The organism is Flagellimonas pelagia, assembly GCF_003584135.1.
GTDB lineage: Bacteria > Bacteroidota > Bacteroidia > Flavobacteriales > Flavobacteriaceae > Flagellimonas > Flagellimonas pelagia.
Map to the genome: position 1 here is coordinate 230,686 of NZ_QXFI01000026.1, position 57,671 is coordinate 288,356.

General features: G+C 43.5%; 51 protein-coding genes (2 of these 51 only partly in view). 36 read left to right on the plus strand and 15 right to left on the minus strand.

Translation table 11 applies throughout. The features are described 5' to 3' along the window. The 3 genes in view from D2V05_RS11085 to panC are tightly spaced (at most 12 nt apart) and all read right to left on the minus strand, a layout consistent with a single transcriptional unit that may run on beyond the window. Window positions 1–102, minus strand: partial view of a lysylphosphatidylglycerol synthase transmembrane domain-containing protein gene (locus tag D2V05_RS11085; RefSeq protein WP_119647712.1) — the 5' portion only. It extends 864 nt beyond the left edge of the window; only the first 102 of its 966 coding nucleotides appear in the window; its start codon is at window positions 100–102; its stop codon lies off the left edge, out of view. A 2-nt stretch (window positions 103–104) separates the two neighbouring features. Then, window positions 105–455 (minus strand): aspartate 1-decarboxylase, encoded by a 351-nt coding sequence (gene panD / locus D2V05_RS11090; RefSeq protein ID WP_119640500.1) that lies wholly within the window; start codon window positions 453–455, stop codon window positions 105–107. 12 nt (window positions 456–467) lie between these two features. Beyond that, window positions 468–1,316, minus strand: a complete 849-nt coding sequence (panC, locus tag D2V05_RS11095) for a pantoate--beta-alanine ligase (protein ID WP_119647715.1) — start codon at window positions 1,314–1,316, stop codon at window positions 468–470. A gap of 102 nt (window positions 1,317–1,418) precedes the next feature. On the opposite strand from panC, the gene D2V05_RS11100 reads away from it, so the two are divergent. The 6 genes from D2V05_RS11100 (at window position 1,419) to D2V05_RS11125 (ending at window position 11,035) form a co-directional block, all read left to right on the plus strand. Beyond that, on the plus strand, window positions 1,419–2,228 hold the full coding sequence (locus tag D2V05_RS11100) for a glycogen/starch synthase (protein WP_119647718.1): 810 nt from the start codon (window positions 1,419–1,421) through the stop codon (window positions 2,226–2,228). A 5-nt stretch (window positions 2,229–2,233) separates the two neighbouring features. After that, window positions 2,234–4,057 (plus strand): DUF4270 domain-containing protein, encoded by a 1,824-nt coding sequence (locus D2V05_RS11105; RefSeq protein ID WP_119647721.1) that lies wholly within the window; start codon window positions 2,234–2,236, stop codon window positions 4,055–4,057. Window positions 4,058–4,184: 127 nt separating this feature from the next. Further along, the gene (glmS, locus tag D2V05_RS11110) at window positions 4,185–6,032 is read left to right on the plus strand and encodes a glutamine--fructose-6-phosphate transaminase (isomerizing) (RefSeq protein ID WP_119647724.1); all 1,848 of its coding nucleotides are present in this window, start codon (window positions 4,185–4,187) and stop codon (window positions 6,030–6,032) included. 208 nt (window positions 6,033–6,240) lie between these two features. Further along, entirely contained in the window at window positions 6,241–9,000 is a 2,760-nt protein-coding gene (locus tag D2V05_RS11115; protein ID WP_119647726.1) for a TonB-dependent receptor, read from the plus strand. 162 nt (window positions 9,001–9,162) lie between these two features. Then, window positions 9,163–10,671 (plus strand): F0F1 ATP synthase subunit beta, encoded by a 1,509-nt coding sequence (gene atpD / locus D2V05_RS11120; RefSeq protein WP_119640495.1) that lies wholly within the window; start codon window positions 9,163–9,165, stop codon window positions 10,669–10,671. Between the two features lie 85 nt (window positions 10,672–10,756). After that, window positions 10,757–11,035 (plus strand): F0F1 ATP synthase subunit delta/epsilon, encoded by a 279-nt coding sequence (locus D2V05_RS11125; protein WP_119640494.1) that lies wholly within the window; start codon window positions 10,757–10,759, stop codon window positions 11,033–11,035. 50 nt (window positions 11,036–11,085) lie between these two features. On the opposite strand, the gene D2V05_RS11130 is transcribed toward D2V05_RS11125, so the two are convergent. Further along, window positions 11,086–11,616 (minus strand): GNAT family N-acetyltransferase, encoded by a 531-nt coding sequence (locus tag D2V05_RS11130; protein ID WP_119647731.1) that lies wholly within the window; start codon window positions 11,614–11,616, stop codon window positions 11,086–11,088. Continuing rightward, on the minus strand, window positions 11,617–13,413 hold the full coding sequence (locus D2V05_RS11135; protein ID WP_119647733.1) for a M61 family metallopeptidase: 1,797 nt from the start codon (window positions 13,411–13,413) through the stop codon (window positions 11,617–11,619). It abuts the gene before it with no gap. A 63-nt stretch (window positions 13,414–13,476) separates the two neighbouring features. Here D2V05_RS11135 and D2V05_RS11140 point away from each other — a divergent pair, with 63 nt between their 5' ends. The 3 genes from D2V05_RS11140 to bioD are packed head-to-tail and all read left to right on the plus strand — an operon-like array spanning window position 13,477 to window position 15,625. Beyond that, on the plus strand, window positions 13,477–14,631 hold the full coding sequence (locus tag D2V05_RS11140; RefSeq protein WP_119647735.1) for an aminotransferase class I/II-fold pyridoxal phosphate-dependent enzyme: 1,155 nt from the start codon (window positions 13,477–13,479) through the stop codon (window positions 14,629–14,631). Then, window positions 14,628–15,014 (plus strand): putative signal transducing protein, encoded by a 387-nt coding sequence (locus D2V05_RS11145; RefSeq protein WP_119647737.1) that lies wholly within the window; start codon window positions 14,628–14,630, stop codon window positions 15,012–15,014. The genes D2V05_RS11140 and D2V05_RS11145 overlap by 4 nt, the downstream gene beginning before the upstream one ends. Then, window positions 15,011–15,625 carry a dethiobiotin synthase gene (bioD, locus tag D2V05_RS11150; protein WP_119647739.1) on the plus strand — a complete coding sequence of 205 codons (615 nt, stop codon included), beginning with the start codon at window positions 15,011–15,013 and terminating at the stop codon, window positions 15,623–15,625. Before D2V05_RS11145 ends, bioD begins: the two co-directional genes overlap by 4 nt. Here the strand turns inward: bioD and D2V05_RS11155 are convergent. Next, a complete protein-coding gene (locus tag D2V05_RS11155) occupies window positions 15,617–17,092 on the minus strand; it encodes an ArnT family glycosyltransferase (RefSeq protein WP_235855439.1) in 1,476 nt (491 codons plus the stop codon). The two genes, bioD and D2V05_RS11155, sit on opposite strands and share 9 nt — an antisense overlap. 62 nt (window positions 17,093–17,154) lie before the next feature. Between D2V05_RS11155 and bioA the strand changes: the two genes are divergently transcribed. The 6 genes from bioA (at window position 17,155) to D2V05_RS11185 (ending at window position 23,816) form a co-directional block, all read left to right on the plus strand. After that, entirely contained in the window at window positions 17,155–18,441 is a 1,287-nt protein-coding gene (gene bioA, locus D2V05_RS11160) for an adenosylmethionine--8-amino-7-oxononanoate transaminase (protein ID WP_235855440.1), read from the plus strand. A 9-nt stretch (window positions 18,442–18,450) separates the two neighbouring features. Further along, the gene (locus D2V05_RS11165) at window positions 18,451–19,614 is read left to right on the plus strand and encodes a beta-ketoacyl synthase N-terminal-like domain-containing protein (protein ID WP_119647746.1); all 1,164 of its coding nucleotides are present in this window, start codon (window positions 18,451–18,453) and stop codon (window positions 19,612–19,614) included. Between the two features lie 71 nt (window positions 19,615–19,685). Continuing rightward, window positions 19,686–20,261 carry a hypothetical protein gene (locus D2V05_RS11170; protein ID WP_119647748.1) on the plus strand — a complete coding sequence of 192 codons (576 nt, stop codon included), beginning with the start codon at window positions 19,686–19,688 and terminating at the stop codon, window positions 20,259–20,261. 5 nt (window positions 20,262–20,266) lie between these two features. After that, a complete protein-coding gene (locus D2V05_RS11175) occupies window positions 20,267–21,706 on the plus strand; it encodes a flotillin family protein (RefSeq protein WP_119647750.1) in 1,440 nt (479 codons plus the stop codon). Window positions 21,707–21,783: 77 nt separating this feature from the next. Continuing rightward, window positions 21,784–22,881, plus strand: coding sequence for a biotin synthase BioB (gene bioB, locus D2V05_RS11180; RefSeq protein ID WP_119647752.1), 1,098 nt, complete (start codon window positions 21,784–21,786; stop codon window positions 22,879–22,881). A gap of 59 nt (window positions 22,882–22,940) precedes the next feature. Continuing rightward, window positions 22,941–23,816 (plus strand): cupin-like domain-containing protein, encoded by an 876-nt coding sequence (locus D2V05_RS11185; RefSeq protein WP_119647754.1) that lies wholly within the window; start codon window positions 22,941–22,943, stop codon window positions 23,814–23,816. Between the two features lie 2 nt (window positions 23,817–23,818). On the opposite strand, the gene D2V05_RS11190 is transcribed toward D2V05_RS11185, so the two are convergent. The 4 genes from D2V05_RS11190 to D2V05_RS11205 all read right to left on the minus strand — a co-directional run bounded on the left by D2V05_RS11190 (window position 23,819) and on the right by D2V05_RS11205 (window position 28,884). Then, window positions 23,819–24,301: a regulatory protein RecX gene (locus tag D2V05_RS11190; RefSeq protein ID WP_119647756.1), complete on the minus strand. Its 483-nt coding sequence runs from the start codon at window positions 24,299–24,301 to the stop codon at window positions 23,819–23,821. Between the two features lie 2 nt (window positions 24,302–24,303). After that, window positions 24,304–26,703 (minus strand): alpha-L-rhamnosidase-related protein, encoded by a 2,400-nt coding sequence (locus D2V05_RS11195; protein ID WP_235855441.1) that lies wholly within the window; start codon window positions 26,701–26,703, stop codon window positions 24,304–24,306. Between the two features lie 66 nt (window positions 26,704–26,769). Further along, window positions 26,770–28,323 carry an Rne/Rng family ribonuclease gene (locus tag D2V05_RS11200; RefSeq protein ID WP_119640480.1) on the minus strand — a complete coding sequence of 518 codons (1,554 nt, stop codon included), beginning with the start codon at window positions 28,321–28,323 and terminating at the stop codon, window positions 26,770–26,772. 270 nt (window positions 28,324–28,593) lie between these two features. Continuing rightward, window positions 28,594–28,884 (minus strand): HU family DNA-binding protein, encoded by a 291-nt coding sequence (locus D2V05_RS11205; protein WP_119647760.1) that lies wholly within the window; start codon window positions 28,882–28,884, stop codon window positions 28,594–28,596. A gap of 125 nt (window positions 28,885–29,009) precedes the next feature. Here D2V05_RS11205 and mutY point away from each other — a divergent pair, with 125 nt between their 5' ends. The 4 genes from mutY to gldD are packed head-to-tail and all read left to right on the plus strand — an operon-like array spanning window position 29,010 to window position 32,406. Further along, on the plus strand, window positions 29,010–30,047 hold the full coding sequence (mutY, locus tag D2V05_RS11210; protein WP_119647761.1) for an A/G-specific adenine glycosylase: 1,038 nt from the start codon (window positions 29,010–29,012) through the stop codon (window positions 30,045–30,047). 23 nt (window positions 30,048–30,070) lie between these two features. Beyond that, complete coding sequence (locus D2V05_RS11215; protein WP_119647762.1) at window positions 30,071–30,526, plus strand: single-stranded DNA-binding protein; 456 nt, start codon at window positions 30,071–30,073, stop codon at window positions 30,524–30,526. A 25-nt stretch (window positions 30,527–30,551) separates the two neighbouring features. Then, on the plus strand, window positions 30,552–31,862 hold the full coding sequence (locus tag D2V05_RS11220; protein WP_119647763.1) for a gliding motility-associated protein GldE: 1,311 nt from the start codon (window positions 30,552–30,554) through the stop codon (window positions 31,860–31,862). Continuing rightward, window positions 31,852–32,406, plus strand: a complete 555-nt coding sequence (gene gldD, locus D2V05_RS11225) for a gliding motility lipoprotein GldD (protein WP_119647764.1) — start codon at window positions 31,852–31,854, stop codon at window positions 32,404–32,406. The genes D2V05_RS11220 and gldD overlap by 11 nt, the downstream gene beginning before the upstream one ends. Here gldD and D2V05_RS11230 read toward each other — a convergent pair whose 3' ends face one another. Further along, window positions 32,407–32,841 carry a hypothetical protein gene (locus tag D2V05_RS11230; RefSeq protein ID WP_119640474.1) on the minus strand — a complete coding sequence of 145 codons (435 nt, stop codon included), beginning with the start codon at window positions 32,839–32,841 and terminating at the stop codon, window positions 32,407–32,409. A 243-nt stretch (window positions 32,842–33,084) separates the two neighbouring features. Here D2V05_RS11230 and D2V05_RS11235 point away from each other — a divergent pair, with 243 nt between their 5' ends. Both D2V05_RS11235 and D2V05_RS11240 read left to right on the plus strand, forming a co-directional pair. Then, window positions 33,085–33,384, plus strand: coding sequence for a hypothetical protein (locus tag D2V05_RS11235; protein ID WP_119647765.1), 300 nt, complete (start codon window positions 33,085–33,087; stop codon window positions 33,382–33,384). 80 nt (window positions 33,385–33,464) lie between these two features. Continuing rightward, window positions 33,465–35,561, plus strand: a complete 2,097-nt coding sequence (locus tag D2V05_RS11240) for a TonB-dependent receptor domain-containing protein (protein ID WP_119647766.1) — start codon at window positions 33,465–33,467, stop codon at window positions 35,559–35,561. A 66-nt stretch (window positions 35,562–35,627) separates the two neighbouring features. Here the strand turns inward: D2V05_RS11240 and D2V05_RS11245 are convergent, their stop codons facing one another. Both D2V05_RS11245 and D2V05_RS11250 read right to left on the minus strand, forming a co-directional pair. After that, window positions 35,628–37,700: a M16 family metallopeptidase gene (locus tag D2V05_RS11245; protein ID WP_119647767.1), complete on the minus strand. Its 2,073-nt coding sequence runs from the start codon at window positions 37,698–37,700 to the stop codon at window positions 35,628–35,630. 1 nt (window position 37,701) lies between these two features. Continuing rightward, a complete protein-coding gene (locus D2V05_RS11250; RefSeq protein ID WP_119640470.1) occupies window positions 37,702–39,024 on the minus strand; it encodes a M16 family metallopeptidase in 1,323 nt (440 codons plus the stop codon). A 186-nt stretch (window positions 39,025–39,210) separates the two neighbouring features. Here D2V05_RS11250 and D2V05_RS11255 point away from each other — a divergent pair, with 186 nt between their 5' ends. The 8 genes from D2V05_RS11255 to eutC all read left to right on the plus strand — a co-directional run bounded on the left by D2V05_RS11255 (window position 39,211) and on the right by eutC (window position 48,665). Then, window positions 39,211–39,657 carry a DUF4199 domain-containing protein gene (locus tag D2V05_RS11255; protein ID WP_119647988.1) on the plus strand — a complete coding sequence of 149 codons (447 nt, stop codon included), beginning with the start codon at window positions 39,211–39,213 and terminating at the stop codon, window positions 39,655–39,657. 102 nt (window positions 39,658–39,759) lie between these two features. Next, window positions 39,760–40,299, plus strand: a complete 540-nt coding sequence (rplU, locus tag D2V05_RS11260; protein WP_119640469.1) for a 50S ribosomal protein L21 — start codon at window positions 39,760–39,762, stop codon at window positions 40,297–40,299. 24 nt (window positions 40,300–40,323) lie between these two features. Continuing rightward, the gene (rpmA, locus tag D2V05_RS11265) at window positions 40,324–40,584 is read left to right on the plus strand and encodes a 50S ribosomal protein L27 (protein ID WP_119640468.1); all 261 of its coding nucleotides are present in this window, start codon (window positions 40,324–40,326) and stop codon (window positions 40,582–40,584) included. Between the two features lie 144 nt (window positions 40,585–40,728). After that, window positions 40,729–42,327, plus strand: coding sequence for a tetratricopeptide repeat protein (locus tag D2V05_RS11270; protein ID WP_183114824.1), 1,599 nt, complete (start codon window positions 40,729–40,731; stop codon window positions 42,325–42,327). A gap of 171 nt (window positions 42,328–42,498) precedes the next feature. After that, window positions 42,499–45,402 (plus strand): TonB-dependent receptor, encoded by a 2,904-nt coding sequence (locus D2V05_RS11275; protein WP_119647769.1) that lies wholly within the window; start codon window positions 42,499–42,501, stop codon window positions 45,400–45,402. A 62-nt stretch (window positions 45,403–45,464) separates the two neighbouring features. Continuing rightward, window positions 45,465–46,487 (plus strand): phytase, encoded by a 1,023-nt coding sequence (locus tag D2V05_RS11280; RefSeq protein WP_119647770.1) that lies wholly within the window; start codon window positions 45,465–45,467, stop codon window positions 46,485–46,487. A gap of 52 nt (window positions 46,488–46,539) precedes the next feature. Beyond that, window positions 46,540–47,910, plus strand: a complete 1,371-nt coding sequence (locus D2V05_RS11285; protein WP_119647771.1) for an ethanolamine ammonia-lyase subunit EutB — start codon at window positions 46,540–46,542, stop codon at window positions 47,908–47,910. After that, window positions 47,910–48,665 carry an ethanolamine ammonia-lyase subunit EutC gene (gene eutC, locus D2V05_RS11290; protein WP_119647772.1) on the plus strand — a complete coding sequence of 252 codons (756 nt, stop codon included), beginning with the start codon at window positions 47,910–47,912 and terminating at the stop codon, window positions 48,663–48,665. The genes D2V05_RS11285 and eutC overlap by 1 nt, the downstream gene beginning before the upstream one ends. Window positions 48,666–48,668: 3 nt before the next feature. On the opposite strand, the gene D2V05_RS11295 is transcribed toward eutC, so the two are convergent. Further along, window positions 48,669–49,781: an alanine racemase gene (locus D2V05_RS11295; RefSeq protein ID WP_119647773.1), complete on the minus strand. Its 1,113-nt coding sequence runs from the start codon at window positions 49,779–49,781 to the stop codon at window positions 48,669–48,671. Between the two features lie 161 nt (window positions 49,782–49,942). Between D2V05_RS11295 and D2V05_RS11300 the strand changes: the two genes are divergently transcribed. Further along, entirely contained in the window at window positions 49,943–50,521 is a 579-nt protein-coding gene (locus D2V05_RS11300) for a DUF3332 domain-containing protein (RefSeq protein WP_119640457.1), read from the plus strand. 67 nt (window positions 50,522–50,588) lie between these two features. On the opposite strand, the gene ahcY is transcribed toward D2V05_RS11300, so the two are convergent. After that, window positions 50,589–51,905, minus strand: a complete 1,317-nt coding sequence (gene ahcY / locus D2V05_RS11305; RefSeq protein WP_119647774.1) for an adenosylhomocysteinase — start codon at window positions 51,903–51,905, stop codon at window positions 50,589–50,591. Window positions 51,906–51,979: 74 nt separating this feature from the next. Between ahcY and D2V05_RS11310 the strand changes: the two genes are divergently transcribed. From D2V05_RS11310 to D2V05_RS11335, 6 genes are all read left to right on the plus strand, one after another. After that, window positions 51,980–52,621 carry a 4'-phosphopantetheinyl transferase family protein gene (locus D2V05_RS11310; protein WP_119647775.1) on the plus strand — a complete coding sequence of 214 codons (642 nt, stop codon included), beginning with the start codon at window positions 51,980–51,982 and terminating at the stop codon, window positions 52,619–52,621. Between the two features lie 44 nt (window positions 52,622–52,665). Then, window positions 52,666–52,926 carry a YkoF family thiamine/hydroxymethylpyrimidine-binding protein gene (locus D2V05_RS11315; protein WP_119647989.1) on the plus strand — a complete coding sequence of 87 codons (261 nt, stop codon included), beginning with the start codon at window positions 52,666–52,668 and terminating at the stop codon, window positions 52,924–52,926. Continuing rightward, window positions 52,910–53,545: a nicotinamide riboside transporter PnuC gene (gene pnuC, locus D2V05_RS11320; protein WP_119647776.1), complete on the plus strand. Its 636-nt coding sequence runs from the start codon at window positions 52,910–52,912 to the stop codon at window positions 53,543–53,545. Before D2V05_RS11315 ends, pnuC begins: the two co-directional genes overlap by 17 nt. Then, complete coding sequence (locus tag D2V05_RS11325) at window positions 53,506–55,605, plus strand: DUF4301 family protein (RefSeq protein ID WP_119647777.1); 2,100 nt, start codon at window positions 53,506–53,508, stop codon at window positions 55,603–55,605. The genes pnuC and D2V05_RS11325 overlap by 40 nt, the downstream gene beginning before the upstream one ends. 512 nt (window positions 55,606–56,117) lie before the next feature. Further along, complete coding sequence (locus D2V05_RS11330) at window positions 56,118–56,420, plus strand: hypothetical protein (RefSeq protein ID WP_119647778.1); 303 nt, start codon at window positions 56,118–56,120, stop codon at window positions 56,418–56,420. 136 nt (window positions 56,421–56,556) lie between these two features. After that, window positions 56,557–57,671, plus strand: the 5' portion of a protein-coding gene (locus tag D2V05_RS11335) for a sigma-54-dependent transcriptional regulator (RefSeq protein WP_119647779.1). Its footprint extends 229 nt past the window's final position; only the first 1,115 of its 1,344 coding nucleotides appear in the window; its start codon is at window positions 56,557–56,559; the stop codon falls past the right edge of the window.

Consider the following 57,671-nt stretch of genomic DNA (forward strand, 5'->3'; position numbering starts at 1 on the left):
CCTTTCTTCGGGCGTGGTGGAGTTATAGGAATACCACACCAAAAAGAGCCCAAAGGCAATGGGAACAAAAATCTTCAGGAATTTTTTAAGGGATTTGCCCAAGACTAGTTGAGTAAATTGGTGGCTTCGTTCGGGAAGACCAATGCTGGATTGAAGACTTTCGCCTCCTCAATGTCCATCCAAGCATATGTGATCAGGATCAACACGTCGCCAACGGCCACTTTTCTAGCGGCGGCACCGTTCAGGGTAAGTTCCCCAGAGCCCCTTGGCCCGGGAATGGCATAGGTTTCCAATCGTTCACCGTTATTGTTGTTCACGATCTGTACCTTTTCGCCCCTAATAATGTTGGCGGCATCCATCAGGTCCTCGTCAATGGTGATGCTTCCAATATAATTAAGGTCCGCTCCGGTTACCTTTACCCTGTGAATTTTAGATTTTACAACTTCTACTTGCATGGTGCAAAATTATCAATTCAATCTTAGATTATCAATTAAGCGAACTCCGTCTGCATAAACGGCAATAAACGCCCTGTATTTTTGGTTGTCCTGTTTTTTTAACATGGGGGTCAAGGTGGCCTCGTCGGTTATCTCGAAATACTCCAGGTCGAACACAGGACTTTTTTCAAATTCGGATTTTACCCAATCCGCGATGGTTGTTGCATTTTCCGTGCCAAATTTTGATTTGGCAGCTTGGAGGGTTTCATGGATAAACCCTGCCTGTTCCCTAGTCGTTTTGGATAGTCTTTCATTACGGGAACTCATGGCCAATCCGTGCGGTTCCCTTTCAATGGGGCAGCCGATAATGGTATAGGGCAGTTTTTTGATCTCGGCCATTTTTCTGATGATCTGCAACTGCTGAAAATCCTTTTCACCAAAATAGGCTTTGTTAGGAGCCACGGTTCTGAGCAAAAGCTCTACAATGGTGCCGACCCCATCAAAATGCCCTGCCCTAAACTCTCCTTCCATGACCTTGTCCAACCCATCGAATTCATAGGATTCCGATTTTACGTGATCACCATAGATCTCATCCACGGTCGGGGCAAAGGCCACAATTTTTTTGGATACGGTTTTCAAGAGTCCAATATCCCTTTCCAAACTTCTGGGATATTTTTCAAGATCATCTTTTTTGTCGAATTGGGTAGGGTTCACAAAAATGCTTACCACGACTAAATCATTTTCCGAAAGTGCCTTTTTGACCAAAGAGATATGCCCCGTGTGCAAGGCCCCCATGGTGGGTACAAGGCCTATGGTACGGTTTTTTTTTCGTTCCCCATCCAGGTACGAAACAAGCTCCTTTTTATGGTCAAATAAATGCATCTCAAGGTTTAAAGGCGTGCAAAAATACTATAAATACTGGTAATCAGCATAATTTTTGTACTTTTGCAGCTACGTTTTTCAGATAAACAAAAGAAAGTGTTTATGAATGGTAAAAAGGTATTGTTTGTATCTTCTGAATTAGTCCCATACCTCCCAGAGAATCCAGTTTCCTTAATGTCGTACGAAGCGCCACGAATGGTCAATAGCAGCGGGGGGCAAATACGGATTTTTATGCCAAGGTACGGGAATATCAACGAAAGAAGGCATCAATTACATGAGGTAATACGTTTATCGGGGATGAACCTGGTCATAAATGACATGGATATGCCATTGATTATAAAGGTGGCGTCCATTCCTAGGGAACGGATCCAGGTTTATTTTATTGACAATGATGAATATTTTAAGCGAAAGGCCACTTTTAGGGATTCGGAAGGGAATCTTTTCCCTGACAACGATGAGCGTGCCATTTTCTTCGCAAAAGGCGTAGTAGAGACCGTCAAAAAATTGAACTGGTCACCGGATATCATCCATGTGCATGGTTGGATGGCCTCTTTATTGCCCCTTTACCTACGAAAATATTACTCAGATGAACCCTTGTTCGCCGACAGCAGAATTGTGACCTCCGTATATGGTAAGGGTTTTGAAGGCGATCTGGATAGTGAGATGATCAATAAAATTGCCTTTGACGGAATTGACAAGGAAGAAATCTCAGCCTTGGTAAAACCCGACTATAATAATTTGTTAAAGGTTGCCGTAGATCATTCCGATGCGGTTATTTTAGCCTCGGATGAGTTGGAGGGGGATTTAAAGGAGTACATCGAAAAACTTTCCAAACCTGTTCTGCCCTACGTTTCGCTCCAAGAAGCGGAAGAGGCATACACTAATTTCTATAAAACAGAGGTTTTAAAATAAATTGCATGAGATTTTCCAAGATCTTTAGAGTTTCGGTAGTTTTCGGAACTTTGTTTCTACTGATGGCTTCTTGTGACGATGAGTTGGATACCATTGGCGAAGGAGTGGTTTCGGGTGAGCCCTTTATCACAGGAAAGGTAGAATACGATGTTTTTGCCTTTAACAAGGGCATTACGGCCGTGCAGACCAATAAACTACCGCTATACCAGTTGGGAACGTATAACGATCCCGTGTATGGAAAGAGAAAAGCGAGTATTATATCGCAGCTCAACTTGCCCGGCACCCCGGTTACTTTTGGGGATTTGTCACAAGCCTCTGAAGACAAGGCAGATTCCGATGACAGCGCATCTACGGTTGTGGAAAATGAGACTGTAAAGGAAGTCTATTTATACATTCCCTTTCAATTGCCACCTTCGGCCGATAGTGATGGGGATGGAGTAGATGATGAATTTGAGAATGGTGATGATGTAAACGATCCCAATTCCGATTGGGATGGGGATGGGGTAACGGATAACCAGGAAAGAATTATTGGTTCCAATCCATTTGACCCCAATGAGGATGGGACGGGCGATGACTTTGTGGCCAATAGCTACCCACAACGATTTGATTTGGACAGTATTTATGGAGATAAGACCAAGACCTTTAACCTGACGGTTTCAAGGTCGAATTATTTTCTTCGGGATTTGGATCCCAACTCGGGTTTTGAAGAGGCCCAAGAGTACTATTCCAACCAAGATTTTTCAGCTTTTATAGGGGAAACCCTTTTCAATGGAGAGGTGGCTATCAGCAACGAAGACATGCTTTTCTTCAAAGAAGATGATCCTGATACGGAGGATGTGGATGAATCGACCCAAGTGGATACCAGATTAAATCCTGGGATACGCGTTCCATTGGACAAGGATTTTTTCCAACAGAACATTTTGGATAAAGAGGGGGAAGCTGAGTTGTTGAATCAGTCCAACTTTAAAAATTTTCTCAGGGGAATCTACCTTACAGGAACCGATATGGAAGAGTTGATGTTCCTGTTTAATTTGACAGAGGCCAACATAACCATTACGTACGAGTATCAGGATTATGATTCTGAAACGGAGGATACGGTAACCGCGGAAAAGGATTTTGTGTTGAATCTGTTAACAAGCAGCAGCACAACCGGAATAGTTGGAAATGCAGTAAATGTATTTGAAAATGAGCTACTACCGACTGATATTGCCAATTCCTTGGACAATGGGGAAAACGCTTCCCGGATCTATGTAAAGGGAGGAGCAACCTTGGCAGAGATCAGGCTGTTTGACGAAGCCGAAAATGGAGGGTCGGAGATCATCGACCAGATCAAATCCAAGAAATGGGTAATCAATGAGGCCAATTTGGTGTTTTATGTTGACAGGGAAACTTTGGATATGGCCGGAACGGTTGTAGAACCCCCAAGATTGTACCTTTATAACGGGGAAACGAGTATGCCTTTATATGATGCCGCGAACGAGAGCGGCACACCTGCCACTACTATTAACCCTTTGAGGTACTACACCAATCATGATGGCATTCTTGAAAAGGAGAATGATTTAGGTGTTAAATATACCATAAGGATAACAGAGTACATCAACGATATCATAGTAAGGGATTCCACAAATGCCAAGCTTGCTTTGACCACGACTGCCAATATTGGTTTTCCCAATGTTCGAGAAGCAGTGGAGAGTGGTATGCAAAAAGTGTATTATCCCGTTATGTCTACTGTAAGCCCATTGGGAACGGTTCTTTATGGCAGCAATGTAGAAGCTGGGGAGGAAGCCAAAAAGTTGAAATTGGAAATATTTTATACCGAGGCCAATTAAATACTACTTGTAGATGAAATATGGGCTTTTATCGTTTTAAACAACCGTATTTATAAGTTTACACGTATAGATTATAAATTTGACTAACACTTACCTCTAATAGTGGACGTTAACTAAAAAAAAGCTTATGTGTGGAATTGTAGGATATATTGGTCATCGGGAAGCCTATCCCATTCTTATTAAAGGGCTCCAAAGATTGGAGTACCGAGGTTATGACAGTGCAGGAATAGCTCTGTTTGATGGAGAGAATACTTATCTTTCCAAGACGAAGGGAAAGGTGGAGGATTTGAAGAACAAGGCCGAAATCTCAATTCCTACATCAGGAAAGTTGGGAATTGGGCATACCAGATGGGCGACACACGGGGTTCCCAACGATGTAAATTCCCATCCCCATTATTCCAATTCCGGGGATTTGGTCATTATCCACAATGGAATCATTGAAAATTATGATGCCATTAAACAAGCACTTATCAAACGTGGATACACCTTTGAGTCGGATACCGATACCGAAGTACTTGTAAATCTTATCGAAGAGGTAAAAAGCAAGGAAGGGGTCAAATTGGGAAAGGCGGTGCAAATAGCCCTTAACCAAGTAGTTGGTGCCTATGCCATTGCAGTTTTTGATCGTACCAAACCAGATGAGATTGTAGTGGCCAAATTGGGAAGTCCTTTGGCCATAGGTATAGGGGAAAACGAATATTTTATTGCTTCCGATGCCTCGCCCTTTATAGAATACACCAACAATGCCGTGTATTTGGAAGACGAGGAAATGGCCATTATACGTGTCGGTAAGGAAATCAAATTACGTAAGATAAAGGACGATGCAATAGCCTACCCTAACATTTTGGAACTCCAGTTGAACCTTGAGGAAATAGAAAAAGGGGGGTATGACCATTTCATGCTTAAGGAAATCTATGAACAGCCAAGGGCCATTCTGGACACATATCGAGGTCGACTTTTGGCCGATAAGGGAATCATAAAAATGGCGGGAATCGACCAGAATCTGGAAAAATTCCTGAACGCCAATCGTATTATCGTTGTGGCCTGTGGAACTTCTTGGCACGCAGGATTGGTCGCCGAATACATTTTTGAGGATTTGGCCCGCATACCTGTTGAGGTCGAATATGCCTCTGAATTTAGATATAGGAACCCCGTCATCACCGAAAAGGATGTACTTATCGCCATTTCTCAATCTGGTGAAACAGCGGATACCTTGGCAGCCATCAAACTAGCAAAGGAGAAAGGGGCGTTTGTGTTTGGGGTCTGTAACGTGGTGGGGTCTTCCATAGCCAGGGAAACCCACGCCGGGGCCTATACCCACGCTGGACCCGAGATTGGTGTGGCATCCACTAAGGCATTCACGACCCAGATAACGGTATTGACCTTGATCGCTCTTAAACTAGCATACGAAAAAGGAACTTTGTCACAATCCAAGTATCATGAGTTTTTGGCAGAGTTGGAAGGAATCCCTGCCAAAGTGGAGAAGACTTTGTTGTCGAACCCAGTGGTGGAACAAATTTCCGATATCTACAAAGAATCTTCTAACTGTCTTTACTTGGGCAGGGGCTATAACTTTCCAGTGGCTTTGGAAGGGGCGCTTAAATTGAAAGAAATCAGTTATATCCATGCAGAAGGATATCCTGCTGCAGAAATGAAGCACGGTCCTATCGCTTTGATAGACGAACAAATGCCCGTAGTGGTCATTGCCACCAAAAAAGGACATTACGAGAAGGTGGTCAGCAATATACAGGAAATTAAATCCAGAAAAGGACGGATTATTGCCATCGTTACGGAAGGTGACCAATCTGTTAAGGAATTGGCGGACCACGTCATAGAAGTTCCAGAAACTTCTGAGAGCCTTTCACCTCTTTTAACCACTATACCTTTACAATTGCTTTCCTACCATATCGCCGTTATGAGAGGTTGTAATGTGGATCAACCTAGGAATTTGGCAAAATCGGTTACTGTGGAGTAACTTAAAAAATCAAGATATTGAATTTAAAGGCGCCCAAACGGGCGCTTTTTTTATTAAATATGTATATTATCTTATGTATTTTTATTGAAAAAGTATTATGCACGCATAATTTTTTTCATATTTGTATAATGGAAATGGAAGATACATTATTTTCCATTTCCATTACTTAACATGTACATATAACTAAATTAACTCTAATCTATAGATGATGAAAAGACTCATGTTCATTTCCCTGATGCTGCTAGGTGTGATCTCCTATGCCCAGACCACTATACAGGGAAAAGTAGTTGATGAAAATAACGAGCCCGTTCCAGGGGCCAATGTGGTCTTGGTAGGCAAAGCAGAAGGTACCACTACGGACTTTGATGGTAACTTTACCTTTAACACTTCGGAGCGGCCCCCCTTTCAATTGCGCTTTACCAGTATCGGTTTCTCTGATTTTGTGGCCAACGTAACATCCAATAACCAAACTTTGGCCATCACCTTGAAAGAGGCCAGCACCTTATTGGATGAAATTGTCATTTCAGCTTCCAGAACCCCTGAGCGTATTTTCGAATCCCCTGTTTCTGTGGAACGATTCGGTCTCAAAGAAATCAAGAACACCACGGCTGAATCTTTCTATGGGGGACTCCAAAACTTGAAAGGAGTGGATATCAACACAAACAGTTTAACATTCCAATCCATCAACACAAGGGGTTTTGCCACTTTTGCCAACAACAGGTTCCTGCAATTGGTAGATGGGATGGATAATACCGCACCTGGTCTGAACTTTGTTTTGGGTAACTTGGTGGGGATGTCCGAATTGGATGTGCAGAGTGTTGAGATCCTGCCTGGAGCTTCTTCAGCACTTTATGGCGCAGGCGCCTTCAATGGTATCCTTTTCATGAACAGTAAAAACCCTTTCGACTTTCAAGGAATCAGTGCTTATTTCAAGGGAGGGGTAACCGTACAGGATGCCGCCGGCAATAATTTTTACAAGGATTTTGGTGTAAGGGCGGCACACGCCTTTAGTGATAGGGTAGCCGTTAAAGCCAACCTTTCTGTATTGACAGGTGAAGATTGGCATGCCAATAGCATTGTGGATCTGAACAATCCTGGATCGGACCGTTCCAACCCAGCCTATAATGGATTGAACGTATATGGTGATGAGGTGTCGACTACCTTGAATTTTGATGCTGCTGCTGGATTGCCTACTGGAACCGTCGGTTCTGCCGTGGTATCAAGAACGGGATATGATGAAGCTGCCTTGGCTGATTATGGAGCGGAAAGTGTAAAAGCGGATTTTGCAGTTCACATTCGTCCTTTCGCCGATGACTTTGAGATTATCCTAAATAGTAGGATTGGTAGGGGTACCACCATTTACCAAGGGGCCAACCGATATGCGGTGAGTGGTTTCACCATGCAACAGCATAAGTTGGAACTTAAGAACAAGAATTTCTTTTTGAGGGGATATATCGTTTCTGAAAACTCAGGGGACGCATATGATACCCGATTTGCCGCCATCAATGTGAACAGGGCTTGGAAATCTGACGTGCAATGGTTTACCGATTATGCGTCCACGTATATTCCTGCCTACCTTGGAGGAATACAACAAGCAGGACTTACACCTGAACAGGCCTCTACCCAGGCCCATGTGGCAGCGAGACAAGCAGCGGACACTGGTAGATTATTACCAGGAACTCCAGCTTTTGAAAGTGCATTTAATAAGGTCATAAATGATGGAAATCTGACTACAGGTGCCAAGTTTATCGATAAGACCAAATTCAGACATGTCAATGGAAATTACAATTTTGCCCACTTGATCGATAACTGGGCCGATCTTCAGGTTGGAGGTTCTTTCAGAGAATATGTATTGAATTCCAATGGTACCATTTTCACGGATATTGATGGTCCTATTTCCTATAACGAATATGGTGCCTACGTGCAGCTTCAAAAGAAGTTTATGGATGACCGATTGAAGTTTACCGGTTCTGCCCGTTATGATAAAAATGAGTTCTTTGACGGCTTTGTTTCCCCTAGGGTTTCCTTAGCATATACAGCAGGTGAACAAAGAAACCACAACATTAGGGTTTCCGTTCAACAAGGGTTTAGGAACCCCACTACACAGGATTTGTTCATCGGATTGGATGCTGGTTCAGCCGTTTTGGTGGGGTCGGCCCCTTCCAACTTGGACAGGGATATCAGGACATATAATTTGAGCCAAAGCGGTCAAACATTGACAGGGCAATCATCGGTTCAAGTGGTAGGCCGGGAAGCCTATGAAAATGCATATTCCATAGGTTCTGTTCTTGCAGGAGCCCCTGCGGCAGTGAAAACCCCATTGGTAAAACCTGAAGAAATTACGGCTTATGAGGTGGGTTACCGTTCTCAACTTGGTAAGTTCACCATAGACCTGAGCGGATATTACAACAGCTATTCCAGCTTCTTGGCAAACACAGCCGTTGCCGTTCCCCTATATGGTGAAGCAGGAGATGGAGGACTTTCTTTATTGGCTCTTCAAAATGGAGATTACAAAGTCTACCAAACGTACACCAATTCCGATGTGGATATCAACTCATATGGCGGAACCATTGGCGTGGATACCAAGTTGGGCGGATTTGACCTTGGTGTAAACTATACGTATGCTGAATTGGATATCGATAGAGGTCTTTACCCAGATTTAAGGACCAACTTTAACACACCTAAGCATAAGGTAAAGGCCCATTTTGGTAACACCAATCTATTCAAGAATTTTGGTTTTAATGTAAACTACAGATGGAGCGACAGCTATTACTGGGAAGCCTCCTTTGCTGATGGTGACATTCCTGCCTTTACGGTTTTGGATGCACAGATCAACTATGCCGTACCATCCATGAAGTCCGTCTTCAAGGTGGGTGGCTCCAATATTTTGGGAGATGAATACTATACCGCTATCGGTACCGGCTTTATAGGTTCCATTTATTATCTATCATGGACCATAAACCCTTAATTGGCAGTAAAAAAGAACAAAGAAAGGCACTGATTTTTTCAGTGCCTTTTTTCTTTTAAAAAAAGCGAAAATCAGTTTCTGAATAAAAATGTAAAAGCATATCTTTGCAGCCGGAAAAAAAACGGTTTTTTTCCTCGTATTCAATTAAAAATAAACACACTAATGTCTAAAGTTACAGGTAAGGTTGCCCAAATTATAGGCCCGGTCATTGATGTTGAGTTTGAATCAGGGGTAGAGATCCCAAGGATTTATGATTCCCTTGAAATTGCAAAAGCCGATGGCTCCAAATTGGTATTGGAAGTACAGTCGCATATTGGTGAAAATACCGTAAGGACCATTTCCATGGACTCCACCGACGGATTGAGCAGAGGTGTTGAAGTGGTTGCTACCGGAAACCCGATCCAAATGCCAATCGGAGAGGATGTTTACGGAAGACTTTTCAACGTGATCGGTGATGCCATCGATGGTATGGAAAACTTACCCAAAACTGGAAGCAATGGACTTCCCATTCACAGGGAAGCCCCAAAATTTGAAGATCTTTCCACTTCTACCGAAGTACTTTTTACCGGTATCAAGGTAATCGACCTTATCGAGCCTTATGCAAAAGGGGGTAAGATTGGATTGTTCGGTGGTGCCGGTGTAGGTAAGACCGTATTGATCCAGGAGTTGATCAACAACATTGCAAAAGGTCACGGTGGTCTATCCGTATTTGCCGGTGTTGGGGAACGTACCCGTGAAGGGAACGACTTGCTTCGTGAGATGTTGGAATCAGGCATTATAAAATATGGTGAGGACTTCTTGCACTCCATGGAAGAAGGGGGATGGGACCTTTCCAAAGTAGATAAAAAAGCCATGAAGGAATCCAAGGCTACCTTCGTGTTCGGTCAGATGAACGAACCTCCCGGTGCCCGTGCCCGTGTGGCGTTGTCAGGATTGACCATTGCAGAGTATTTCCGTGACGGTTCCGGTGAAGGACAAGGAAAGGACGTACTTTTCTTCGTGGACAACATTTTCCGTTTCACACAAGCAGGTTCAGAGGTATCCGCCCTTTTGGGACGTATGCCATCTGCGGTGGGTTACCAACCAACCTTGGCTACAGAGATGGGTGCCATGCAGGAAAGGATCACATCGACCAAAAGAGGTTCCATTACCTCTGTTCAGGCGGTTTATGTACCTGCGGATGACTTGACGGATCCAGCGCCAGCGACCACGTTCGCCCACCTGGATGCCACCACCGTACTTTCCCGTAAAATTGCCGAGTTGGGTATCTATCCAGCCGTGGATCCATTGGATTCCACTTCCAGGATTTTGACCCCGGACATTTTGGGCAAGGAACATTACGATTGTGCACAGCGCGTGAAAGAATTGTTGCAACGTTATAAAGAACTTCAGGACATCATCGCCATCTTGGGTATGGAAGAACTTTCTGAAGAGGATAAATTGGCCGTAGGTAGGGCAAGACGGGTACAGCGTTTCTTGTCACAACCTTTCCACGTGGCCGAGCAGTTTACCGGTATCCCTGGGGTATTGGTAGACATCAAGGATACCATCAAAGGATTTAACATGATCATGGACGGTGAATTGGATCACTTGCCAGAATCCGCCTTCAACCTTAAGGGAACCATTGAGGAAGCCATAGAGGCTGGAGAGAAAATGTTAGCAGAAGCATAATGTCATTCCTGCGAAAGCAGGAATCCATATATAGCAAAGTCAAATTTTAAAAGATTCCCCATTTATACGGGAATGACAAGAGCATATGTACTTAGAAATCGTATCACCGGAAGCCACATTGTTCGCAGGGGAAGTAACCTCGGTTACCGTTCCTGGTGTTGATGGGGAGTTCCAGATGTTGGAAAACCACGCAGCGATTGTATCCCTTTTGCAGGAAGGCAATGTGAAGGTAAAAGGCAATATCACCATTGATGAAGCCTTTCAGGACAAATTTTCAAAGGGAAGCAATGGGGAGACCATTTTAGCGATCAACAGCGGTACCGTTGAAATGAAGGACAACAAGATCATTGTGTTGGCCGACTAAAACAAAATGAATTCATCCACACAAAAAAGCCGCTCCTTGGAGCGGCTTTTTTATTGTAAAACGATCAGATGCCATTCCTTTTCCCCAGAAGGATAGATTTTGATTGTTTTGAATCCAATGGCAGCATGTGCCGCCAAAGACCTTGTGTTTTTACCATCCACTTCCGTGATAATGGTATCAAAACCTGCTGGGAGCTTTTCTTTCATGGTAAGGTACAAATTGCGGAATACTCCCCTTCCTCGATGGCTTTTTGCCACACAGATCTGTCCCATGGCCATGTATCCATTTTGGTTTTCGACCACCTTGTTGATTTCCTCGAACATGGGTCTGAGCACTTCAATTTCATCGGCAAACTTGGGATGCATACAAAGGGCAAAGCCCACCACTTTATCATCTTCTACGGCAATGATGTGTCCACACACATCGTTCATGGCCTTTAAGATATCCATATCATGCTCCACAGTCAAAAAACCTTCATTTTTGCGTTCTTCCGCTGAAATGTTCTTGATCAAATTTAGCTGTTGAAGGGCCAGAATCTGTTCCAACTCTTCCAGAGTAGAAGCCTGTTTGTATGTAATCATCTATTCCACTTTTAACCACTCCTTGCGGTGCTGCAACATTTTTTTGGATGGTTTTTGCTCCTTGTCCTCCATCAAACTGAAGGAATAATCAGGGTTGGGTTCCAAAACCAAAGTGGTTGTTTTTGGAATACCAAACCGGGTGAAATTCACCTTAAGGGGAGTCCCCATTTCAAATTGCTTGAGATAATCGTCAAATTTTTGATCGGCCTCAAAAGGAATGTCGTTAATGTTCAAGATTATATCGCCATTGTCCAAGCCAGCTTTATAGGCAGGGCTTCCCATTTTGGTGTTCCTGAGGATGGATGCTTCAGTGGTTTCAGCATTGACCACCGTGTAGGCACCAAAGTAAGGCTCGTTCTTGGGCTGCTCCAAAAGAACCCCGGCAGCGTTCAACCATGGGGCGTAATTGGGCATATTGCTTTGGTACACATAATTGTTAAAAAAGCCATCACCGAAGGATTTGCCTGCAAATTCGACCAATGCCGCTTGCAAATTTTCGAGGGTATAGGGAATTTCGGTCTTTCCGTATTTTACCCAAACAGACTTCATGAAATCATCCAGATTGAGGCCTTTTTCCCGAAGGGAAAGATCTAAAGCCAAGCCCAAAACACTTCCATAGGAATAGTAAGAAATAAAAGTGTTTTCCCTGTTTACGGGATCTACCGAGGTGGCAGCATCCACAAATGGAGCCTGATAGCTCATTTCAATCACATTGAAAAATTGTCGGGCAGGGGAATTCCACACATAATTGAAGGTGCCTGCCAAGCCTTCCACATATTCCTTGGGCGTGATCAGTCCGGCCCTACACAAGATCAATCCGGTATAGTAACTGGTAAAACCCTCGGCGAACCAAAGTTCGCCACTCATGTTGGCCGCTTCAAAATCAAAGGGCTCCAACGATTTGGGTCGGATGCGTTCCACATTCCATGAATGAAAATATTCATGGGAAATGGTACCGATATTGCCATCCATGCCACCATTGGCCAAGCTTCGGGTACTGGTGACTATGGTAGAATTGCGGTGTTCCATACCATCTCCCGAGGCGTTGGGAATGTAACAGGCCAAAAAGGTATAGGAACCATAATCGTAATTGGGAAGTTTCCCATACACCTCCTTCTCGGCAAGGACCACTTTCTTCACTTTTTCAAAATAGGTGTCCACTTCTTCCTCCGTTCCATTATGGTGTAATGCCAGATTGATGGTTTTTCCATCCACTTGAAAAGACCGGAGCATGTAATTGCTGATCTCGGTCGGACTATCCATAAAATAGTACAGGTTAGGAGCCGAATATGTTGTGCCGGAAACCAAAGGCAATTGCGTAGCTACTTTCCAATCCAGGTCTTCCCGAACATCAAAGGTAATCTCAATTTTACGATTGCTCAATGCCGGAGCGAACATGAATGTAGCCGGAATGTTCAAGTGGGCATGGGTTTCGTCAACCTGTGAGTAAGTACCCCCGCCCCTGTTGGCGAACAAAATGTATTCGATCTTGATGGTACCGTCATGACCGGAAACCAACCACTCGTAAGGGTTTGGACGGATCACTTTCAATGCATTGCCTTTACTGTCCGTAGCCTTGAAACCGTATACATTTTTGGCGAATTCGTGCAAAGCATATCGGCCAGGGGAGCTCCTGCTCATACGAAAGGCCACTGTTTCCGATTTCAGGTCTGGGAAAGTGGCATCAATTACGGCTTCGTGGTGTACCGCATTTTCAAAGGAAATGGTATACGAGTTGGTCTGTGCGCTCAGTAAAAAACAAAAGAATAGGGAGACAAGAGAGAAAGTGAATTTCATTTTCAGTAAGGTTTAAGAAGGACTAAGATACAGTTTAAAAACTGTAAGTGCTACATTTGCTTTATGGAGAAACTACCCAAAAAGTTAAAATCCAAATTGGCCGAAAGAGAGGTTGGGAATGCATTGCGTTTTTTGCCAGCACAGCGCGATTTGATTGATTTTTCATCCAATGACTATTTGGGATTCGCCAGAAACGAAGAAATTTCCAATAAGACATCGCTCTTGGTGAAGAATGTTTTCCCAAAGAACGGTGCTACAGGGTCTAGATTGTTATCAGGTAACCATAAACTGTATGATGAGCTTGAGGATTTTTTGGTAAGGCATCATAGCTCGGATGCTGCGTTGGTCTTCAATTCGGGATATGATGCCAATATTGGTTTTTTTTCCTCCGTTCCCCAACGTGGTGATATCGTCCTATATGACGAATTGGCCCATGCCAGCATTCGGGACGGTATTCAAATGAGCCATGCTAAAAGTTATAAGTTCGCCCACAATGACCTTCAGGATTTAGAGCAAAAAATAAAGGCATTTCGAGCGCAGTCGAGAAGTGAAAAGGAAATCTATGTGGTCACAGAATCCATTTTTTCCATGGACGGGGATTCCCCGGATTTACAATCACTGGCCATTTTGTGCAAGGAACAGAATTGTTTTCTAGTTGTTGATGAGGCGCATGCCACAGGCATTTTTGGACAAGGAAGAGATTTGATTTCCCAATTGGGCCTCCAAAAAGAGGTCTTTGCAAGGCTCATTACCTTCGGCAAGGCTATCGGGTGCCATGGGGCCGCCATTCTTGGAAACCAATCCTTGAAGGAGTACTTGATTAACTTTTCAAGAAGTTTTATTTATACCACGGCCCTTTCCCCCCATGCAGTAGCCAGCATTTTGTCCGCGTATCAGTATTTAAAAGAGCAGGGTGAACCCGTAATTCAATCTTTACAGGAGAACATCAGCTTTTTTAAATCTGAATCAGTACGATTACAGCTTTCTGAAAGGTTTATCCAAAGTAATTCGGCCATTCATTGTGTCATTGTACCTGGAAACACCAAAGTAAAGTACATGGCCCAGGAGTTACAATTACAAGGGTTTGATGTTAAACCCATCCTTTCCCCAACGGTTAAGGAAGGAGGCGAACGTTTGCGGTTTTGCTTGCATGCCTTCAATACAAAAGAAGAAATTTCACGAATTTTGTCCCTGTTGAAAAACCTTATGGAAGGATGAAGACCAAGTTTTACACATTGGCCACTTTTGAGTTTCCTGCGGATGCCTTGGTCATCAAGGGGAAATTGGAATCGGAGGGAATCCCTGTTTTTTTGAAGGATGAAAATATCATAAATACCTATTCTTTCAGTAGCAACGCCATAGGGGGGATTCGCTTACAAGTGTATAGCAGCGACAAGGAGCATGCCACGGAAATTTTCGAGGAGTTCCGCAGTTATGCCACCGATGCCGAAGGGAATCCTGTGGTTTGCCCCAATTGTAAGGCAACCAAATCCGAAATCTATTACGCCAGAAAGAATATGTTCTTCAAGCTTTTTCCATTTCTTGAATCTAAAAAATACAGGTGCAAGCAGTGTAATTTTATAACAAGACCTTCCAAATGAAACTATTTGTCACAGGCATATCAACCGAAGTAGGCAAAACCGTGGCCTCCGCTATTGTAGTGGAAGCCTTGGCTGCGGATTATTGGAAGCCCATACAAGCGGGCGACTTAGATTGTTCCGATAGCCATAAAATTGAAGCCTTGATATCCAATGATCGTACGGTGATACATCCCAATAGCTACGCTTTGAACACGCCCATGAGCCCGCACGCCGCTGCGGATATTGATGGTATTTCCATTCAGTTGGATAAAATTGTGCCACCAACCACAAAGAACGATTTGGTAATCGAAGGTGCCGGCGGATTGTTGGTTCCCCTGAACGACGCCGATACCATTTATGATCTGATCCAACCTGATTACAAAGTAATCGTGGTGTCACGACATTATCTAGGGAGCATCAACCACACCTTATTGACCATTGAAAAATTACAGCAAAAAGGGGTTGCAATCGGAATCATTTTCAGCGGAAATGAACATCCTACGACCGAGGAAATCATCCTGAAAAAAACTGGTGCTGTCTTTTTAGGCCGGATCAATGAGGAGAAAAAGTTTAACAAAGAAGTGGTTAAAAAGTACGCTGCAGCATTTCACGAAGCACTGTTATCATTTTAGCCTTTGATAAATAAGGCCACGATCCACCGTCGCCACTAAAGTATAGTGTTCCGCCAAATAGGTATCGATATAGGCATTGTACTCCAATAATTTTTTATCGAAGATTTCCTTGCCTTTTCGTGCCACCAAGGTTTTAGGTTGGATTATTTCCATAATATATTTCAGTTCTTCCATTCCTGTTTGTCTTGGATTTTGCATGTAGGGGAACAGTTCTTCACGGGTAATGTTGCTAGGATGTGTGGCAGCCTTTGTGGGTGGAGATACACCTAAAACCCAGTAGCCAATATGGTATTCGGTAAAGAAGATGTTCTCGGTTTCCAGATGATGGTCCATAATATAACGGGGAACATCTACCCCTTCACCATTAAAAAATGACCCTTTTTTTATTTTGTTGGAAATGATGTTGGCATATTCCAAGTAGGATTCCATCGGAATCAAAAGAAGCAATATAATGATGATGGGTTTAAATTTTTTCTGAAGTGGGGGAAGCTTGGCAACAGCCATGCCCATGGGAATCAAAATAAAAGGGTACAATTGGATCAAATAATGTCCGTTTACTTTTCCAGCTTGCATGAAAGACAATAAAATACCAAGGGTAACCGCAGTCAATAATTGTAGTCCCCGAGATTTGTAATCGATTACTTTGGTTTTAAATCCGACAGCGAGCAAACCCAAGATCACGACCAAAAAAGGCAAGGTTTTCAGTGGCGAATGGAATTTTCCTTCGGAATAGGCCATAGGGGCCTTAAAAATGGATTGCCACCAAATTTGCGTATTTCCTTCAAGGTAATAGGGTAACGCCGTGAGCAACACAATCAAAAAAGTGCCCAAGACCATTAGGGCCAAATTTACAATGGTCGAAGCTATTTTTCGTTGTTTGAATCCTTCCCACAACAAAAACAATCCCACCACAAACACGGGATAGGCCATGTTCAATTTGGACATGATGGACAACCCAAAAAGTAGTCCGGATGCCAAATAGAGAAACCAAACCTTTCTGCAGAACAACAGATACACTCCTGCCACAAAGAAGAGGGTACAAATATGTTCGGACATCACCCCTTGCAGACTACCAAAAAGACTTTGAAAAAAGACACAGAACAGGGCCACCCAAAAAGCAATTTTTTTGGAAGTGATCTTGGCAGCAATGCCATACGTGAACAACGCAGTGATGGCGACCATCAACGAACCGAACAATCGTATCGCAATAAAGCTCTGCCCAAATATTTTGATGACCGAAGCAAAAAACAAAAAGGTGATCGGTGGTTTCAGATCCCAAAGTTGGGTGTAGGGCAAATGCCCATCGGCCCAAGACTGCCCCATGATGATGAAAGTACTTTCGTCACGATCCACATAATCCCTAAAAAAGAATGGAAACCGGATTATTAGGGCCACCAACACCAAAATAAAAAGGACCCGATTCCAATTCAGGTCTTCATAGTCTCGAATTACAAATGGATTATGCACGGTCTGGGTCGGTTTTATTGGTCATTAATGATCATCTTTGCAATATAGATAAATTGAATGTTTTGAGAGATTCCGTAGCACTGGAAAAATTGTCGGAAAGGGATAAAAAACACCTTTGGCACCCTCTGACCCAGCATAAGACCCATCCGGAAATGTTAGGTATAACAAAGGCCCAGGGCGCTTTGCTGTATGATGAGGATGGAAAGGAATATGTAGATGGCATTTCATCATGGTATACCTGCATGTACGGGCATTGCAACCCATTTATTCTGGAAAGTGTAATGGAACAGATGCAAAGCTTGGACCAAGTGGTTTTCAGTGGTTTTACCCATGAGCCAGCCGTGCGGCTTTCAGAGGAACTCGTCAAGATTCTACCCAAGAATCAACAAAAGCTGTTTTTTTCAGACAACGGTTCCACGGCTACCGAAGTGGGCATCAAAATGGCGTTGCAGTACCATTTCAACAAGGGTCAAAAACGCAATGTATTGCTGGCTTTTGAAGAAGGATTTCATGGCGACACCTTTGGTGCCATGTCGGTTTCGGGGCTTTCTGTTTACAATGGCCCGTTCGAGGATTTTTTCATTGAAGTGGAACGGATCCCAGTGCCAACACCGGAAAATATCGATTTCATTTTGGCCCAGTTGAAAAAGCGATTGAAGAACAACAACTTGGCCGGATTTATCTACGAACCTTTGGTTCAAGGAGCCGCAGCCATGAAAATGCACGATGCCGAAGGTCTGGAAAGGATACTCGCATTGCTCAAATCGAACGGAGTGCTGTTGATTGCCGATGAGGTGATGACGGGCTTTGGCAAGACAGGCAAGAATTTTGCATCGGAATATTTGGAGACCCAACCCGACATCATGTGTTTGTCCAAGGCACTTACGGCAGGACTGATTCCCATGGGGTTGACCACATGCACAGAAGAGGTGTATATGGCTTTTTACAGTGATGAGAAGGCCAAAGGCTTGTTCCACGGACATACCTACACCGCGAATCCACTGGCCTGTGCCGCAGCTCTGGCAGCCTTGGAACTGCTCCAGACCGATGCCATTCAACAGAATATCAAGGATATTTCGGAATGGCATAACGCGTTTGATGAGGAAATAAGAAACCATCCTCAAGTGGCCAATACAAGGCAATTGGGTGTAATCTATGCCCTAGATCTTAATGTGCAAATGGAGCGTTACGGCAATTTGAGGGACAAACTTTTTAAACACTTCATGGATCAAGGGGTCTTTTTAAGGCCTTTGGGCAACACGATTTATATTTTGGCTCCTTATGTGACCACTAAATTCCAAATGGAACGGATTTACGGTGCGATAAGGTCTGTTGTTGGATTGGTATAAAACAAGGTTATGCTCAAAGAACCCATTTCCATAACCGCTTTGTCATCGATTTCTGCTTTGGGAGAAACCCAAGAAGAGGTTTGGCAAGTGTACAGTAGCAAGGATGAACATTTTCTTTCGGAGGCCAATATCGGGGAACAAAAGGTTTGGGTTTCGCAATTGTCAGAATCCATCAAACTAAAAATAGAGGATTTGCGCCAGTCCGATACCAAGTACAAACTTTTGGACGATTCGGTGTTGTTTGCCATCTACGCCGCGCGAAAGGCTTTGGCGGGTGCACGCTGGGAAAAAGGAACCCAATTTGGTATCAACATAGGGTCGTCCCGAGGAGCCACTTCCCTTTTTGAAAAATATCATAAAGCGTTTTTGGATGAGGGAAAATCATCAACACTTTCCTCCCCAACCACAACTTTGGGGAATATTTCCTCTTGGGTGGCCCATGATTTAAAGTCAAAAGGCCCCGAAATTTCACATTCCATTACCTGTTCCACGGCATTGCATGCCGTATTGAATGCCGCGGCATGGATCCAAAGTGGCATGACAGATAAGTTTTTGGTGGGAGGCAGTGAGGCACCCCTGACCCCGTTCACGATTGCACAAATGCAGGCATTAAAAGTGTATTCCAGAGAAAAAAGCGATTATCCCTGTTTAGCTATGGATTTGGATAAAAACCGGAACACCATGGTGTTGGGTGAGGCTGCGGGACTTGCCTGTTTGGAAAAAGGCAATAAATCCAATGCCTTGGCCGTGATAGAAGGTATTGGGTATGCCACAGAACCTTTGGAGCACAGCGTATCCATTAGTACCGACGCCCAATGTTTTCAAGACTCCATGCAAATGGCCTTGAGTACTCTCGATTCCTCCCAAGTGGATGCCGTGGTGATGCACGCCCCAGGTACCATAAAAGGCGATGAATCAGAATTCAACGCCATTCAAAAGGTGTTCTGTAACAAAATGCCATTTTTGACTACCAATAAGTGGAAAGTAGGTCACACCTTCGGAGCTTCTGGCTTGCTCAGCTTGGAAATGGCTGTTTTGATGCTTAACCACCAGAGGCCCATACCCATTCCGTTCGTCACTTACGAAGCACTTCCAAAAACCATTGAAAAAGTTATGGTTAACGCCGTAGGCTTTGGGGGTAACGCCGTGTCGATATTACTTTCCAAAAGATAACTTTGGTCACTAACGATTATCCGTTCAAAGTCTTATCTTAACAAATAGTACCAACTTTAAATTTTGTTGCCATGGAAAATTGGTTTGCAGCACTTACACTTTTTGAGAAAGTCTATTGGATCGTTGCCATTGCAGGTTCTGCCATTTTATTGGTGCTCGTTGTCATGACGCTAATTGGCGGCGATGTAGATGATATGGGCGATGTGGATGCCGACATTGAAGCGGATACCGGCATCGATTTTCAGTTTTTGTCCTTCAAGAACCTAATGGGGTTTTTTACCATTTTCGGTTGGTCTGGAATTGCGTGTATTGAAAGTGATTTGTCTACCGGACTCACCATTTTCATTTCGGTGATTTGTGGATTATTGATGATGTTGGCCATGGCCTCTTTGTTCTATTATCTGGCCAAGTTACAGAGCAGTGGCACCCTCAACCTAAAAAACGCAGTGGACCAAATAGGCGAAGTATACCTTACCATCGGGGCCAACCGTAGCCGGATTGGAAAGGTTTCTGTAAATGTCCAGGGTACTTTAAGGGAACTTCAGGCCCTTACCGATGAAGGTCAGGACCTAGTACAGGGCAATGTAGTGAAGGTCCAAGACGTGACTGACACCGGAATTTTGATCGTTAATCTTTTAAATAAATAATCAGCATGCTAACACTACCATTACAAATGGGCGGAGGGGCCACATTACTGGCCATTGGTTTCGCCATACTGTTTTTCTTTATCATCATTATCTCCTTTATCCGAAGGTATAAAAGATGTCCATCGGACCGTATACTTGTGGTTTATGGTAAAGTGGGAACCGGAAATTCAGCAAAGTGTATCCATGGAGGGGCGGCCTTTGTTTGGCCGGTCATTCAGGATTACGAATTCTTGGATTTGACTCCAATTTCCATCGAAGTTGATTTAACCAATGCCTTGAGTAGGCAGAACATCCGGGTGAACGTACCGTCACGTTTCACCATTGGTATTTCTACGGAACCTGGCGTGATGCAGAATGCCGCAGAACGACTTTTGGGACTTGGTTTGAAGGAAGTACAGGAATTGGCCAAAGAAATCATTTTTGGTCAGTTGCGTTTGGTTGTAGCCTCCATGGATATTGAGGAAATCAATGCCGATAGGGATAAGTTCCTGACCAACATTTCACAAAGTGTGGAGTCGGAATTGAAGAAAGTGGGTCTAAAACTCATCAACGTGAACATTACCGATATTGTTGATGAATCAGGTTATATCGAAGCCTTGGGTAAAGAAGCTGCCGCCCACGCTATCAACGCCGCTAGAAAATCGGTGGCGGAGAAGAATAGGGATGGAGCCATTGGTGAGGCCAATGCTCTGCAAGACGAACGTTCCCAAGTAGCGGCGGCCAATGCCAAAGCGGTGGAAGGGGAAAACTTGGCCAAAATTAATGTCGCCAATTCGGATTCGTTGCGTCGTCAACGGGAAGCTGAGGCCGAAAGAACCGCTATTGCCTCTGAAAAAGTACAGGCTGCAAAAGCGTTGGAAGAATCCTATTCTGCTGAACGTGATGCGGAGATTGCCAGGGCAGAAAGGGAGCGTAGTTCCCAAATGGCCGATATTGTGATCCCAGCGCAAATCGATAAGCAAAAAGTAGAGATCGAAGCGGAGGCCGAGGCCGAACGCATTCGAAGAAAAGCCAAAGGTGAGGCGGATGCGATCCTGTTCAAGGCGCAAGCGGAAGCCAAAGGTATTTTTGAGGTATTGACCAAGCAGGCCGAAGGTTTGGACAAGATCGTGAAGGCTGCAGGCAACAATCCAAAGGATGCGGTGTTGTTGCTCATTGCGGATAAATTACCTGAACTGGTGGAAAAACAGGCTGAGGCCATTAAAAATATCAAGATTGATAAGGTCACCGTTTGGGATTCTGGCACCAAATCCGAAGATGGCAAGAATTCCACTGCCAATTTTATTTCGGGGATGTACAAGTCGGTTCCGCCTTTACAAGAAATGTTCAACATGGCCGGAATGGATCTTCCTGAGTATTTGAAAGGGAAAGATGTGAAAGCCATTGAAAGTGATAAAAAACCGACAAAACCTTCCAAGGAATCCGATGATGCCAAAGAAGAATAGTCGGAATTAACAATTCAAAAGAAAGAAAACCGAAGGTCAACCTTCGGTTTTTCTGTTCTATAGACTATTTTTGGTTTATGAATCAGACAAGACACGATTGGACCAAGGAAGAAATCCTTGACATATATAACAAGCCTTTGATGGAGTTGCTGTACGAAGCGGCTACCATCCACAGGCAGCACCATGACCCTAACACCGTGCAGGTTTCCACCCTGCTTTCCATTAAAACAGGTGGATGCCCGGAGGATTGTGGGTATTGCCCGCAAGCGGCCCGTTACCACACCAATGTGGAAGGAAACGATTTGATGTCCGTGCAACAGGTAAAGGCCCAAGCTTTGCGTGCCAAGGCTTCAGGCAGTTCACGGGTTTGTATGGGTGCCGCATGGCGAAATGTAAAGGACGGTCCCGAATTTGATCAAGTGTTGGAGATGGTCCGCGCCATCAACAAGTTGGATATGGAAGTCTGCTGTACCTTGGGTATGGTTACCGAAAACCAGGCCAAACGCTTGGCTGAAGCCGGCTTGTATGCATACAATCACAACCTCGACACATCTGAGGAATATTATACGGAAGTAATCTCTACCCGTGGGTACGAAGACCGTTTGCAGACCATCGAAAATGTGCGTAAGACCAATGTCACGGTCTGTAGTGGCGGTATTATCGGTATGGGCGAAAGTGAGGAGGATCGTGCCGGTATGCTGGTGGCCCTTTCCACCTTGAACCCACAACCTGAATCGGTTCCCATCAATGCACTAGTGGCCATAGAAGGCACTCCGATGGAAGACCAAAAGCCCGTTGAGATCTGGGAAATGATCCGCATGGTGGCCACTACTCGAATCGTAATGCCGGAAACCCAAGTACGCCTATCTGCTGGAAGAACGGAAATGACCAGGGAAGGACAGGCCCTATGCTTTTTTGCAGGTGCCAACTCCATTTTTGCCGGGGATAAATTGTTGACCACGCCCAATCCCGATGTTAATGAGGATATGGAAATGTTCAAACAATTAGGGTTGATTCCACAAAAACCGTTCATCAAGATTTCACAGCCTCAAACTGTGGAAGCTGCCGATTCCCAATTTACATCCTTGGGAGAAAAACCGAAATGGTCCAGACCAGGCCATACCATCGAAAGGAACGAATTGGCCAAGGAAAAGGGGGTTGTTTCCAAAAGTTAAGGCTAGTTAACCATTTCAAAACGTTTTAGTAATTTAGCTTTTCCTAATTCCTTGAAATCTTGAAGCTGAACCTTGAACAGATACCTAGGGAAAAGACCCTTTCGAAAAGGGAATTTATCCAAAACTATTTCAAGCCCCAAAAACCTGTTGTGATCGAAAGGTTTATTGAGGATTGGCCAGCCTATTCCAAATGGAACTTGGAGTATATGAAACAGGTGGCTGGCGATAAGGAAGTGCCCCTGTATGATGATCGTCCCGTAAAACACGACGAAGGGTTTAATGAGCCCCATGCCAAAATGAAGATGTCGGATTACGTGGATTTGTTGAAAAGTGGGCCAACGAGATACCGTATCTTTCTCTGGAATGTTCTCAAAGAGGTTCCTGAACTTCAAAAGGATTTCACCTACCCCGATTTTGGATTGAAATTGATGAAAGGTTTGCCCATGCTGTTCTTCGGCGGGGAAGATTCCTATACCTTCATGCATTACGATATTGATTTGGCCAATATTTTCCATTTTCATTTTGAAGGAAAGAAACAATGCATCCTTTTTTCACAGGAAGAAACCAAATATCTCTACAAGGTGCCACATTCCTTGATTACCAGGGAAGATATCGATTTTGACAATCCCGATCTGGACAAATGGCCGGCACTGCAACATGCTAAAGGCCATATTGCGGATTTGGAACATGGAAATGTGCTGTACATACCGGAAGGGTACTGGCACTACATGAAGTATGTGACCCCTGGATTTTCCATGAGTTTACGGTCAATCGCCAAAAAGCCTAAAAATTTAAGCAGAGCGGTGTACAATATTTTCGTGATGCGTCATTTTGATAGCTTGATGCGCAAGATGAAAGGCCAGCAATGGATCGATTGGAAAAACGAACAGGCCCTTTTACGTACCCAAAGGTTGATGACCCAAAAGTGGAACTAGGGTTAAATTAATTCGTTAACTTTTTCAAAAACCAAATGGCTTTCCCAGCCACGGTACAACAGATAATCGGCTAATTTTTTCTTTCTTTTTTGGATGTTGGTTTCCCTGATCTGATCCAATCGTTTTTGGGCGAGTTCTTCCAAGGTGTCGAGGTAATCCCCATCATTGATTTCTTTTAGCGCACTCTTGATGTTGAAAGTGGAGATTTGTCGTAACTGAAGTTCTCGTACAATTCGGTTCCTACCCCATTTTTTAATATTGAATTTTCCACGGGCATAACTCTTGGCAAAACGTTCCTCGTTCAAATAATTTTCTTGGATGAGGTGCCCTATAATTTTGTCAATAGCTTCGGGAATCATGTTCATCCCCTTGAGTTTTTCCACCACCTCTTGATGGCAACGCTCTTGGTAGGCACAGTAATGTTCCATTTTTTTGGTGGCCTCCGTAACCGAAACAAATGATTTTTTGGGAAAATGGTTCGGCATTCCTATTGTTTTTTTGATATCTCTAGGGATGTGCCCTTTCCAGTAAAAATGGTTCGGTTTCCTGATGAGGTAATCTGGGCTTCACCTTGCACAATTTGATAATCATCTTGCGGCAACGCTACAATAACTGACCAATTGGGATTGGTTTGCTCTACTTTCATTTGAAGGTTGCCATCCTTGTTTTCGTACCAAATGGAAATTTCATTGTCCCCGATTTTTACATTTTCCAAGGATGCTTGGTCCCAAGAGCTTGGCATTTGAGGTTTGATTTTGACCGTCTTATGTTGCGCCATGGGTTGAATGCCAAAAAATTGTCGAACAATGGGAAAAGCAAACGCATAAATGTTCCAGGCCTGTGTTACCATCCCATAATCTGGTGAAACTTCACAAATGCTTCCGGGTAGGGCATAGCTGAAGGTGCGGGTCATCCGCTTCAGATAATCCAGGGCTTCATCAGGTCGCCCATAATTGTTCTCGGCAACTGCTTGAACGCCTGTGGGTAGTGTCATCACGGCACCTGTATAAGAGAATACTTTACTACCTTTAAAGGAGCCCATGTCCTTTCCTGCGGATTCATCCCGATCAATCCCTGTAACGAACATCCCGAAGGGATTGGTGAATTTTTTGGCATTGTCCAATGCTGTGATGGCTTTGGAAGAATCGGCGATGCCCATTTCCATAGGAGTGTTCACCACCCAATTGTGGTAGAGCACAAAGGGCCTTGGTTGGTTTGATGGATGATCAAGGATTTGCTGTTTGGTGGTGTTCAATTCCTCAACCGCCCAAGGTTTATTCAGGGTGTCAGCCCTTACTATGGCATCTTCTATCAGATGGATGGCCTGTTTGTCCGTTCCAATAAAATCAGCATAGGACCCAAATGGGTCAGACCAGAATTCATCGTTGATTTTTTGTTTCAAGCTGTCTGCCAATGTTTGGTACTTTTTGGCCAATTCAGGCTGTTCCAATTCGGAGGCCATTTGCGCAGCATCCGAAAAAGCTTTTTGGGTGTAGGAAGCCACATCGATCATTTCACTATTGAGACCATGAATTTCCATCATCCCAAAACCATCGGGGAAAAGATTTTGGTTGCCATCGTTTTCTGATAATAGCCAATCCAGCCCTTTTTGTACCGTTGGGAAATACCTTTTCAGGAATTCTTTGTCTCCGTTCCAGCTATAGATTTCCCAAATCAATGATGCAAACTGGGGAGTTTCGTTAATATTTCCTTTATTGAAAACAGCTCCATTGGTGGACATTTCATGAAGGATCCGACCATTGCCATTGATGGCCATGGAAACACTATCCAAAAGTTGGATGGTCTTTTCCACAATGTCTTCCCTGCCTATGGCCATATATCCTTTTAGGGCATATTCACTATCTCCACCAAACCACCAAGGATAATCAGGCAGTCCCGCTCCAATCCCCGTTCCGATTTCTGGTACTGTACGCACCAACCAATCACAATTGTACTTGAGCCATGTAAAGGCTTGTTCCAAGTTTTTATCCGGAATGGTAAGCTTGGTTTTGTTGGCCAATTCGGAATATCTTTCCTTCTTTTCTTGGGCAAGGGTGTAAAAGTTGTTTTGGATTGAAGTATAGTTTTCCTCCGCATCTTCCAAGGAAGTATACGATCCGGCGATGGTAAAATTCAATATAAAATTTGACTCGGCAGGAAGCTCGATCTCGTAGATCAAAGTATTGGAAACCCCGTTGGCGGCATTTGGATTCTCATGGGTCAAGGTCAAGTCAGGGGTTTGCTCGGCACCAAAAATGCTGAACCATGGATTGGAGTCATCCTTTACCACCCATTTCTTTCCATCGAAGTTGGCTTCGTCCTTGCCATCAATCATGTTGGTTCGTTCTCCAAGCCAAGTGGGTCTTAAATCGGTTTGGCCATTAAATTGGAATTTCCCTGTTTTGGTTTCTTTGGAGTTGTTATGGATTATATATTGAACAAAAATGCCTTGTTTTCCATCGGGAACAAACTGAATACGTTCTACCGAAATATCTTCTTCGTCGAATTCAAACAGGTGTTTGTTCGCAAAGGGATAGTTTACGAACTCGGATGCCTTGTTGAAGGGCATCACATGACCGTTGATAATCATTTCGGCATCAAACCCATCCATAAGCTTGATGGGATGGTCCCAGATTCCTCCCATTTCACCCTTGATGTGCCATCCCAAAGGAGGGAAGCTCCCATCTTGATGGCCTACCATATAGGTACGGTCCCCGGCAGTTACAAAAGGAGATTCCAGATAGGATGATTTCCCCTGGATGGAATCGGAATCTTGCAATAACCTTGATATGGGCTGTACTGTTTGTTTGGAGCAGGCCGCAAGAAGGAAAATAAATATCAGTAATAAAATTGGTCTCAATGGTGTGCCTTGCATTGGTGAATGCATAAAAGTAGCATTTTGTGGCGAAACCCTTTTAAACAAAAAAAGCGGTCCAATTTGGACCGCTTTTTATTAAGGTATATTGATTGTTTTACCGTCTTTGTCTTTAAAACGATATTCCAGATACTGGTATGCATCCCTTGGCTGGATCTTGATCCATTTTTTATAGGTCTTGAACCATTTGGAACGTATGGAAGGAAAACCTTTGGTAAGGTAAGCAGCTATGAACGGGTGTATGTTCAAAACAATGCCGTCCGGCTTTTTCTCACCTTTGATGATCCTCTCCAGATCTGACTGGATTTTATCGATCAAGACAATGGGCGCTTCCACTTCGGCACCCGCTACGTTCGGATTTTCCTCACTGGTCTTGATGTTCATTTCGGGACGTACCCGTTGCCTTGTAATCTGGACAAGGCCAAATTTACTGGGGGGCAAAATCTTGTGTTTTGCCCTATCGTCCTTCATTTCTTCCCTAAGATGATCGAACAGTTTTCTTCTGTGGTCACCCTTGGTCATATCGATAAAATCGATGACGATGATTCCGCCCATATCGCGCAAACGCAACTGCCTTGCAATTTCTGAGGCGGCCAATAGGTTTACTTCCAAAGCGGTGTCTTCTTGGTTCTTTGCCTTGTTGGAGCGGTTTCCACTGTTCACGTCGATTACGTGTAGTGCTTCGGTATGCTCTATAACAAGGTATGCCCCGCGGCTCATGGATGCTGTGCGTCCGAATGAGGTTTTGATTTGACGTTCGATCCCGAACTTTTCAAAAATGGGGGCCGGACCCGTGTATTGCTTTACAATGGATTCTTTTTCGGGTGCAATTTCATGCACATAATCCTTGATCTGATTGTAAAGTGTTTCGTCGTCAACATATATTCCGGTAAAGGAATCGTTGAAGACATCCCGAAGGATGGATGAGGCCCTGTTAAGTTCCACCAACACTTTGGATGGATGGGGCGCTCGCTGCAATTTCTTGCACATTGCTATCCATTTGGAAAGCAGGTTCTGAAGATCTTTGTCCAGTTCAGCAACCTTTTTGCCTTCTGCAACGGTACGGATAATGACACCAAATCCCTTGGGCTTGATACTCTTCACGAGTCTGATCAAGCGGTCCTTTTCTTCCTTGCTCGCTATTTTCTGTGATACCGAGACCCGATCGGAAAACGGGACCATGACCAAGTAACGGCCCGCAATGGATAGCTCGGAGCTTATCCTAGGGCCCTTGGTGGATATGGGTTCTTTTACAATTTGTACCAATAATGACTGATTGGCCTTGATCACATCGTTGATGCTGCCATTCTTGTCAATGTCTTTTTCAAATGGAAAATCTTTGAGGGTATAGTCCTTTAACTTCCCTGTCCTGACTCTTTTGATGAATTTCAACATGGAGGACAACTGCGGACCAAGGTCATGATAGTGCAGGAACGCATCTTTTTCATAACCTACATTGACGAATGCCGCATTTAGGCCTGTAACGGGTTTTCTTATCTTGGCTAGGAAGATATCCCCTACGGAAAAGTTGTTGTTATCCTCTTCTTTGTGGAATTCTATTAGTTTTCCATCCTTTAGTAAGGCAAAATCGACTGCTTCGGGAGTAGATCTAACAATTAATTCTCTATTCACCTGAATCGATTTTTATTCGTCCCAATCGAAGATTGTGGGACAAATGATTAAACAATATATGGTGTCGGTCATTTTTCGGACCGACTGAAATTCGCTTCTTGAATCTCTATGTCAAAGAACGTTTACGTGTAAAATGAAAAAGTAGTTGTTGCAACTACTTTTTCTTGTGTCGGTTAGCTCTTCTACGTTTTTTACGCTTGTGGGTCGCTACCTTATGTCTTTTTCTTTTCTTTCCACTCGGCATATGGCTCTTCCTTTAGTGTTATAAATTTATTTTACTTCAACGTTGCTTTTTACACCTTCCACAAATACTTTGGCCGGCTTGAATGCAGGGATATTGTGTGCTGGAATTTTGATGGTGGTGTTCTTGGAAATATTTCTTCCTGTTTTTTCAGCTCTGGTCTTGATGATAAAACTTCCAAATCCTCTTAGGTAAACATTATCTCCGTTTTCCAAGGATGCTTTTACCTCATCCATAAAAGACTCCACTGTCGCTTGCACGTCTCCTTTTTCAATTCCTAGTTTCTCTGAGATTCTAGTTACAATATCTGCTTTCGTCATTTCTCTTGATTATTTTTTCTTGTTTTTTTCGGCTTGCAAATATAAACATTAAAATTAATCTTTCGTTTAAACCCTTTAATTTTAAGTATATAAACTGATACATTTGATTCCTAGTATTTTTTTGCATGTCTTTTTCCCATAAAATTCTGGATTGGTACCATACGCATAAAAGGGAACTTCCTTGGAGGGAAACCCGTGATCCCTATAAGATTTGGCTATCCGAAATCATGCTCCAACAGACCCGAGTGGTGCAAGGAATGCCTTATTACCATAGGTTTTTGGAGGCTTTCCCCACGGTTTATGATCTGGCCCAGGCTCCAGAGGAAAAGGTATTGAAGCTTTGGCAGGGCCTTGGGTATTATTCCCGTGCCCGTAACCTGCATGCCACCGCAAAAATGGTGGTGGAGCAATTTGGAGGCGAATTTCCACGGACCTACAAGGACCTAAAATCCCTGAAAGGGGTTGGGGATTATACCGCCAGTGCCATTGCCTCTTTCTGTTTTAATGTGCCCGAACCGGTGGTTGACGGTAATGTGTATCGGGTGTTGGCCAGATATTTTGGCGTGGACCTTCCCATAAACAGTCCTTCGGGCATAAAATATTTTAAAGAATTGGCGAGGGAGGTCATGGATGCGGAACAGATTCGGGATTACAACCAAGGGATCATGGAGTTTGGGGCCATCCAATGCGCGCCCAAAAAACCCTATTGTTTGCTTTGTCCCTTGAATGAGGGATGCGTGGCCCTTAAGGAAAACAAGGTGGACAACCTTCCCATAAAGAACAACAAGACTAAAGTACGGGTACGCCACTTTAATTATTTGGTGTATTTGGATATCCATAACAATACATTATTGGAGCAACGAAAGGGCAAGGGTATTTGGCAAAACTTGTATCAATTCCCGTTGGTGGAGTCAGAAAAAGAAATGAATCCTGACGAAATGGAGCATTATTTAAAAAGTGAAAGCAACCTACAATTGCTGGATATGGCTACACCTTACAACCCGGATCCCATCATCCACAAACTTTCCCATCAACATTTACACACAAAATTTTGGATCGTAAAAACTTCTGATATATTGGAGGAGGGAACGGCTTGGGAAGAAGTAAGCCAATTCCCGGTACCTGTTTTGATAGCCGATTTTATCAGGACATTGAAAATTTAGTATTTTTGATTAATTAGAGAACTATGAGTGGAACATTGAACAAAGTAATGCTGATCGGGCATTTGGGAGACGAAGTGAAAATTCACTATTTTGAAGGAGGTAACTGTATAGCCAGATTTCCATTGGCCACCAATGAGACCTATACCAATAGGCAGACAGGTGAGAAGGTGACCAATACGGAATGGCACAATATAGTGGTAAGGAACAAGGCTGCTGAAATATGTGAAAAATACCTGAGTAAAGGAGATAAGGTGTATGTGGAGGGAAGGTTGAAGAACAGACAATGGCAGGGTGAAGATGGCAACATGCGGTATACCACCGAGGTGCATGTTCAGGACTTTACATTTTTGACCACCAAAAATGAAAGTATGGCAAATACCCAAATGTCGGGTACTGCGCCACAGAATGTACCATCTCGACCCAGTGCCCCGGAAGTCCCTGTAGATGATACCGAAGAGGATGATGACCTACCATTCTAAAAATAAAGTTTAAAGCGATACAAATTTGGATCCCGAGCCCCATTGTTTGGCAATTTTCTTTACGGCGTTTAGTGGAATCTTCACTATAAAAATACTTGTGCTTTTGTTTCTGTTGGCAGGGTCGGCCTTGATTTCTGCGGCAGAAGTCGCCATGTTCGGACTATCCCAGACCGACATCAACGAACTGGAAGAAAATGATTCTTCACGTGGAAAGTTGATTGCACGTTTGTTGGACAAGCCCAAAAAATTATTGGCCACCATTCTGATCACCAACAATGCCATAAACATAGGCATTGTGTTATTGTTCAGTTCCATTGGAGACACCCTCTTTGTAGGGATTGATGGAACCCTTCGGTTTTTGTTGGAAGTGGTGATGGCTACTTTTTTGATCTTGATGTTCGGGGAAATCCTTCCCAAAATATATGCGAACCGCAACCGGGTGCAGTTTTCCCAATTTATGGCCGTGCCCTTAAAAGGCTTGAGTTTTTTGTTCACCCCATTGAGTATGCCCATGCGGTCGGCCACATTGTATTTGGAAGATAAACTTGGTAAACAAAAGTCCAGCCTAAGTGTAAATCACTTGTCACAAGCATTGGAACTTGCCTCCGAAGGCGATACCACTAAGGAAGAGCAGAAGATCTTGGAAGGCATCGTGACCTTTGGGAATACCGATACCAAGCAAGTGATGCAACCTCGCATCGATATTTTTGCCCTCAACGAAAAAATGAAGTTCCCGGAAGTGCTTTTGGAAATCAAAAAGAATGGATATTCCAGGATTCCGGTGTTTTCCGAGAATATGGACAATGTTTTGGGAGTGCTTTATGTAAAGGATCTTTTGCCTTATATCGACCGTAAAAGTTTTAATTGGATGTCACTCATCCGTGAACCCTACTTTGTTCCGGAGAATAAAAAACTGGACGACCTATTATTGGAATTTCAGGAAAAGAAAAACCATTTGGCCGTGGTGGTGGATGAATATGGGGGTACTTCGGGGATCGTTACTTTGGAAGACGTAATCGAAGAAATCGTGGGCGATATTAGTGATGAGTTTGATGATGAAGATTTGATTTTCTCCAAATTGGATGACCATACTTATGTTTTTGATGGAAAGACGGCCCTAAAAGATTTTTATCGGGTGGTGAAGATTGAGGATGAAGAGGAATTTGAAAACCAAAAAGGGGAATCGGAAACCATCGCCGGATTTGTACTCGAAATCTCCGGTAGTTTCCCGAAAGTGGGAGAAAAGGTGATGTTCAATGATTACCAGTTTATTGTGGAAAGTATGGACAAAAAAAGATTGAAACGCATAAAAGTAACCTTGCCCCATGAAGCATAGCCCGATTATATTCTTCGTTTTAGCCATACTTTTTATGGGGTGTAAGGAAGACGTACTGCCCAAACCCAAGGCCATGTTGCGCTTGGAATACCCTGCTGCAACATATGTCCAAACCAATTTGGACTGTCCTTATGTATTTGATCAAAATACCCTTTCTGAAATCAAGGAAAACAAGGATTGTTCCTTGGAGGTGGACTATCCAATGATGCATGGGTCCATCTATCTAACCTATAAACCAGTTCATGGAAATTTGGACACCTTGTTGATAGATGCACAGAAATTGTCATACGAACATGTGGTAAAAGCGGACAACATCATAGAACAGCCCTATATCAACCAAGATCATGGCGTCTATGGTATGTTCTACGAGGTCAGCGGGAATGCGGCATCCCAGTCCCAGTTTTATGTAACGGACAGCATCCAACATTTTGTGACCGGGTCCTTGTATTTTTATGCTAAACCTAATTACGATTCCATCCTTCCAGCGGCCATGTACTTACAGAATGACATCCGAAGGATTATGGAAAGTATCAGGTGGGAGTGATTATTCCTCCTTCGCCTTGGCCAAAAGGGCTTCCGCTTTGGCAATACTATTATTGATCTGGTCTTTTACGACTTGTACTTTTTCTTCTTCCTCGTTGAGCCATTTTTGTTTTTGCTCGGTGAGTTCCTTCCCATTCAGTATTTCATCGGAGTTGAACCGATCGCCAAATTCCTTCATCCAATCCATCATGGATACATGGGCTTCCTGAAGATCTTTCATGGCCGCTTCGTATTGTTGGCCCACTTCAGTGGTGTCAACTTTGGCTTTCAGTTGACCGACCAATTTCCCCAATTTTCCCATTTCTGGCATCACCTCGTCATGGATGGCCATTACTCGCTCCATTTGGGTTGGTCCCTCGGGAGTCTTTTTTTCCTCTTTACAGGATATGATACTTAGGGATAAAGCAAGAACGGATAAGGATAGTATTTTTTTCATGTACCTAGTTTAAAATTCAAAGTTAGTTAGGAAATCGCTTATGTAAGGATAATACTCACCTAAAAAGTATTAATAGGTGATTATGGTTACTAAAAATATAGCAGGTACTCCTTATCTTTGTAATTATTTTTAAAGTATAGCAAATCTTTGGTCCAAGCACAAGTATATATAAAGGGGGGGCAGTCCATTTTGATAGGACTTTTTGTTGCTTTTATTCTGATGAGCAATCTTCGCTTTTCTTGTATGTACGTGTATTATAGCATTGATAGGGAAGGATTTATAGAGCGACTTTGTGAGAACAAGGACAAACCTGAATTGAAGTGCGACGGTAAATGTATGCTGGCCAAAATGCTCCAGGCGCAAACCGATGAGGATGAGCGCCCCATGCCCATCATTGGTTGGGAGCAGGTACTGGTCTTTTTTGTGAAGTTGCCAGATTTCAGACTTCAAAATGCCATCGATACCGATAATGTGTACCATCATTATACCAACAATTATTCCTACAGGTTCAGCGATGTCCTGAACAAACCGCCCATTGTTTAAGATTTCACAGTATAAGTCGGCAAACCTGGTTTGCTGCATTGTATAATCTTAAATTTTATATCAAAATGAATATCAGTTCAATGACAAAACTTTGTGTTTTGTCTTTTGGGACCGCTGTGTCCTATGCGCAAGTGTCTATAGCGCAGGATTCCATCGTAAAGCCCCCCGTTCAATTGGATGAGGTCTTGGTGGAAGGAAAAAGTAAGACCGATCCCGTATTTTCCATGTTCAAGAGCGAACCGGAAAAAAAGGTGGTACAATCCAAAAATGTGGCCGACCTTTTTAAGGACATCAATGGATTTGCCTTGATCAAAAGGGGCAATTATGCCATAGACCCTTCGTTTAGGGCATCACAATATGAGCAACTCAATGTGCAGTTCAATGGGGGTACCAAGGTCATGCATGCCTGCCCTAACCGAATGGATCCCATCACCACCCATGTGATTCCAGAAGAGATCGAACGGGTGGAGGTCGTCAAAGGTCCATACACGTTCAGGTATGGCCCCACCTTTGGCGGCATCGTTAATTTGGTGACCCAAGAAGTGGAAAGGCAGGAAAAGGGATACCATGGCAAGGTAAATTTTGGTGGGGAGAACAATGGGAATGCCATTACCACCTTTGCCAATGTAAAATACGTACAGGAAGACTTCGATGTGAATTTTAATGCCGGCTACCGCGATTTTGGAAACTATGAAGATGGAGATGGCAACGAAGTACCTTCATCTTTCAAGAGTACCGATTATGGGGTGCAATTGGGGTACAATCCTGATGAAAACCAACGGATTCAGGTCGGTTTTCGGCAGTCTTTTGGACGTGATGTGCTACATGCCGGTTTGCCCATGGATACCAAAGAGGACAATAGTAATGTCCTTTCGTTGGATTACAAATTGGATGGTCTGTCAGGCGATCTAAAGACCCTGAGTGCCAAATTGTATCGGTCCAAAGTGGATCATATCATGTCGAATGAGCTTCGGCCAAGTTACAACAGTACCGAAGCGGTTTCCGAGGTCGATGCCACCACAATGGGTGGGAGGGTCGAATTGGAATGGAGGCCTGTCCAAGATCTTAAATTGTACACAGGGATTGATGCGCTTTCTGTTGGGAGGACAGGAAACAGGACGCGTTTGGTAAAACGCAACATGAATGGGGATTTACTGCCCATGCCCATGGAGTTCGTGGATGAGGTTTGGCAAGACGCCCAGATCGATGACTATGGTGCTTTCGTGGAAGGGAAATATCCTATTTCAGAAAAATTCTTGATGAACATTGGTGTTCGGTACGATTTGGTTCGTTCCAAAGCTGATGCCCCTGCGGAAGATTTTGTGGCACTATACCCTGATTTGGAGGCAAGGACCGAAAATAATATCAGTACAACGGTGTCCTTCAAATATATGGTGAGTTCCAATCTTTTGTTTGAATTGGCCTTTGGTAGGGGTGTGCGTTCTGCCAATATGATCGAACGGTACATCAACAATTTTACAGTGGGCCAGGATGCGTACGAATATGTGGGCAATCCGTATTTGGATGCAGAAGTGAATAATCAGTTTGAATTGGGTATGAAGGCGAACAGCCATTTTGAGGGTTATGTTTTCAATGGATTGGATTATGGAGCCTCAGTATATTACTCCATTTATGAGAATTACATTGTGGCAGTCATTGATCCTAGTCTGGACAAGAAATATATGCCCATGGTTCAGCCTACGGAGGTGAAAAGGTTTGCCAATTTGGACCAAGCCTATAAAACAGGTTTTGAGGTTTTCGCGCAATTGGATTTTCTTCAAGATTTCTCGTTCAAAACGGAATTGTCCTATGTATATGCCAAAAACAAGGATCTGGATGAATCATTGCCTTTGACCCCACCTTTGGTGTCACGTTTTAACCTACGTTTTGAAAAGGAAAAAATGTGGGCAAGGGCAACTTATACTCTTACCTCCAAACAATCCGATATCGCTCCTTCCTTCGGGGAAACGGAGACCGATGGTTACGGTATTGTGGACTTGAGTTTTGGTGCCAAACCTTTCAAGCATTTTACCGTTGGTGTTGCCGCATCCAATGTTTTTGATGTGGCCTATCACAACCACCTGAATTTTTCGTTCGTGAACCAAGCCGATTATGGAAGGGTACCGATCAATGATCCAGGTCGGAACCTTACGGCTTTTGTGCAATACAGTTTTTAAGGTTGATGTAAAGTGAAAACAAAAAAGGCGCCCATTTGGGCGCCTTTTCAATAAAGTATGATGTGATTATTTAAAATCCGAGGCGTCTACCCCTTCGTTTACCTTGATTTCTTTTACCATGAACTCAAAGGTTTGGGGACCCATGTTTTGGGTGATCTTGAACGGAAATTTGATACCGGAGACTTCTTGGTAGTCACCGTACCCCAAAGTGCTGGTCATTTGTTGACCTTGTACTTCCTGGGTATTGATCTCTTGTACTTTTAGACCGGTTTCCACATCGTAATAGGCGGTTTTGCCATCACTGATTTTGAGTTTATAGGCTTTGGAATCTCCTACAGGCTCAATGCCTTCCAAAGAAACATTTCCTGCAGCCAAATAGTTCAATTCGGGGAAAGCGGACGATTCTTCCTTGATTTTCTCAATTTCTTCAGCAGAAAGGTCCTTTCGTTGTCCTTGGACCACCATGTAACCGGAGTCTCCGTCCAACACTTGCTTGGACATGGAATTCCCCATCACTTTAACATCTTGCATAAACTGGTCCTTGGTGGTTTTCTTCATCTCAAGTTCCAGTTTCATGCCCTGCATTTCAGCTTCGGCAACCATGGAATACGACTCTACACCATCCAATTTGGATTTTCCGCCGATGGCTTCAATATATTTTTCCAAAACGGTATTGGCATCTATTCCTTCGGGAACTTCTGCGTTGTAATTGGGTTTTTCGGTTTTGTTGGCGTATTTGTCGTAGAACAGTACGGGAACGGTTTTCCCATTAAAGGAAACTTTTTCCAAGTTTTCCAAAACATCACTTCCCTTTCCTGTAACCACCACCCTTGCGTTGGTGGTAGAAAAGTATTTTTTGGCCGCTTTTTGCACGTCTTCGGCAGTAACGGATTGAAGACGTTCCAAATAGGTCTTGTAAAAATCCTTGGATAATCCCTCTGTTTCAATATTCAAGGCATAATTGGCAACGGTTTCAGGACTTTCCAAAGCCATTACAAAGCTACCCGCGTATTTGGCCTTGGCATTGGCTAATTCCTCTGCGCTTACAGGCTCGGTTGTCATCTTGTTGATTTCTTCCAAGATCTGAACCACGGAACTATCGGTCACTGCATTTCGCACTTGGGCATACGCACTAAAGCGCATGGGGCTGTACTTATTGTCGCGGAGTCCGGAATAAGATCCGTACGTGTAGCCTTTGTCCTCCCTCAGGTTTTTGAACAAGCGGGCCTGAGATCCCCCTCCTAAAATGCGGTTGGCCAAAAGGGCATCCAAATAATCGGGATCCTTCATCTTCAAGTTGGTGATGTTCTCCACTGCCACTTCGGATTGTACGGCGTTCGGCACATCCACAAAATTGATCTGGTTGTATTGCACATCTGTTGGGTCTGAATAGGTAAAGGAAGGGGGCACCGCCTTGGACCAAGGGGTAAAATATTTGGTCACAAGTTCCTTTACATTATCAAACTCTACATCCCCGATGACCACCAAATACGCATTGGCAGGAACAAAATAAGAACGATAAAATTGTTCCACATCGGCAAGCGTTACGTTGTTCACGGTTTCCTCCGTGGTGATTTCACCATAAGGATGGTTTTTGCCATAAGCCAAGGCTGTCTGGACCCGAGTTGCAATGGCGGAAACGTCTTTTTCCTCGGATTTGATGCCCGTTAGGATTTTATCCTTTTCCTTTTCAAACTCCTCTTGGGTAAAGTTTGGATTGAGGGCGGCATCGGCCAACAGTTCCAAAATCCTTGGGAAATATTTGGAAAGGCAGCTTGCAAAGGCACTTTGGTCGCCCACATAGATATTGGCCCCCAAAAAGTCCACTTCCTCATAAAAATCATCTTTAGGGATGTTTTTGGAACCCTTGCCCAGCATGCTGGATGTTAAATCGGAAACTCCGGCCTTATCCCCTTGCAAAATAGGAGGATTGTCAATGGTCAATTGAATCCGGACCCTTGGAAGTTTATGGTTTTCTACTACCAATACCTTCAATCCGTTGCTGAGTTCAAAACGGGCAGGTTCTTTAAGGTTTATCTCTGGAGCGGGTCCCGGTTTGGGTTGTTTGCTCCTGTCAATCTGCGCGTATGATGCCGTCATCAATAAAGACAGCACGGTCAATACAAAATACTTTTTCATCTTAGTTAGCGTCTTTTTGTTCTGGTAAATATTCCAATTCCACTCGCTGGTTCACCTTCAAATATTTTTTGGCCACTTCCATGATTTCTTCACGGGTTATGGAGCGATAAATGTCGATTTCGGTATTGATGAGGTTGGTGTTGTCCTTTAACAAATAGTCTTCGGCAAGATTGTTTGCGATGCCTTCAACACTACTATTGGCATTCACGTACATGTTTTCGAACTTGTTCTGGAGTTTTTGATAATCCTTTTCAGAAATCAGTTCCATTTGAAGTTTTAGGATTTCTTCGTCGATTTCCTTTTTAAGGTCTTGGATGGAATTTTCGCCTACGGGAAGCGCCCCCACTACATAAGAGCTATAATCTTCGGCATCGATGGGCACGGAAATGACCTGAAGTGCCATTTTCTTTTCGTCCACCAATTTTTTGTAGAGTTTGGAACTTTCACCATCACTCAAATAGGTGGATATCATGTTGATGACATACGCATCACGTTGACCTTGCCCCGGAGTCCTGTAAGCCAACAAAATAGCTGGAATCTGGATGTTGGGGTCATGATATTTTGCATAAATGGTTTGGGTAATGGGGTCTTCCTTGATATCGGGTCTTTTTATATCGGCACCTTTTGGAATGGGCCCAAAATAATCGGTGACCATTTTTTTGGTCTTTTCAGAGTCAATGTCCCCCGCCACGATCAATACGGCATTGTTGGGCACATAATAGGTTTTGTTGAATTTTTTGAAATCATCCAAAGTGGCGCTGGCCAAATGGTCCAAAGAACCGATTACCGCCCAACGGTATGGGTGTTTCGTATACAGGTTTTTTAAAAGTTGCTCAAAAAAGGCACCGTAAGGGGAATTGTCCACACGCAGCCTTCTTTCTTCCTGGACCACTTCTTTTTGGGTGTCGACCCCAACCTGCCCGATGATCGGGTGCATCATCCGTTCAGATTCCAACCAAAGGCCTACTTCCAAACTGTTGGATGGGAAAACCTCATAATAATAGGTGCGATCCAAAAAAGTGTTGGCGTTGTTTCTTCCTCCGTTGGCCGCTGTTATTTGATCCCATTCTCCACGGGCAATATTTTCAGTGCCTTCGAACAGCAGGTGTTCAAAGAAATGGGCAAACCCCGTTTTTTGGGGATCTTCATCTTTCGATCCAACGTGGTACATAACGGAGACAGTCACCACCGGAGCGGAGTTGTCCTGATGCAAGATCACATGCAACCCGTTGTCCAGATCATACTCTTCAAATGCCACTTCTTGTGCAGAAACCAAGGTTCCCACAAGGAGCAACGAAAATGCAGAAAGCAAGTGTTTTTTCATTGTAAATGTCAGTATTAGAAATTAATGGTGTTGTTCAGAGGTTGGTAGCGATTTCTTGATCGATGTTACGCTAAATATAGGATAAAATCAAAAGAAAGTAGAATGTAGGGTCAGTCTTTTACCACAATTTATAGCATAATTGGCAAACATTCAGTAATTTAAACAATGGATTCAAAAAGCATGATAATGAAAAATTTAACCCTTCCGATCCGCTTTGGCATTGTAACCAGTGCCGTACTGATTGCCTATTTTTTGATCTTGGCATTATTGGGCAAGCACACCAATGTTTTCTTTAGTCTGTTCAATGGGGTGATCACGGGTTTTGGGATTTATGAGACCATAAAATACACAAAGCTGCGGCAAGGCAAGGGTTTTAATTATGGAAACGGGTTTACGGCCGGGGTCACTACGGGCTTTGTGGCGACACTCCTGTTCACCATTTTTTTTGCGCTCTATGCCACGGAATTGGACAGTGGTTTTTTGGACGAGCTGTCCACGGCATGGTCTAAGGACTATAAAAACTTTCAGGGAATCGTTTTCTTTACGGTGGCCATCATGGGGTTCGCCACTACCTTGGTACTGACCCTTTCCTTCATGCAGTTGTTCAAAACCTCCAACAACGGCAAAAAATAATACCTAAATGCGGTAATAATACTTGTGGATTAAGGATTTAGCAGTATATTTGCACCCGCTAAAATTGATAAAGCGGTATAATTTTAATCTAATCAACGCATTATGTACGCAATTGTAGAGATGGCAGGGCAGCAATTCAAAGTTGCAAAAGACCAAAAAGTGTACGTTCACCGTTTGCAGGAGGATGAAGGTAGCAAAGTTACCTTTGACAAAGTCCTTCTTTTGGAAGATGGAGGAAACGTTACCATTGGCGCCCCAGTCATAGAAGGTGCGGCTGTAGAAGCCAAAGTTGTAAAGCACCTTAAAGGAGATAAGGTGATCGTTTTCAAAAAGAAAAGACGTAAAGGTTACCAAAAGAAAAACGGACACAGACAATATTTGACCGAGATTGTGGTTGAAAGTATTGTTGCTTCTGGTGCCAAGAAAGCTGCTCCAGCAAAGGCCAAAGCTGAAAAACCTGCTGCGGAGCCTAAAAAGGAAGCAGCTAAAAAAGTTGAGGCCCCTAAAGCAGAAGCTCCAAAGGCAACTGAGGACCTAAGTTCAAAAACCGTAGCTGAATTGAGAGATTTGGCCAAGGCCAAGGACATTAGCGGTTACTCTTCTATGAAGAAAGCCGAGTTGATCGAAGCATTAAGCAAATAAGAATAGAACCAAAATTTAGATATCATGGCTCACAAGAAAGGTGTAGGTAGTTCAAAAAACGGTAGGGAATCAGAATCGAAACGCTTGGGCGTTAAGATTTTTGGTGGTCAGGCCGCTGTTGCTGGTAACATCATCGTTAGACAACGTGGTACCAAGCACAATCCTGGAGACAACGTATACGCAGGTAAAGACCATACCTTGCATGCCAAGGTAGACGGTATCGTTAAGTTTGAGAAAAAAGCGGGTGGAAAATCTTTTGTTTCCATCGAGCCTTTCCAAGCTTAAGAACAAGTTTATATATACTTCAAAGGCCCTACAATTGTGGGGCCTTTTTGTTTTCCGTTTATTTTTTAAAGGTTTAATAACCTAATGGTGATGTTGGGATGAGGTCGAATGGTTTTCTTGATTCCCTTATTCCAAGGTCTATCCATGAAGAAAATAGTAGGGTGTGCTTATGTTGCGGTGTTTCTGGTCATCCTTGTCCATAGCGATGGTCTTGCACAACAATCCTCAGGAGGAAAACCGTCAAGCGAGTCCAGTTCCATATTCCACACCCTTCAAAAGCAGTTGGAAGCCTCAAAAAAGAATCCGGACCAGCCCAAAAAAATTGCACAAAGCCATTTAAAACTAGGAGAATATTACCACTCACTAGGCCTGTACTCCGAAGCCATGGAGCAATACAACAAGGCGTTGGACCAATTGGGAACCGATTTCAATGACACCCTTTTCATCACCCTGAACAACAACATTGGTAAGGTGTATCTATCGTTGAACAACTTTGAGCTTGCAGAACAACATTTCACAGAAACCTTAAATGCTTCCAAGGGGATAAAGAACAATAAAGGTTTGGCCGTTTCATTGGGATTGCTGGGTGCGAGCCATGAAAAGCAAGGGGAATATGAGGAAGCATTGAAAGATCAGAAAGAAAGCCTCTTGTTGTTCCAAAAAATGGGAGACCAACATGGGGTGGCCATGACCAATGAGAATATTGGGAGCATTTATGAGGATTTGGAGCAGTTTGACATGGCATACCAATATTTCAACAAAGCTTATCAATATTTGAAGGGGAAGGGAACAGTGGAAGAGGTCAACGTGCTCAATAATTTGGGGGATTCCTTTAGGAAAACGGGAAACTATCCCGCAGCCCTTGAAAAAACCGCAATGGCCTTGGAAGTTGCCCAAAGACTGAAAGATTTCCACCAATTGGAAAGCGCCCATAAAGATCTATCGAAGACGTATGCTTTTTTGGGTGATTTTGAAAAGGCCCATGCCCATCTTTTACAGGCCGAGGAGTTCAACAGCGCCATGCTCAGGGCGCAGAACACCGACCAACTCAATGTGCTCCAGACTATTTATGAGACCAACAAAAAAGAGGCCGAGATCCAATTGTTGAAAGAGCAGAACAAGGTGAGCCGTGCCAATCAAAACCTATTGTGGGTGGCCCTTTTTGCCATTGCTGCCATTCTTACCATTTTGTATAACTATCTAGGGAGGAAAAGAAAGGCAAAGCTCAAGATCCAGGAATATAAACAGCGCATGCTCAAAGCAGAGTTGGAAAAGAAGGCCATAGAGGAAAAGAATCTGCAGCAGGAGGTGCAACTTAAAACATCCTCATTGTCCCGATATAGTCTGCACCTGTCCCAGAAAAACAAGATTTTGCTTGATCTCGCCAATACATTGAGGAACATTGCAGCTAGGAAGCATATGGACACTTCCGAAAAAATTAAGGCGTTGGTGAAAGAAATCGATTTTAACTTACAACAAGAACAAGAATGGGATGAGTTCATGACCTTTTTTAAGGAAATACATCCAGAGTTCATCAAAAAACTTTCAACCTTGTCCGAAAACAACCTTTCCCCGGCCGAACTCCGTTTGGGCATGCTATTGCGTCTAAACCTATCCTCCAAAGAAATCGCCTCTATTTTAAGGGTGACCCCCGATAGTGTTCGTGTGGCCCGTCACCGACTCCGAAAAAAACTTCCCATAGACCAAAAAGAGGAATTGGTAAACTTTATGATCGATCTCTGACCTGGTTTTACATCCTCTTTTTAGAAAAGGTTAGCCCAATGTAAAAAAACTGTAATTGTTGCCCTCTTGTTTCTGTCCATTTTTCCTTTTGTTTCCTTTTTGTTTCCCTTTAATTTAAAGCTTAATAGGTTGATATACATAGTTTTGGAATGCATTCTAACAAGAACCAAAATGAAACCAATGAACCTAAAAAAACTACTTTTTGTAACGCTCTTTCTTGTGTTTGGCACTGCCATGGCGCAGGCCCAAACGGGAAATATACAGGGAACCATTACCGATGAAAATGGAATATATGTTCCTGGTGCAAATGTTTATATCGAATCTATCTCCAAAGGAGGAATCACTGATTTTGACGGTCGATTCACCTTGGTGGGAATCCCCGAAGGAAACTACACTCTAAAAGTATCCTACATGGGATATGCAGACGTGGAGCAAGAAGTTGCCGTTACATCCGGAAAAACTACTTCCGTGAACATGTCGTTGAATCCTACCAGTGTTGAGCTGGATGAAGTACAGGTAAGCGCATATGGACTTAGTGGACAGGCCAAGGCCCTTAATACCCAAAAGACCAACATGAACATTACCAATGTGGTTTCCACAGATCAAATTGGTAAGTTTCCTGATGCGAATATCGGTGACGCGGTCAAGCGTATTCCAGGGATTACCATGCAGGTGGACCAAGGTGAGGCGAGGAACATTATCGTTCGTGGTTTGTCGCCACAGTTGAACTCCGTGACATTAAACGGAAGCAGGATTCCTTCTGCGGAAGCCGATAACAGAAATGTCCAAATGGATTTGATACCTTCGGATATGATCCAGACCATTGAGGTCAACAAAGCGGTAACGCCTGACATGGATGCCGATGCATTGGGTGGATCGGTAAACTTGGTTACCCGTACAGCTCCCCAAGGATTCAGGGTTTCTGCTACGGCTGGATCAGGGATCAATTTTATCACTGATAAAAGAATTTGGAACGGGTCTATATTGGTGGGAGATCGTACCAAAGACGGAAAATTCGGATACATGCTTTCCGCTACCATCAACGACAATGATTTTGGATCGGACGATATTGAAGCCGAATGGGAGAACGAATTTGAGTACAACACAGGAGAAGAAGATGATGAGGGCGATCCGATTTTGGAAGAAGTGGATGTGGATCCCTATACCAATGTCACTGAACAGCGTACCTATTTTGTACAACGGGTAAGAAGGAGCTTTGCCGCTAATTTTGATTTCCAGATCGACCCTAGCAACAATATTTTCTTGAAGACCATGTACAATTGGCGTGATGATCGTGAAAACCGTTTCCGTTTGGAACAAGAAATTTTGGATGGAGAGGATATTGAAGTGGGCGATTTTACCATCACCAATGGTGCATTGACCCGTTTCCCTGCGGAAATCAAAAGACAGACCAAAGGGGGTATTGCAGGCGGTCGTAACCAAAATGCCCGTTTGGAAGATCAGCGCATGCAGAACTATACCCTTGGCGGTAATCACTTGTGGGGGTCTTTGAAACTGGATTGGATGGCTTCCTACGCCAAGGCATCCGAAGAACGTTTGAACGAACGCTATGCCGAATACGAATCAGAATACATCGTCAATAACGACAACAGCAATCCCAAGTATCCGATCATGACTGCCGTGGATCCAAACGATTTTAATGATTTGGGCAGCTTTGAATTTGGGGAAGTGACCAATGAAAACCAATATACCGATGAAGAGGATATGAACTTTTTCGTCAATTTTGAGTTGCCTGCCGATTTTTTTGGGCAGGGGAACGGAACCGTGAAATTTGGTGCCAGAGGTCGGTTCAAGACCAAGGAGCGTGAAAATGATTTCTTCGAGTACGATTTGGAGGATATGTACCCAACTTTGGCCGATCTTCCTACAAAAATATATACCGACCCCGATTATTTGGCGGGCAGCAAATACCAAGCAGGTACTTTTGTGAGCGAAGAGTGGTTGGGTTCTTTGGATTTGAACAGCACCAATGGTGAGGATGTCCCTGACGAATATCTTCCAGGAAACTTTAAGGTGAAGGAAAATGTTTTGGCTGTCTATGCTATGTTCAACCAGAAACTTACAGACAAATTGAGTGTTTTGGCTGGTTTACGGGTCGAGAATACCAAATTGGAATCCGATGGCAATAGGGTCATCTACATTGAAGAAGATGAAGACAACGGTATTGAGGAAGGCATTGAGGTGCAACCCGTATCCGATGAAAACTCATATACCAATGTTTTGCCAGGGGTACACTTCAAGTACGATGTGGACAACAGCACCATTTTGAGATTTGCTTGGACCAATACCTTGGCCCGACCCAATTATTCAGATTTGATTCCAAGGGCAGAGATCATCAACGAGGATGCCGAAGTGGTTGTGGGCAATCCAGAGTTGGACCCTACCACTTCCATGAACTTTGACCTGAATGCCGAACATTATTTTGAAAGCGTAGGGATTATTTCTGGTGGGGTGTTTTATAAAAAGATCAACGACTTCATTTATACCTTCATCACCGAGGCTCAGGATGATACTTTTGGGTCGGGCACAACGGGATATGATGTCTTCCAACCTTTGAACGGGGATTCCGCTTCCATTTTTGGAGCTGAACTATCCTTCCAAAGACAATTGGATTTCTTACCAGGATTCGCCAGAAATTTCAGCATCTATTTGAACTATACCTATTTGACCTCCAGTGCGGATGGTATCCGTAATGAAGATGGCGACGAGCGTACCGATTTAGATCTTCCCAACACGGCTCCGAATATGTTCAACGGCTCGTTGGGTTATGCGGACAGTAGGTTCAGTGCCAGGCTGTCGGCCAACTTTTCCGATTCCTATATCGATGAGATTGGAGGAAATGCCTTTGAGGACAGATACTATGATACGCAGTTCTTCTTGGATTTCAATGCTAGTTTTGCCATCAACAAAAACTTGAGGATCTATACCGATGTGAACAATATCACCAACCAACCTTTAAGATATTTCCAAGCGGTGAAGGAAAGAACACAACAAGCGGAATTTTACAGTACCCGATGGACCTTCGGGTTGAAATATGACTTGTTCAAAAAATAAGAAGACAATATAAGGCGTGATGACCGCCCTTTTAAGGGCGGTTTTTGCTTAAAGCATTTCCAATGAAAAAATTATATATACCGTTCCTTGCCATTTTGATAGTATCCTGTCAACCGCAGGGAAGCAAACTTCCGGCCATAGCACCGGATATCATTACCGAAAAAACACCCAACGATACCGATGACCCCGCTATTTGGATCCATCCAAACGACCCTTCAAAAAGCATCGTTTTCGGAACCGATAAGGAAACCAATGGGGGCATCTATGCTTTTGGTCTCGATGGGAAGATCATTCCTGAGAAATCCATCAAAAATATTGAACGCCCTAACAACGTAGACCTGGAATATGGTTTTCAATTGAACGATTCCGTTGCCGTGGATATTTTGGCCTTTACGGAAAGGGAAAAGCAACAATTTCGATTATTCTCCGTACCCGATATGCAGCCTTTGGACGGTGGTGGTTTTTCTGTTTTTCAAGATGAGACCAACTTGGAACAACGCTTGCCCATGGGCATAAGCCTGTACAAATCCCCTGAGGATTCAGCCATTTATGCCATTGTGGGAAGAAAGACCGGTCCCAGCGGTTCGTATCTCTATCAGTACAAATTGGAGATGGACAGTGCAGTGGTCAAGTCCAACTTGGTAAGGAAATTTGGTAGTTTTAGTGGTAAGGAAGAAATCGAGGCCATTGCAGTGGATGATGAAAAAGGCTTTGTGTACTATTCCGATGAAGGTGTCTGCATCAAAAAATATTATGCTGAACCTTCCATGGGGAATGAAGAGATTGCCTGTTTTGGGGGGGAGCATTTTTTGCGGGACATAGAAGGAATAGCCATTGCCTCTTACCCAAACGGTGAAGGTTTTATCATTGTTTCCGATCAACAGCGTGGACAGTTCAATATCTTTTCCAGAAAGGACAACAGTTTCATCAAGGCGGTAAACCTGTCAACTACAGAAACCGATGGTTGTGATGTGGTCACCGTACCTTTGAACGACACTTTTAAAAATGGGCTTTTTGCTGCCATGAACGATCAAAAAGACTTCTATTTTTACGATTTGGGCAAATTGGAATTAAAAGTTGAGTGATTCCTTCTTCCGCATGTACTTACAGGGTATATTTAAGGAAAGATCATAACAGATGCCCTATTCCTATACCATTCAACAACACGTATATTCATTTCCCGATCTAAAATCGGTGTTGGCCAAAGCCAGCCCATTTAGAACGGGAGATGCCCTTGCGGGTTTGGCGGCCGAAAGCAATATGGAACGGGTGGCGGCCCAATTTGTGTTGAGTGAAATCGCCTTGAAAGATTTTCTAAATGAGACCATTATCCCTTACGAAAAGGATGAGGTGACCCGCTTGATCATGGACACCCATGATGCCGTTGCTTTTCAGGAAATATCTGGTTTTACGGTGGGCGATTTGCGTAATTGGTTGCTTTCCCATGAGGTGGATTCCCAAAAATTGACCCAGATTTCCAAAGCCCTCACCTCAGAAATGGTCGCAGCAGTCTCCAAACTGATGCGCAACCAAGACTTGATTTCCGTGGCCCAAAAGTGCGAAGTAATCACACAATTCCGAAATACCATTGGTAAAAAAGGGCATCTGTCGGTCAGGTTACAACCCAATCATCCTACAGATGACTTGCGTGGCATTGCCGCCAGTATTGTAGATGGACTTTTGTACGGAAGCGGGGATGCTGTCATTGGAATCAACCCTGTCACAGATAGCGTGGACATTGTGGGCGATCAACTCAAAATGATGGACGAGATCCGCCAACGGTTTGATATTCCCACCCAGATCTGCGTGCTCAGTCATTTGACCACTTCCCTGGAATTGCTCAACAAAGTACCCGTTGACCTCGTCTTTCAATCCATCGGCGGAACGGAAAAAACCAATGCATCGTTCGGTATTAACCTTTCCATGCTGAAAGAGGCTTATGACGGCGCTTTGCAATTGAACCGTGGAACATTAGGCAACAACCTGATGTATTTTGAAACGGGGCAGGGATCATCCCTGTCGGCAAATGCCCATTGGGGGGTGGATCAACAGACATGCGAGGCAAGGGCTTATGCTGTGGCTCGACATTTTAATCCGCTTTTGGTGAATTCTGTGGTGGGGTTTATTGGTCCTGAATATTTGTATGATGGCAAACAGATTACCCGTGCAGGATTGGAAGATCATTTTTGTGGAAAATTAATGGGATTGCCTATGGGGATGGATGTGTGTTACACCAACCATGCCGAGGCAGACCAAGATGATATGGATAATTTATTGACCTTGTTGGGAGTGGCGGGTTGCAATTTTATCATGGGGGTTCCGGGTTCGGATGATGTGATGCTGAATTACCAATCTACCTCCTTTCATGATGCCCTTTATGTACGCAAGGTTTTGAACAAACGACCTGCTCCAGAATTTGAAACATGGCTCCACAACATGGGTATTTTGGACGATACAGGGAACCGTTTGGCCGTTGAACCCTCCCATCGATTGTTAAAGAACCTGTGATGAAAGAGAAACTATCCAAACCGATTATTAAGGATCCTTGGGAAAATTTAAAGGAGTTCACCAATGCCCGAATTGCCTTGGGGAGTGCTGGCAATGCCATTCCGTTGAAAGAAGTATTGCAATTCAAGTTCGCCCACGCCCATTCCAAGGATGCCATTACCACTGAATTGGATATGGAGACATTGGCTACGGAAATTCAAGCATGGGGCTATCCTATTTGGGAAGTAAAAAGTCAAGCATCGGATAGATTGGAATATCTAAAAAGGCCTGATCTCGGAAGAAAATTGGATCCAGAATCAGAAATGATGTTGAAAAAAAGCAACAAATCCTTGGATATCATTTTTGTTTTGGCAGATGGGCTTTCCGCTGGAGCCGTGAACCAAAATGCACTTCCCTTGCTACAACTATTATTGCCCCAGCTGCAAGGGTATTCCATAGGGTTTGTTACGGCTACCATGGCCCGTGTAGCGTTGGGAGATGCTATTGGGAGTGTTCTAAATGCCAAGTTTGTAGCACTGTTCATTGGGGAACGCCCTGGGTTATCCTCTCCTGAAAGTATGGGCATTTATACTACCTACGCCCCGAAAATGGGTCTAACTGATGAACGTCGAAATTGCATTTCCAATATCCATAAAAATGGACTTGACCATCTACAAGCCGCATCTTTGGTGGGCTATTTGATCCGTCAATCGTTTGCCAAAAAAATCAGCGGGGTCAATATCAAAATCAACTTGAAAGATCTTTTGGAAGACTAATTTTTAGAATTGAAGTTTTCGCCTTCTGGCCGTAATGTCCCAAGTGTCGCCTTTTTTGCCATCTTCAATTACAGAAACTTCGTCATGCAGGTTGATGGTAGGGCAGATGTGATAAGGAACCCCGTACAGCACATCGCCAACCTTCCAATGGTCCCAATCGCTTACACGGATTACCCCATGTTCTTCGCTTTGCGAAAGCAATTCATAATTGTCAAGATTGAGAAACTTGATGCGTTTGTCAATCGGGTTTTCCGCAGAAACCGATTTATGTCCCATATCCACTGTGATGATGCCTTCCGTAGGTTTTGAAATGACCCGAGTTATCACCAAAGCGGCATACCTAAAAGATTGTTCGGTCAGTTTTTCCCCATAACCCCAATCCCAAAGTACACAGGTTCCTGGACTGGTGATCCTGTTCTCTTCCAACAAATGGGAAGTAAAGGAAGGTGTACCTCCGCAGATCATTTTTACTTCGGGATATTTATTTTTGATGTTGTTGAAATAAACAGTGACCCGCTCTAGGTCATGCTCAATTTTTTTGTTGCGTTGGCTAAATTCCGGATCCCGTAAATGACCATCGTACACATGGAATCCATCAAAATGAAGACCTTTGCAAGTATCTAAATATTGTAACAAGTCATCCAATCCAGCATCTATCTTGATACCAGATCGATCCATACCGTTATTGATGTCGATGTAAATATGGGCCATCCTTCCACTTTCCAGTGCTTTTCCGTTCAAAAGCTCGGCACTGCCCATATTGTCAATCAAAGTAGAAAATTGGGTATTGGGATAATGTTGGCACAGTTCTAGGAATCGGTCGACTTTTGGGCCTACTAATTGGTGGGCGATCAATACCGAGTTGGCCCCTGCTTCTGCAGCGATTTCAGCTTCGGAAATGGTGGATGCCTTAAAATTGGAGATTCCAGATTCCAACAAATAATCCATCACCTTTGGCATTTTGTTGGTTTTGATGTGGGGCATCAGTCGTTCCGTGTTGCCGTGGACTAGTGAAATCATTTCCTGTACATTGAATTTCAGGTTTTCCAAATACAGGGCAATGGATGGGGAGTCCACCATTTCCACATTCTGAATCCTATACCAATCGTTGTTCATCCTTTTGCGTTTTGAGTGAATAAAGGTAAGGATCAAAGAAGACATGGGGATCATCTTTTTTGAAGGGCACACATTAATTGATGTGCTCGGATTTGTGGAAAGAATGATTCGGAGAAAATCTTTTCGTAGCTTTAGAGACATTAACTATAAATCTTTTTATTATGAAAAAAGTCATTATTCCTACTTTGTTGTCTTGCTCCATTTTGTTTACAAGCTGTTTGGGGTCTTTCAGTGCTTTTAACAATTTAAAGGACTGGAACCAAGGACTCACCGACAGTAGATTTTTGGATAACCTTATTTTTTGGGGATTGAACATTGTTCCAGTTTATGGACTGTTCTTTATTGGGGATATGTTGATTTTCAACGTGATAGAATTTTGGTCTGGATCGAATCCCATTGCAATGAAAGATGGTGAATCCGAGACCCAAATAGTGGAACATGACGGCAATACCTTTGAAATGGTAGCCACCAAGAACCGAATTCAGATTACTGTAGTCAAGGGGCCCAAAGAGGGTAAAAAATTGGAAATGTTCTATAAACCCGATGAAAAATCATGGAATGCCATCCGCCCAAATGGTGAAATCATCAAACTTTCCTCTTTTGAAGAAGGTTTCTACATTGTGTATATGCCCAATGGTGAGCAGATTAAAATAGACCCGATGAATACAAGGGAAGAAGGACTGGCTGTCTTAAAGCAAAGCAAAGCTTGTTACTATCAGGAAGCTTTATTGGCAGATTAAAAAAAGATTAGATTCAAAAAAACCCATGGTTTTGGCCATGGGTTTTTCTTTTGGGTATTATTGAATCTTAATATCTGTAATAATCCGGTTTGAATGGTCCTTCAACCGTTACACCGATATATTCTGCCTGATCTTCCTTCAATTCGGTAAGTTCAGCACCTAATCGGGCCAGATGCAGTTGGGCCACTTTTTCATCCAAATGTTTGGGCAACGTGTACACCTTGTTCTCATAGTTGTCATGGTTTTTCCACAATTCAATCTGGGCCAAGGTCTGGTTGGTAAAGGAGTTGCTCATTACAAAGCTGGGGTGGCCCGTGGCACAACCCAAGTTCACCAAACGGCCCTCGGCCAAGATAATCACATCCTTGCCATCAATGGTATATTTGTCTACTTGTGGTTTGATCTCGTTTTTGGTATTTCCGTATGTACGGTTCAACCAAGCCATATCAATTTCGTTGTCGAAGTGACCGATGTTGCAAACAATGGCCTTATCCTTCATCGCCCTAAAGTGCTCTTCGCGAATGATGTCCTTGTTTCCGGTTGCGGTGATGACCACGTCGGCATTTCCCACAACGGATTCCAATTTCTTCACCTCATAACCATCCATACAGGCCTGTAGGGCACAAATGGGGTCAATTTCAGTAACGGTAACAATGGCACCGGCACCACGGAAAGAAGCAGCGGTTCCTTTACCAACATCGCCATATCCGGCTACAACCACACGCTTTCCGGCCAACATGGTATCCGTAGCTCTTCTAATGGCATCCACGGCACTTTCGCGGCATCCGTATTTGTTGTCAAACTTGGATTTGGTCACGGAATCGTTCACGTTGATGGCGGGCATCGGAAGGGTTCCTCTTTTCACCCTATCATACAAACGATGCACCCCGGTGGTAGTCTCTTCGGAGAGTCCCTTAACACCAGCGGCCATCTCAGGATACAGGTCCAACACCATATTGGTAAGGTCACCACCATCATCCAATATCATGTTCAAGGGCTTTCTGTCCTCTCCAAAGAAAAGGGTCTGTTCTATACACCAATCAAATTCCTTTTCGTTCATGCCCTTCCAAGCGTAAACAGGGATACCGGCAGCAGCAATGGCAGCAGCGGCATGGTCTTGGGTAGAGAATATGTTGCAGGAACTCCAGGTAACCTCGGCACCAAGGGCCACCAAGGTCTCGATCAAAACGGCCGTTTGGATGGTCATGTGGAGACATCCCGCAATTCGGGCACCTTTTAAAGGCTGCTCTTTACCGTACTCCTCACGTATTGCCATAAGACCGGGCATTTCGGCCTCGGCAAGCTCAATCTCTTTTCTTCCCCAATCCGCCAGGGACATATCCTTCACTTTATAAGGTACATACGGAATTGTCTTTGTGCTCATACTTTATATAAATTTACTTTTGTAGCTTCGCTTTTATAGTGCGACAAAGATACAAATTCGCTTAATTTTTGGTCATGCCCATTTATAAAACCATAACAGTTTCCCCAACCACCAAAGTATATATATGGAAGGTCACCGAACCCGAGGATGAATTGGCCAAGAATGTGGAGCTTACACTACATTGCCAAAATAGGATGGATGGCATGAAATCGGAAGCGCATCGAAGAGCATTCTTGAGTATCAGACACTTATTGGCCTTGGCCGGTTATGAGGACAAGGACCTTGTTTATGATGATTTTGGAAAGCCCCATCTAAAAGATGGAAATTTTATTTCCATCACCCATTCGCACAATTTTACGGGAATCATTGTAAGTGAAACCGATGAGGTGGGCATTGATATAGAAATGCAGCGTGATAAAATATTGCGCATTGCCCATAAGTTTACCCCAATAGAGGAATACAAGACCTTGGCAAATGCCGAGGCCATCATGAGGAAACTGACCATTGTGTGGGGCGCCAAGGAATCACTTTATAAAATTTATGCCCAACAGGGGCTTAGTTTCTTGAGGCACATTGATGTCATGGATTTTGCTTTTGCTGATGGGAGGACCGTGGCAGAAATACTATATAAAGGCAAGAAGACACATTATGAAGTGGAGTTTTTGGAATTTGAAGGTTTTACCTGTGTGTATGCCCTTAAGATGATGGGTGGATGACGATTTCTTTTTAGTAGTTTTGTTGGCGAAATGTATCAATGCCCATGAAAATATCCGCCGAACTTACCCTAACCCCGCTTCAAGATGATTTTGAACCCCCGATCATTGCCTTCATCAAAAAATTGAGGGCCTCTGGGCTCACGGTTTTGGAAAATCCGTTGAGTACCCAAGTATATGGGGATTACGAAAAGGTCATGGAGCTGCTTCAATCCGAAATCAAGGAAGCTTTTGAAAATTTAGATCACGTAGTGCTGACCATGAAGCTCGTGAAATCAGACAGAAGCGACTATGAACCCCATTTTTGATTTTTTTCTAGGACCCTATGAGGATAGGGAACTATCCTTGATCATATTGGAGGCCACCGCATTTTTCTTTGGGATTGCCAGTGTGGTCTATGCCAAAAAGGAAGATATTTTAGTCTATCCCACGGGTTTGGTGGCCACCGTGATTACTACCTATATCTTTTTTACCGATAGTCTTTTTGGGGACATGATGATGAATTTCTACTACTCCATCATGAGCATTTATGGATGGTGGAACTGGGCCCGAAGAAAAGATGATCGGGAGCCTGTGGTTCACATCACTCGCACAAATACAAAGGAAAAATGGGTGGGATTTGGATTCTTTCTGCTCACCATGTTGGTCACATATGCAGTATATAGGGCATTTGGGGCTGAAATTGGACCAACCAATTATGTGGATATCGTAACCTCTGGCATATTTTTTACCGGAATGTGGTACATGGCCAACAAGAAACTTGAAAACTGGACACTATGGATCATAGGTGACCTAATAACCGTACCTTTGTACGCTTATAGAGGATGGGGCATGTTCTCATTACAGTACCTCATCTTTACCGTATTGGCCATACAGGGATATCTAGCATGGAAGAAAAACTTGGGCAAGAGCCTTCAAACCTCATAAAAATTGTCCTTTTTGGACCTGAATCCACAGGAAAGACCACATTGGCGGCCCAATTGGCCGAACACTACCACACTGAATGGGTACCTGAATATGCACGGGAGTATCTTCAAGATAAATGGGATCGGGAACAAAAGACCTGTGAGCCCAAGGACTTAGTGCCTATAGCTTACGGACAAATGGAACTGGAGAACCATTTGGCAAAAACAGCCAATAAGGTCCTGATCTGTGATACTGACTTATTGGAGACCAAGGTCTATTCGGAAGCATACTACACAGGTACCTGCGACCCTATTTTGGAAAAGTATGCCTTGAAGAACAGTTATGATCTGTATCTATTGACCTATATTGATACGCCTTGGGTGGCCGACGATCTTCGGGACAAACCGGACGAACGTGAACGAATGTATTCGTATTTCAAGGAATCATTGGAGAAATATCATCGAAATTTTATTATTTTAAAGGGAGATAAAGCCGCAAGGCTAAAAAAGGCAACAGAACACATTGATAAACTTCTCCAGAACATGATAGCATTGAGTCCGAAAGACTTGGAACAATTGGATTCCAAAGGAATTTCCAAGGAAAAGGTAGCACGCCAAATTGAAACTTTCAAGGAAGGCATCCCATTTGTAAAATTGAAAAAAGCGGCCGTTGTCGGTAACGGGATTCTCCGGTTTTCGGACAAGGAACAAAACGACCTTATCCAATATTTCGAGGACCATCGGGGTACCTTGGATCTTTTGAAATTTGTTCCGGCTTCCGGCGCAGCTTCCCGTATGTTCAAGGCCATGTTCAACTTTTTGGACTCGTTTGACCCTGCAAAAGAAAGCTTATCGGAATATATTGGGAGAACAGGGGACAAGGATGCCCAAAATTTTGTAAATCAAATGGATAACTTCCCTTTCTACGAACTTATCATGGAAAGGATAAAGGGCAAGGTGGGGAACAAGGATGAGGAAGCCTATCTTTTCGTAAAGGAAATGTTGGTGGAGGATGGTCTCAACTACGGTTTTTATCCCAAGGGATTGTTGCCGTTCCATAAGTATGATTCGGGTAGTGCCACGCCTTTCGAAGAGCACTTAAAAGAGGCCGTATTGTATGCCAAAACATCGGGGAAGGCAAATTTGCACTTTACGGTTTCCGAACAGCACGATGAGATGTTTGCTGAAGAAGAATCCAAAGTGGCTCCCAAAATCTCAAAACTTACGGATACGGAATTCGATATCACTTATTCCAACCAAAAACCTTCGACCGATACCGTTGCGGTAGATTTGGATAACCAGCCGTTTAAAAATGGCGATGGTTCCATCCTCTTCAGACCGGGTGGGCACGGCGCCCTGATCGAGAATCTCAACGATCAAGATGCTGATATCATCTTCATCAAGAATATAGATAATGTGGTCATCGACAAAAACTTGGAACAAGTGGCCAACAGCAAAAAAATGTTGGCCGGGGTTTTGACCAAAGTGCAGGATAAGGCCTTTGGTTATGCCAAACTTTTGGATACAGATGAGGTCTCGGCCGCAAAAGCAGACGAAATCAAGGGTTTTTTGGAAAAGGACCTTAATGTTAGGATGCCTAAAAACTATGATGATCTGGATGTGGACGAACAACTTTCCATTTTAAAGGATAGGCTCAATCGCCCTATCCGGATTTGTGGTATGGTGAAAAACGAAGGCGAACCTGGTGGCGGGCCTTTCTGGATAGAGGATAGTGATGGGAATGTTTCGTTGCAGATCATAGAATCTGCCCAGATTGATATGAATGACCCAGAACAGGAAGCCATTCTCAAGAATTCAACACATTTTAACCCCGTTGATTTGGTCTGTGGGGTAAGGAACTACAGAGGTGAAAAGTACAATCTTTTGGATTATGTGGATGAAAGGCAGGGCTTTATCACAGGTAAGACCCAAGAAGGCAAGGAACTAAAAGCTTTGGAACTCCCGGGGCTTTGGAATGGGGGTATGGCCTATTGGAACACCCTGTTTGTGGAAGTTCCCTTGGTGACCTTCAATCCGGTAAAAACGGTGAACGATCTTTTAAAGCCCTCTCACCAGGCGTAAATACCAGATAATCAAAATAGAACATCCGTTGTCTTTCTAGGCAACGGATTTTTTTTATCCATAAGGTGACCACTTCCTGAAAAGGGTGTCCTATTAAGTGTACTCGAAATGGATTGAATGTATTTGGATCGGCATTTTCGATGTAATGAAAAAAATAGATAGTCCTTGCGGGTTGTCTTGATTTAGGTTGGTTGATTTGGTTAAGGGAGCTGTGCATTTTGTATGGCTCTCTTTTGACTTTCGAAAACGGTCCACAACAATAAAAGTATGCTCTTTAAGATAATTCTATTTTTCAATCTGGTCTCTTTGGCCATGGCCATATATATGTTGCTTTCTTGTTTATTTTTTACACACTTTGGCTAAGTCTTTACACACTTTTACACAGTTCCAAAAAACCCATGAATTTATAATCATTTGATAGTCAATGGATAATATCAAATTGAACAATAGCTAAAATTTTGGCATTGGTTTTTCATATAACTAATCGAGTTTAACAATTAAAATCATATACCATGAAAAATTTAGCTATTGCAACCGTATTGTCCTTTGTAGGAATCACAGCTTTCGCCAATGTAGAATCTCCAGAACTTGACGTGGATAACGCCACTGTTATTGTTGCCCAGGATTTTGAGGAAATCGAAGTTTCTTCCCTTCCGGAAGCCGTTTCAAAAGCAGTGGAAAAGAACTACCCCACGGCCAAAATTGACAAAGCCTACAAAAATGAGAAGGACCAATATAAATTGGATCTATCTCTAGAAGATGGTACTACAGGAACCGTATATGCCGATGCCGAAGGTAACTGGATCGACATGTAATTAGAGTTTTCGAGACCGTGTTAGGTTAGTTAGTTTGGTTAGAAAGGGCTGCATTTGCAGCCCTTTTTTTGTGATAACTTTATAAATGTACGGCAGTCCATGCATTACGTGGCATCGTATATTAGATATCTCAGCTATGCCCAAAATCTTGATCATCGAGGACGACACTGCTTTTTGTCAAATGCTTCAAAAGTTTTTGATCAAGAACGGTTTTGCCGTTTCCACTAGCTATTCCATAAAAGAAGCGGAAGAACAGCTTAGCACCTCCAGTTTCGATGTAATCTTGTCCGATGTAAGATTGCCCAAAGGCAATGGGGTTACCCTCCTTCCCCAGGTAAAAAAGGAATCCCCCCACACCCAAGTGATTTTGATGACCGGCTATGCTGAGGTTCGCACTGCGGTGAATGCCATTAAAAATGGGGCTTTTGATTACATTTCAAAACCTTTTACCCCGGACGAAATTGTTACGGTAATCAACAATGCCTTGAACACCAAGACAACAAATCAACAAAGCAAAGTTGAGAAACCAGCGACCAAGGCAGCACAAAATACCCAAACGAGTTTTTTGGTTGGGGAGAGCGAAAGATCCAAGAAGTTGCAACAATATGTGCAATTGGTGGCTCCCACCAACATGTCGGTTCTATTGACCGGGGAAAGTGGTACAGGTAAGGAAGTAACTGCCAACGCCATCCACAAAGCCAGTAACCGAAGCGATCAACCCTTTGTTGCCGTGGATTGCGGTGCCATCCCCAAAGAAATAGCCACCAGCGAATTTTTTGGACACGTAAAGGGAAGTTTTACAGGTGCTATTGAGGACAAAGTCGGACATTTTGAAGCAGCCAACGGGGGCACACTCTTTCTGGATGAAGTGGGCAATCTATCCTATGAACATCAGGTGCAACTGCTCAGGGCCATCCAAGAACGAAAGATTAAACGAGTGGGCAGTACCAAGGAAATTCATTTGGATCTTCGGATTATTGCTGCTACCAATGAAAATTTGTTGGAAGCTATTGATGACGGGGCCTTTCGGGAAGATCTGTACCATAGATTGAACGAGTTTTCCATTGAGGTGCCTTCCTTGCGGGAACGTAAAGAGGACATTCTGTTGTTCGCGAACTATTTCTTGGACAGGGCCAACACGGAATTGGGAAAGGATGTTTTTGATTTTTCCGAGGAAACCAAACAGATTCTCTTGGATTACCCTTGGCCAGGAAACCTTCGCGAAATGAAAAACGTGATCAAACGCGCCGT

Coding starts and splice junctions, on each gene's coding strand:
- panD (WP_119640500.1), bottom strand. CDS start 455: ATGCAAGTAGAAGTTGTAAAATCTAAAATTCACAGGGTAAAGGTAACC.
- panC (WP_119647715.1), bottom strand. CDS start 1,316: ATGCATTTATTTGACCATAAAAAGGAGCTTGTTTCGTACCTGGATGGG.
- D2V05_RS11100 (WP_119647718.1), top strand. CDS start 1,419: ATGAATGGTAAAAAGGTATTGTTTGTATCTTCTGAATTAGTCCCATAC.
- D2V05_RS11105 (WP_119647721.1), top strand. CDS start 2,234: ATGAGATTTTCCAAGATCTTTAGAGTTTCGGTAGTTTTCGGAACTTTG.
- glmS (WP_119647724.1), top strand. CDS start 4,185: ATGTGTGGAATTGTAGGATATATTGGTCATCGGGAAGCCTATCCCATT.
- D2V05_RS11115 (WP_119647726.1), top strand. CDS start 6,241: ATGAAAAGACTCATGTTCATTTCCCTGATGCTGCTAGGTGTGATCTCC.
- atpD (WP_119640495.1), top strand. CDS start 9,163: ATGTCTAAAGTTACAGGTAAGGTTGCCCAAATTATAGGCCCGGTCATT.
- D2V05_RS11125 (WP_119640494.1), top strand. CDS start 10,757: ATGTACTTAGAAATCGTATCACCGGAAGCCACATTGTTCGCAGGGGAA.
- D2V05_RS11130 (WP_119647731.1), bottom strand. CDS start 11,616: ATGATTACATACAAACAGGCTTCTACTCTGGAAGAGTTGGAACAGATT.
- D2V05_RS11135 (WP_119647733.1), bottom strand. CDS start 13,413: ATGAAATTCACTTTCTCTCTTGTCTCCCTATTCTTTTGTTTTTTACTG.
- D2V05_RS11140 (WP_119647735.1), top strand. CDS start 13,477: ATGGAGAAACTACCCAAAAAGTTAAAATCCAAATTGGCCGAAAGAGAG.
- D2V05_RS11145 (WP_119647737.1), top strand. CDS start 14,628: ATGAAGACCAAGTTTTACACATTGGCCACTTTTGAGTTTCCTGCGGAT.
- bioD (WP_119647739.1), top strand. CDS start 15,011: ATGAAACTATTTGTCACAGGCATATCAACCGAAGTAGGCAAAACCGTG.
- D2V05_RS11165 (WP_119647746.1), top strand. CDS start 18,451: ATGCTCAAAGAACCCATTTCCATAACCGCTTTGTCATCGATTTCTGCT.
- D2V05_RS11170 (WP_119647748.1), top strand. CDS start 19,686: ATGGAAAATTGGTTTGCAGCACTTACACTTTTTGAGAAAGTCTATTGG.
- D2V05_RS11175 (WP_119647750.1), top strand. CDS start 20,267: ATGCTAACACTACCATTACAAATGGGCGGAGGGGCCACATTACTGGCC.
- bioB (WP_119647752.1), top strand. CDS start 21,784: ATGAATCAGACAAGACACGATTGGACCAAGGAAGAAATCCTTGACATA.
- D2V05_RS11190 (WP_119647756.1), bottom strand. CDS start 24,301: ATGCCGAACCATTTTCCCAAAAAATCATTTGTTTCGGTTACGGAGGCC.
- D2V05_RS11195 (WP_235855441.1), bottom strand. CDS start 26,703: ATGCATTCACCAATGCAAGGCACACCATTGAGACCAATTTTATTACTG.
- D2V05_RS11205 (WP_119647760.1), bottom strand. CDS start 28,884: ATGACGAAAGCAGATATTGTAACTAGAATCTCAGAGAAACTAGGAATT.
- mutY (WP_119647761.1), top strand. CDS start 29,010: ATGTCTTTTTCCCATAAAATTCTGGATTGGTACCATACGCATAAAAGG.
- D2V05_RS11215 (WP_119647762.1), top strand. CDS start 30,071: ATGAGTGGAACATTGAACAAAGTAATGCTGATCGGGCATTTGGGAGAC.
- gldD (WP_119647764.1), top strand. CDS start 31,852: ATGAAGCATAGCCCGATTATATTCTTCGTTTTAGCCATACTTTTTATG.
- D2V05_RS11230 (WP_119640474.1), bottom strand. CDS start 32,841: ATGAAAAAAATACTATCCTTATCCGTTCTTGCTTTATCCCTAAGTATC.
- D2V05_RS11235 (WP_119647765.1), top strand. CDS start 33,085: ATGTACGTGTATTATAGCATTGATAGGGAAGGATTTATAGAGCGACTT.
- D2V05_RS11240 (WP_119647766.1), top strand. CDS start 33,465: ATGACAAAACTTTGTGTTTTGTCTTTTGGGACCGCTGTGTCCTATGCG.
- D2V05_RS11245 (WP_119647767.1), bottom strand. CDS start 37,700: ATGAAAAAGTATTTTGTATTGACCGTGCTGTCTTTATTGATGACGGCA.
- D2V05_RS11250 (WP_119640470.1), bottom strand. CDS start 39,024: ATGAAAAAACACTTGCTTTCTGCATTTTCGTTGCTCCTTGTGGGAACC.
- D2V05_RS11255 (WP_119647988.1), top strand. CDS start 39,211: ATGAAAAATTTAACCCTTCCGATCCGCTTTGGCATTGTAACCAGTGCC.
- rplU (WP_119640469.1), top strand. CDS start 39,760: ATGTACGCAATTGTAGAGATGGCAGGGCAGCAATTCAAAGTTGCAAAA.
- rpmA (WP_119640468.1), top strand. CDS start 40,324: ATGGCTCACAAGAAAGGTGTAGGTAGTTCAAAAAACGGTAGGGAATCA.
- D2V05_RS11270 (WP_183114824.1), top strand. CDS start 40,729: ATGAAGAAAATAGTAGGGTGTGCTTATGTTGCGGTGTTTCTGGTCATC.
- D2V05_RS11275 (WP_119647769.1), top strand. CDS start 42,499: ATGAAACCAATGAACCTAAAAAAACTACTTTTTGTAACGCTCTTTCTT.
- D2V05_RS11280 (WP_119647770.1), top strand. CDS start 45,465: ATGAAAAAATTATATATACCGTTCCTTGCCATTTTGATAGTATCCTGT.
- D2V05_RS11285 (WP_119647771.1), top strand. CDS start 46,540: ATGCCCTATTCCTATACCATTCAACAACACGTATATTCATTTCCCGAT.
- eutC (WP_119647772.1), top strand. CDS start 47,910: ATGAAAGAGAAACTATCCAAACCGATTATTAAGGATCCTTGGGAAAAT.
- D2V05_RS11295 (WP_119647773.1), bottom strand. CDS start 49,781: ATGAACAACGATTGGTATAGGATTCAGAATGTGGAAATGGTGGACTCC.
- D2V05_RS11300 (WP_119640457.1), top strand. CDS start 49,943: ATGAAAAAAGTCATTATTCCTACTTTGTTGTCTTGCTCCATTTTGTTT.
- ahcY (WP_119647774.1), bottom strand. CDS start 51,905: ATGAGCACAAAGACAATTCCGTATGTACCTTATAAAGTGAAGGATATG.
- D2V05_RS11310 (WP_119647775.1), top strand. CDS start 51,980: ATGCCCATTTATAAAACCATAACAGTTTCCCCAACCACCAAAGTATAT.
- D2V05_RS11315 (WP_119647989.1), top strand. CDS start 52,666: ATGAAAATATCCGCCGAACTTACCCTAACCCCGCTTCAAGATGATTTT.
- pnuC (WP_119647776.1), top strand. CDS start 52,910: ATGAACCCCATTTTTGATTTTTTTCTAGGACCCTATGAGGATAGGGAA.
- D2V05_RS11325 (WP_119647777.1), top strand. CDS start 53,506: ATGGAAGAAAAACTTGGGCAAGAGCCTTCAAACCTCATAAAAATTGTC.
- D2V05_RS11330 (WP_119647778.1), top strand. CDS start 56,118: ATGAAAAATTTAGCTATTGCAACCGTATTGTCCTTTGTAGGAATCACA.